51 protein-coding genes, 1 tRNA gene, 1 pseudogene and 1 riboswitch (1 of these 54 only partly in view) are annotated in these 57,671 nt (G+C 44.1%); of the genes and pseudogenes, 30 read left to right on the forward strand and 23 right to left on the reverse strand.

The window, feature by feature from the left end; translation table 11 throughout:
* From J3A84_RS11765 to J3A84_RS11775, 3 genes are all read left to right on the forward strand, one after another.
* A protein-coding gene (locus J3A84_RS11765; protein WP_207600232.1) for an MBL fold metallo-hydrolase RNA specificity domain-containing protein crosses the window boundary here: on the forward strand, positions 1–1,123 show its 3' portion. The gene continues 449 nt to the left of window position 1, outside the view; only the last 1,123 of its 1,572 coding nucleotides appear in the window; its start codon lies beyond the left edge, outside the window; its stop codon occupies positions 1,121–1,123.
* Positions 1,124–1,333: 210 nt separating this feature from the next.
* The gene (gene nifJ / locus J3A84_RS11770; protein WP_207600233.1) at positions 1,334–4,870 is read left to right on the forward strand and encodes a pyruvate:ferredoxin (flavodoxin) oxidoreductase; all 3,537 of its coding nucleotides are present in this window, start codon (positions 1,334–1,336) and stop codon (positions 4,868–4,870) included.
* A 211-nt stretch (positions 4,871–5,081) separates the two neighbouring features.
* Positions 5,082–6,755 (forward strand): SH3 domain-containing protein, encoded by a 1,674-nt coding sequence (locus tag J3A84_RS11775; protein WP_207600234.1) that lies wholly within the window; start codon positions 5,082–5,084, stop codon positions 6,753–6,755.
* A gap of 79 nt (positions 6,756–6,834) precedes the next feature.
* On the opposite strand, the gene J3A84_RS11780 is transcribed toward J3A84_RS11775, so the two are convergent.
* From J3A84_RS11780 to J3A84_RS11790, 3 genes are all read right to left on the reverse strand, one after another.
* Positions 6,835–7,098, reverse strand: a complete 264-nt coding sequence (locus tag J3A84_RS11780) for a hypothetical protein (protein WP_207600235.1) — start codon at positions 7,096–7,098, stop codon at positions 6,835–6,837.
* Positions 7,099–7,111: 13 nt separating this feature from the next.
* Positions 7,112–8,356 (reverse strand): DNA polymerase Y family protein, encoded by a 1,245-nt coding sequence (locus J3A84_RS11785; RefSeq protein WP_207600236.1) that lies wholly within the window; start codon positions 8,354–8,356, stop codon positions 7,112–7,114.
* A 216-nt stretch (positions 8,357–8,572) separates the two neighbouring features.
* Complete coding sequence (locus J3A84_RS11790) at positions 8,573–9,292, reverse strand: alpha/beta hydrolase (protein ID WP_483434094.1); 720 nt, start codon at positions 9,290–9,292, stop codon at positions 8,573–8,575.
* A 66-nt stretch (positions 9,293–9,358) separates the two neighbouring features.
* Here J3A84_RS11790 and J3A84_RS15525 point away from each other — a divergent pair, with 66 nt between their 5' ends.
* Positions 9,359–9,418 carry a hypothetical protein gene (locus tag J3A84_RS15525; RefSeq protein ID WP_483434095.1) on the forward strand — a complete coding sequence of 20 codons (60 nt, stop codon included), beginning with the start codon at positions 9,359–9,361 and terminating at the stop codon, positions 9,416–9,418.
* Between the two features lie 422 nt (positions 9,419–9,840).
* Complete coding sequence (locus tag J3A84_RS11795; protein WP_207600238.1) at positions 9,841–11,394, forward strand: DUF4352 domain-containing protein; 1,554 nt, start codon at positions 9,841–9,843, stop codon at positions 11,392–11,394.
* A 60-nt stretch (positions 11,395–11,454) separates the two neighbouring features.
* Here the strand turns inward: J3A84_RS11795 and J3A84_RS11800 are convergent, their stop codons facing one another.
* Positions 11,455–12,033, reverse strand: coding sequence for an ECF transporter S component (locus tag J3A84_RS11800; protein WP_207600239.1), 579 nt, complete (start codon positions 12,031–12,033; stop codon positions 11,455–11,457).
* 274 nt (positions 12,034–12,307) lie between these two features.
* On the opposite strand from J3A84_RS11800, the gene J3A84_RS11805 reads away from it, so the two are divergent.
* From J3A84_RS11805 to J3A84_RS11815, 3 genes are all read left to right on the forward strand, one after another.
* Positions 12,308–13,663: an FAD-dependent oxidoreductase gene (locus tag J3A84_RS11805; RefSeq protein ID WP_207600240.1), complete on the forward strand. Its 1,356-nt coding sequence runs from the start codon at positions 12,308–12,310 to the stop codon at positions 13,661–13,663.
* A 4-nt stretch (positions 13,664–13,667) separates the two neighbouring features.
* Positions 13,668–15,086: an aldehyde dehydrogenase family protein gene (locus tag J3A84_RS11810; RefSeq protein ID WP_207600241.1), complete on the forward strand. Its 1,419-nt coding sequence runs from the start codon at positions 13,668–13,670 to the stop codon at positions 15,084–15,086.
* 70 nt (positions 15,087–15,156) lie between these two features.
* Complete coding sequence (locus J3A84_RS11815; protein WP_207600242.1) at positions 15,157–17,280, forward strand: RecQ family ATP-dependent DNA helicase; 2,124 nt, start codon at positions 15,157–15,159, stop codon at positions 17,278–17,280.
* Positions 17,281–17,349: 69 nt separating this feature from the next.
* On the opposite strand, the gene J3A84_RS11820 is transcribed toward J3A84_RS11815, so the two are convergent.
* A complete protein-coding gene (locus J3A84_RS11820) occupies positions 17,350–18,000 on the reverse strand; it encodes a winged helix-turn-helix domain-containing protein (RefSeq protein ID WP_207600243.1) in 651 nt (216 codons plus the stop codon).
* A 192-nt stretch (positions 18,001–18,192) separates the two neighbouring features.
* Between J3A84_RS11820 and J3A84_RS11825 the strand changes: the two genes are divergently transcribed.
* Positions 18,193–18,375, forward strand: coding sequence for a hypothetical protein (locus tag J3A84_RS11825; RefSeq protein ID WP_207600244.1), 183 nt, complete (start codon positions 18,193–18,195; stop codon positions 18,373–18,375).
* A gap of 135 nt (positions 18,376–18,510) precedes the next feature.
* Here J3A84_RS11825 and J3A84_RS11830 read toward each other — a convergent pair whose 3' ends face one another.
* From J3A84_RS11830 to J3A84_RS11850, 5 genes are all read right to left on the reverse strand, one after another.
* Positions 18,511–19,341: an aminotransferase class IV gene (locus tag J3A84_RS11830; RefSeq protein ID WP_207600245.1), complete on the reverse strand. Its 831-nt coding sequence runs from the start codon at positions 19,339–19,341 to the stop codon at positions 18,511–18,513.
* 2 nt (positions 19,342–19,343) lie between these two features.
* Positions 19,344–19,979 carry an HAD-IB family hydrolase gene (locus tag J3A84_RS11835; protein ID WP_207600246.1) on the reverse strand — a complete coding sequence of 212 codons (636 nt, stop codon included), beginning with the start codon at positions 19,977–19,979 and terminating at the stop codon, positions 19,344–19,346.
* A gap of 63 nt (positions 19,980–20,042) precedes the next feature.
* Positions 20,043–20,459 carry a DUF1292 domain-containing protein gene (locus J3A84_RS11840; protein ID WP_207600247.1) on the reverse strand — a complete coding sequence of 139 codons (417 nt, stop codon included), beginning with the start codon at positions 20,457–20,459 and terminating at the stop codon, positions 20,043–20,045.
* A gap of 80 nt (positions 20,460–20,539) precedes the next feature.
* On the reverse strand, positions 20,540–22,177 hold the full coding sequence (locus J3A84_RS11845) for a putative manganese-dependent inorganic diphosphatase (RefSeq protein ID WP_207600248.1): 1,638 nt from the start codon (positions 22,175–22,177) through the stop codon (positions 20,540–20,542).
* 113 nt (positions 22,178–22,290) lie between these two features.
* Positions 22,291–22,695: a hypothetical protein gene (locus J3A84_RS11850; RefSeq protein WP_207600249.1), complete on the reverse strand. Its 405-nt coding sequence runs from the start codon at positions 22,693–22,695 to the stop codon at positions 22,291–22,293.
* Positions 22,696–22,997: 302 nt separating this feature from the next.
* Between J3A84_RS11850 and J3A84_RS11855 the strand changes: the two are divergent.
* The 3 genes and pseudogenes from J3A84_RS11855 to J3A84_RS11865 form a co-directional block, all read left to right on the forward strand.
* Positions 22,998–23,240: pseudogene (locus J3A84_RS11855) on the forward strand (helix-turn-helix domain-containing protein); the annotation flags it as partial.
* Positions 23,241–23,345: 105 nt separating this feature from the next.
* On the forward strand, positions 23,346–24,005 hold the full coding sequence (gene deoC, locus J3A84_RS11860) for a deoxyribose-phosphate aldolase (protein WP_207600250.1): 660 nt from the start codon (positions 23,346–23,348) through the stop codon (positions 24,003–24,005).
* A gap of 44 nt (positions 24,006–24,049) precedes the next feature.
* The gene (locus tag J3A84_RS11865) at positions 24,050–24,382 is read left to right on the forward strand and encodes a hypothetical protein (RefSeq protein WP_207600251.1); all 333 of its coding nucleotides are present in this window, start codon (positions 24,050–24,052) and stop codon (positions 24,380–24,382) included.
* Between the two features lie 59 nt (positions 24,383–24,441).
* On the opposite strand, the gene J3A84_RS11870 is transcribed toward J3A84_RS11865, so the two are convergent.
* Positions 24,442–24,729 carry a hypothetical protein gene (locus tag J3A84_RS11870; RefSeq protein ID WP_207600252.1) on the reverse strand — a complete coding sequence of 96 codons (288 nt, stop codon included), beginning with the start codon at positions 24,727–24,729 and terminating at the stop codon, positions 24,442–24,444.
* A 169-nt stretch (positions 24,730–24,898) separates the two neighbouring features.
* On the opposite strand from J3A84_RS11870, the gene J3A84_RS11875 reads away from it, so the two are divergent.
* From J3A84_RS11875 to J3A84_RS11895, 5 genes are all read left to right on the forward strand, one after another.
* Positions 24,899–25,360 carry a hypothetical protein gene (locus tag J3A84_RS11875; RefSeq protein WP_207600253.1) on the forward strand — a complete coding sequence of 154 codons (462 nt, stop codon included), beginning with the start codon at positions 24,899–24,901 and terminating at the stop codon, positions 25,358–25,360.
* 128 nt (positions 25,361–25,488) lie between these two features.
* Complete coding sequence (gene hpf / locus J3A84_RS11880; protein WP_207600254.1) at positions 25,489–26,025, forward strand: ribosome hibernation-promoting factor, HPF/YfiA family; 537 nt, start codon at positions 25,489–25,491, stop codon at positions 26,023–26,025.
* Between the two features lie 353 nt (positions 26,026–26,378).
* Positions 26,379–28,880 carry a preprotein translocase subunit SecA gene (gene secA / locus J3A84_RS11885; RefSeq protein WP_207600255.1) on the forward strand — a complete coding sequence of 834 codons (2,502 nt, stop codon included), beginning with the start codon at positions 26,379–26,381 and terminating at the stop codon, positions 28,878–28,880.
* Positions 28,881–28,947: 67 nt separating this feature from the next.
* A protein-coding gene (prfB, locus tag J3A84_RS11890) for a peptide chain release factor 2 (protein ID WP_242694193.1) occupies positions 28,948–30,067 on the forward strand; the annotation gives its coding sequence in 2 pieces (ribosomal slippage) (positions 28,948–29,025 and positions 29,027–30,067; 1,119 coding nt in all).
* A 13-nt stretch (positions 30,068–30,080) separates the two neighbouring features.
* Positions 30,081–32,252: a Tex family protein gene (locus J3A84_RS11895; protein ID WP_207600257.1), complete on the forward strand. Its 2,172-nt coding sequence runs from the start codon at positions 30,081–30,083 to the stop codon at positions 32,250–32,252.
* A gap of 62 nt (positions 32,253–32,314) precedes the next feature.
* Here J3A84_RS11895 and J3A84_RS11900 read toward each other — a convergent pair whose 3' ends face one another.
* Positions 32,315–32,599: a hypothetical protein gene (locus J3A84_RS11900; protein ID WP_207600258.1), complete on the reverse strand. Its 285-nt coding sequence runs from the start codon at positions 32,597–32,599 to the stop codon at positions 32,315–32,317.
* 135 nt (positions 32,600–32,734) lie between these two features.
* Positions 32,735–32,849, forward strand: a riboswitch (FMN riboswitch).
* 91 nt (positions 32,850–32,940) lie between these two features.
* Here J3A84_RS11900 and J3A84_RS11905 point away from each other — a divergent pair.
* Complete coding sequence (locus tag J3A84_RS11905; RefSeq protein WP_207600259.1) at positions 32,941–33,537, forward strand: ECF transporter S component; 597 nt, start codon at positions 32,941–32,943, stop codon at positions 33,535–33,537.
* 81 nt (positions 33,538–33,618) lie between these two features.
* Here J3A84_RS11905 and rimI read toward each other — a convergent pair whose 3' ends face one another.
* The 5 genes from rimI to J3A84_RS11930 all read right to left on the reverse strand — a co-directional run bounded on the left by rimI (position 33,619) and on the right by J3A84_RS11930 (position 36,283).
* Positions 33,619–34,062 carry a ribosomal protein S18-alanine N-acetyltransferase gene (gene rimI, locus J3A84_RS11910; RefSeq protein WP_207600260.1) on the reverse strand — a complete coding sequence of 148 codons (444 nt, stop codon included), beginning with the start codon at positions 34,060–34,062 and terminating at the stop codon, positions 33,619–33,621.
* Positions 34,059–34,766 (reverse strand): tRNA (adenosine(37)-N6)-threonylcarbamoyltransferase complex dimerization subunit type 1 TsaB, encoded by a 708-nt coding sequence (gene tsaB, locus J3A84_RS11915; RefSeq protein WP_207600261.1) that lies wholly within the window; start codon positions 34,764–34,766, stop codon positions 34,059–34,061. The genes rimI and tsaB overlap by 4 nt, the downstream gene beginning before the upstream one ends.
* Positions 34,763–35,224, reverse strand: a complete 462-nt coding sequence (gene tsaE / locus J3A84_RS11920) for a tRNA (adenosine(37)-N6)-threonylcarbamoyltransferase complex ATPase subunit type 1 TsaE (protein ID WP_242694195.1) — start codon at positions 35,222–35,224, stop codon at positions 34,763–34,765. The genes tsaB and tsaE overlap by 4 nt, the downstream gene beginning before the upstream one ends.
* Positions 35,225–35,326: 102 nt before the next feature.
* A complete protein-coding gene (locus tag J3A84_RS11925) occupies positions 35,327–35,821 on the reverse strand; it encodes a GNAT family N-acetyltransferase (protein ID WP_207600263.1) in 495 nt (164 codons plus the stop codon).
* Between the two features lie 388 nt (positions 35,822–36,209).
* Positions 36,210–36,283, reverse strand: a tRNA-Trp gene (locus J3A84_RS11930).
* Between the two features lie 302 nt (positions 36,284–36,585).
* On the opposite strand from J3A84_RS11930, the gene yqeC reads away from it, so the two are divergent.
* From yqeC to J3A84_RS11945, 3 genes are all read left to right on the forward strand, one after another.
* Positions 36,586–37,320, forward strand: a complete 735-nt coding sequence (gene yqeC / locus J3A84_RS11935) for a selenium cofactor biosynthesis protein YqeC (RefSeq protein WP_207600264.1) — start codon at positions 36,586–36,588, stop codon at positions 37,318–37,320.
* A 15-nt stretch (positions 37,321–37,335) separates the two neighbouring features.
* On the forward strand, positions 37,336–38,079 hold the full coding sequence (locus J3A84_RS11940; RefSeq protein ID WP_207600265.1) for a metallophosphoesterase family protein: 744 nt from the start codon (positions 37,336–37,338) through the stop codon (positions 38,077–38,079).
* A gap of 81 nt (positions 38,080–38,160) precedes the next feature.
* Positions 38,161–38,622: a MarR family winged helix-turn-helix transcriptional regulator gene (locus J3A84_RS11945; RefSeq protein WP_242694196.1), complete on the forward strand. Its 462-nt coding sequence runs from the start codon at positions 38,161–38,163 to the stop codon at positions 38,620–38,622.
* A gap of 47 nt (positions 38,623–38,669) precedes the next feature.
* Here the strand turns inward: J3A84_RS11945 and J3A84_RS11950 are convergent, their stop codons facing one another.
* Both J3A84_RS11950 and J3A84_RS11955 read right to left on the reverse strand, forming a co-directional pair.
* A complete protein-coding gene (locus J3A84_RS11950) occupies positions 38,670–40,169 on the reverse strand; it encodes a sensor histidine kinase (RefSeq protein WP_207600266.1) in 1,500 nt (499 codons plus the stop codon).
* Entirely contained in the window at positions 40,170–40,859 is a 690-nt protein-coding gene (locus tag J3A84_RS11955; RefSeq protein ID WP_207600341.1) for a response regulator, read from the reverse strand.
* A gap of 370 nt (positions 40,860–41,229) precedes the next feature.
* Here J3A84_RS11955 and J3A84_RS11960 point away from each other — a divergent pair, with 370 nt between their 5' ends.
* The 3 genes from J3A84_RS11960 to J3A84_RS11970 all read left to right on the forward strand — a co-directional run bounded on the left by J3A84_RS11960 (position 41,230) and on the right by J3A84_RS11970 (position 44,182).
* Entirely contained in the window at positions 41,230–42,624 is a 1,395-nt protein-coding gene (locus J3A84_RS11960; protein WP_207600267.1) for a C40 family peptidase, read from the forward strand.
* A 150-nt stretch (positions 42,625–42,774) separates the two neighbouring features.
* A complete protein-coding gene (locus J3A84_RS11965) occupies positions 42,775–43,902 on the forward strand; it encodes a YcjF family protein (RefSeq protein WP_242694198.1) in 1,128 nt (375 codons plus the stop codon).
* 118 nt (positions 43,903–44,020) lie between these two features.
* Positions 44,021–44,182, forward strand: coding sequence for a hypothetical protein (locus J3A84_RS11970; protein ID WP_207600268.1), 162 nt, complete (start codon positions 44,021–44,023; stop codon positions 44,180–44,182).
* A gap of 65 nt (positions 44,183–44,247) precedes the next feature.
* Here J3A84_RS11970 and J3A84_RS11975 read toward each other — a convergent pair whose 3' ends face one another.
* Both J3A84_RS11975 and J3A84_RS11980 read right to left on the reverse strand, forming a co-directional pair.
* The gene (locus J3A84_RS11975) at positions 44,248–44,751 is read right to left on the reverse strand and encodes a deoxycytidylate deaminase (RefSeq protein ID WP_242694200.1); all 504 of its coding nucleotides are present in this window, start codon (positions 44,749–44,751) and stop codon (positions 44,248–44,250) included.
* A gap of 2 nt (positions 44,752–44,753) precedes the next feature.
* Positions 44,754–45,203, reverse strand: coding sequence for a GNAT family N-acetyltransferase (locus J3A84_RS11980; RefSeq protein ID WP_207600270.1), 450 nt, complete (start codon positions 45,201–45,203; stop codon positions 44,754–44,756).
* Between the two features lie 129 nt (positions 45,204–45,332).
* Here J3A84_RS11980 and J3A84_RS11985 point away from each other — a divergent pair, with 129 nt between their 5' ends.
* The gene (locus J3A84_RS11985; RefSeq protein WP_207600271.1) at positions 45,333–46,787 is read left to right on the forward strand and encodes a phosphate--AMP phosphotransferase; all 1,455 of its coding nucleotides are present in this window, start codon (positions 45,333–45,335) and stop codon (positions 46,785–46,787) included.
* A gap of 327 nt (positions 46,788–47,114) precedes the next feature.
* Entirely contained in the window at positions 47,115–48,464 is a 1,350-nt protein-coding gene (locus J3A84_RS11990) for a sodium-dependent transporter (RefSeq protein WP_207600272.1), read from the forward strand.
* A 125-nt stretch (positions 48,465–48,589) separates the two neighbouring features.
* Here the strand turns inward: J3A84_RS11990 and J3A84_RS11995 are convergent, their stop codons facing one another.
* Complete coding sequence (locus J3A84_RS11995) at positions 48,590–50,080, reverse strand: Ppx/GppA family phosphatase (protein WP_207600273.1); 1,491 nt, start codon at positions 50,078–50,080, stop codon at positions 48,590–48,592.
* 188 nt (positions 50,081–50,268) lie between these two features.
* Between J3A84_RS11995 and ppk1 the strand changes: the two genes are divergently transcribed.
* Complete coding sequence (ppk1, locus tag J3A84_RS12000) at positions 50,269–52,416, forward strand: polyphosphate kinase 1 (protein ID WP_425350759.1); 2,148 nt, start codon at positions 50,269–50,271, stop codon at positions 52,414–52,416.
* Positions 52,417–52,433: 17 nt separating this feature from the next.
* Positions 52,434–53,093, forward strand: a complete 660-nt coding sequence (locus tag J3A84_RS12005; RefSeq protein WP_207600275.1) for a hypothetical protein — start codon at positions 52,434–52,436, stop codon at positions 53,091–53,093.
* Positions 53,094–53,164: 71 nt separating this feature from the next.
* On the opposite strand, the gene J3A84_RS12010 is transcribed toward J3A84_RS12005, so the two are convergent.
* Positions 53,165–53,899: a glycerophosphodiester phosphodiesterase gene (locus tag J3A84_RS12010; protein WP_207600276.1), complete on the reverse strand. Its 735-nt coding sequence runs from the start codon at positions 53,897–53,899 to the stop codon at positions 53,165–53,167.
* Positions 53,900–54,065: 166 nt separating this feature from the next.
* Here J3A84_RS12010 and J3A84_RS12015 point away from each other — a divergent pair, with 166 nt between their 5' ends.
* On the forward strand, positions 54,066–55,157 hold the full coding sequence (locus J3A84_RS12015) for a metallophosphoesterase family protein (RefSeq protein WP_207600277.1): 1,092 nt from the start codon (positions 54,066–54,068) through the stop codon (positions 55,155–55,157).
* 1 nt (position 55,158) lies between these two features.
* Entirely contained in the window at positions 55,159–57,654 is a 2,496-nt protein-coding gene (locus J3A84_RS12020) for an ATP-binding protein (RefSeq protein WP_207600278.1), read from the forward strand.
* The last annotated feature ends 17 nt before the right edge of the window (positions 57,655–57,671 follow it).

Consider the following 57,671-nt stretch of genomic DNA (forward strand, 5'->3'; position numbering starts at 1 on the left):
AGGCTTCAGGATGAATTTTCTGGAAGCCGGCCATATGCTGGGGGCGGCCATCACTGAAATGTACATTCAGGAGGAAGAGCGGAAAATCAAGCTTGTCTATTCGGGAGACCTTGGCAATCAGGGGATTCCACTGATGAAAGAACCTGTGGAAGTGACGGAGGCGGATTTTCTGATCATGGAATCCACCTATGGGAACAGACTTCATCCTGATAATCAGGTGGAACATGAGGAGCTTATCAAAATCATCAATGATACATACAGAAGAGGCGGAAATGTCATCATCCCATCCTTCGCCGTGGGACGAACCCAGGAACTGCTCTATATTCTGAATGAATTCCAGGAAGCCGGAAAGCTCGAAAGAGGGGTCAAGGTCTATGTGGATTCGCCTCTGGCTTCCAAATCCACAGCAATCTTCAAAGAATACAGCAGATACTTCGATGCGGAGAGTCAGGAGAAGATGAGTAGAGGAGATCACGTGCTGGAGTTCAAGAATCTGTTCTTCACGGAGTCTGTAGAAGATTCCATGAAGCTGAACCGCACGAAGAAAGGCTGCGTCATCATCAGTGCATCGGGCATGGCCACGGCGGGAAGAGTCAGACATCATCTGAAGCATAACCTCTGGAGAAGTGAGTGCAGCGTGGTATTCGTAGGGTATCAGGCTCATGGCTCCCTTGGCAGAATCATTCAGGATGGTGTGAAGAGCGTCACGCTATTCGGTGAGGATATTGCAGTGAATGCCAAGATCCACAGTTTTTCCGGTCTTTCCGGACATGCGGACAGAAAAGGACTCTACAACTGGGTGAAAGCCATAAGAAAAGGACCTAAGGAAATCTTCCTGACCCATGGAGACCCGGAAGCATCCGAAGCACTTCGGGAACTTCTGGCACACGACGGATATAACGTCAGGGTCGCCAAGGACGGTGATATTGTACCCATCAAAGATTACGTCAAGCTTGTACCAAAAATGGATGATTTTGACCTGGAAAAGAGAACTGTTGAAGCCGCCTTGTCCAATCTGAGGAAAAAAGAGGAACTGATCAAATATATCGAAACCCTTGATTTTCAAAGGGAAAGCGCAGATGAAATTTTAGAGTCCATGGAGAATATCATAAAAAAACAGTAAATATGCGAAAATGCGAAATATATACCATTTTTCGTTGGTAAAACCTTACCAAATATTGTATAATAATGTTGTGTCGTTTGAGTATAGCTAATGATAATTTATTAACTATACTCAAATTCATGCGCATTTATAACCTACGGAAACGTAGTTATATTTTAGAAATCTTTAGGCCGGATTTCTAGGAAATATATATTAAGGAGAGGTATAGACATGAGAAAAACTAAAACCATGGATGGAAATATGGCTGCATCCTACATCTCGTATGCATTTACAGATGTATCAGCGATCTATCCAATTACACCATCTTCAACAATGGGTGAAAATGTTGATGAGTGGGCATCTAAGGGTGTCAAGAATATTTTCGGACAACCAGTAAAGGTCGTTGAAATGCAGTCAGAAGCTGGAGCGGCTGGTGCAGTTCACGGATCCCTTCAGGGTGGAGCACTCACGACTACATACACAGCATCACAGGGATTACTGCTTATGCTCCCAAATATGTACAAAATCGCAGGAGAACTTCTTCCTGGCGTATTCCATGTCAGTGCTAGAGCACTTGCTGCACATGCACTTTCCATTTTCGGTGATCATCAGGACGTAATGGCTGCAAGACAGTCCGGATTCGCCATGCTGGCTGAATCAAACGTTCAGGAAATCATGGACCTGGCTGGAGTTGCGCATCTTGCTGCAATCAAGAGCAGAGTTCCATTCCTCAACTTCTTTGATGGTTTCAGAACATCCTCTGAAATTCAGAAGGTTGAAGTAATCGAATACGATGAGCTTGAGAATCTTCTGGACAAGGAAGCTGTAGCTGAATTCAGAAACAGATCCTTAAACTCAGAAAGACCTGTAACAAGAGGTACAGCTCAGAACCCTGACATCTATTTCCAGGGAAGAGAAGCTGCCAACAGATATTACATGGCTGTTCCAGAAATCGTTGAAGGATACATGGAAGAAATCAACAAGCTTACTGGAAGAGACTATCAGCTGTTCAACTATCATGGAGCAGAAGACGCAGAGCATGTGATCATCGCTATGGGTTCAGTATGTGATACTGCAACAGAAGTTATTGATTACCTGACAAAGAAGGGCGAAAAAGTAGGACTTGTCAATGTTCATCTTTACAGACCTTTCTCCATGAAGCACTTCCTGAACGCTGTACCAAAGACAGTGAAGAAGATCGCTGTTCTTGACAGAACAAAGGAACCAGGTTCAGCTGGAGAACCACTATACCAGGATGTAAGAAACGCATACTACGAATCAGATGTAAGACCTGTCATCGTAGGCGGAAGATACGGATTAGGTTCCAAGGACGTTACACCAGGTCAGATCCTGGCAGTGTTCGAAAACCTGAAGTACAACGAAGTGAAGAACGGCTTCACCATCGGTATCGAAGATGACGTTACCTACACATCCCTTGCAAAGCATGAAGAAATCGATACAACTTCAGAAGGTACCGTACAGTGCCAGTTCTGGGGACTTGGATCAGACGGTACAGTTGGTGCCAACAAGTCTGCAATCAAGATCATCGGTGACAACACAGACATGTATGCTCAGGGATACTTCTCCTATGACTCCAAGAAATCCGGTGGTATCACAGTATCCCATCTGAGATTCGGTAAGAACAAGATCAAGAGTCCTTACCTCATCCAGAATCCTGATTTCGTTGCATGTCATAACCCATCCTATGTGAATAAATACGACATGACCAAGGGACTTAAGGAAAATGGAACATTCCTTCTGAACTGCGCATGGAATGCGGATGAACTGAATACGCATCTTCCAGCAAGAATGAAGAATGCCATCGCCAAGAAGAACATCAAGTTCTACACACTTGACGCACAGTCACTTGCTACAGAAATCGGTCTTGGAACAAGAATCAACATGATCATGCAGTCCGCTTTCTTCAAGCTTGCCAACATTATCCCTGTGGAAGATGCCATCAAGCACCTGAAGGATTCCGTTGTGAAATCCTACGGTAAGAAGGGTGAGAAGGTCGTCAACATGAACTTCGAAGCCATCGAAAGAGGCGTTAACGCACTTGTGAAGATTGATGTTCCAGCTGACTGGGCTTCTGCTTCAGACGAAGCTGCTGAAAAGAAATCTGTTCCAGATTTCATCAGAAACATTCTTGAACCAATGAATGCTCAGGAAGGGGATTCACTTCCAGTATCCGCATTCCTTGGTAGAGAAGACGGTACATTCCCAATGGGAACATCCGCATTTGAAAAGAGAGGAATCGCTGTCAACGTTCCAGAATGGAATATTGAAAACTGTATTCAGTGTAACCAGTGTTCCTATGTTTGTCCTCATGCTGTAATCAGACCATTCCTTGTCAATGAAGAAGAAATGGCCAATGCACCAGAAGGATTTGAAGCGAAGAAGGCTATGGGCGGTAAGGCATTCGCAGATCTTCAGTACAAGATTCAGGTATCTGTTCTTGACTGTACAGGTTGCGGAAACTGTGCTCAGGTATGTCCAGCACCTAAGAAGGCGCTTGTCATGAAGCCAATCGAAACACAGATGCACGAAACAGAGAACTGGGAATACGCACTGTCCCTGACAGCCAAGCTGAACCCAATGAACAAGAACACACTGAAGGGCAGCCAGTTCGAGCAGCCACTACTTGAGTTCTCAGGTGCTTGCGCAGGATGTGGAGAAACTCCATATGCTAAGCTTGTAACACAGCTATTTGGTGACAGAATGATGATTGCCAACGCTACCGGATGTTCATCCATCTGGGGTGGTTCAGCACCAGCATCCGTATACACAACAAACCATCTTGGACAGGGTCCAGCCTGGGCGAACTCATTATTTGAAGATAATGCTGAATTCGGTCTTGGTATCTACCTTGGACATAAGACACATAGAGAAAAACTTCTTCCAATCGCTGAAAGACTGGTGGCAAATGCTGATGCATCAGAGGAGCTGAAGGCTGCTACACAGAACTGGATCGAAAACTTCGATAAGGGTGAAGAATCCAAGGCTGCAAGAGCTGCACTTCTTCCACTTCTTAAGGATTCCGATCTTGCTGAAGCGAAGGAACTGTACAATGAAAGAGACTTCCTGACCAAGAAGAGCCAGTGGATCTTCGGTGGAGACGGATGGGCATACGACATCGGTTACGGTGGACTTGACCACGTTCTTGCAACTGGAGAAAACATCAACGTTCTTGTCATGGATACAGAAGTCTACTCCAACACTGGAGGACAGTCATCCAAGGCTACACCAACTGCTGCAATCGCCAAGTTTGCTGCTGCTGGTAAGAGAACAAAGAAGAAGGACCTTGGTATGATGGCAATGAGCTATGGCTATGTATATGTAGCACAGATTGGTATGGGTGCTGATAAGAACCAGACCATGAAGGCACTGACAGAAGCAGAAGCTTATGATGGTCCATCACTTGTTATCGCATACGCTCCATGTATCAACCAGGGACTTAAACTTGGTATGGGCTTCAGCCAGGAACAGACCAAGAGAGCTGTTGAAGCTGGATACTGGCAGCTGTACAGATACAACCCAACTCTTAAGGAGCAGGGTAAGAACCCATTCACACTTGATTCCAAGGAACCAACAAGAAGCTTCAGAGAATTCCTTGACAGTGAAGTCAGATACGCTTCACTCAGCAAGGCATATCCAGATGTTGCTGAAGAACTGTTTGCAAAAACAGAAAAGGATGCTATGGAAAGACTTGATAACTACAAGAGACTTGCATCTTATGACTATTCAGCTGCAAAGACCGAAGAATAGGAATCAACTGAATATCAGAAATAGAAATGAAGGGCTGTCAGCAATGACAGTCCTTTATTTTATTTAATGGCACTATAAGAATCATAGCAATTTTTACATGCCAATGCACTGATTCCATAGTACAGTATAGAGTTTCTATGATATAATTATCCTATGAAATCGTTTATGTATAAACGATCACGCAATAGATTGTGAAAAAGGGGGAATTCAATTGAAAAAAACCATGTCTAAAAAATTGACTGCAGCAATCAGTGCAACCATTCTGGTTGGAACCATGAGCACATCATCCTTTACGGTATTTGCCAATCCGTTACCTGATGTGGGTAGCACCTATTCTGTGTCGGATAAAATTCCAGGTTATATGGACAGTGTCAATGCAGCCAGAAAAATCAATTCCGTAACCACTTATCAGCCCGGCAATTATTATGTTTATAAGATTCATAACGGAATGATCAACATATCAAGAGCTGTCAATGCGCCAGGCGTTTGGATCAATCCTGCTCAGAATCCTGGAGCGGAGGCTCCATCAGCACCAGTAAATCCTGCACCGGCACCGGTGACACCGTCCACACCTGCTGCAACCACCATGAAAACCACAGCGAATCTCTATATGAGAACTGGGGCCGGAACCAGCAATAGGGCCATACTTGTCATGCCTAAGGGCGCCACGGTGACACTCGTTGAAGATGGCGGTGCATGGAAGAAAATCACTTATAACGGTAAAACCGGATGGGCATCCGGGAAATATCTCACCCAGGTCAGTGTAAGCCAGCCGGTGGATCCGCCATCAGAAGCGCCTCCAGCAGCAACGGACTCTGCAGCCAGTGGTGCGGTTTATGAGACCACTGGAAATCTGTACATGAGAACTGGTCCAGCTAAAACCTACGCGTCTGTCATGGTTATGCCTAAGGGCGCATCTGTGACACTGGTTGAGGATGGAGAATGGAAAAAGGTGACTTATCAGGGCAAAACCGGGTGGGCTTCAGGGAAGTATCTGAAGCTTATCAAGGCTGCTCCTGTGTCGGAACCAGAGGCACCTCCGGTGGTAGACACTCCTGCACCACCTCCAGCTGAAACTGAGGAACCTCCTGTATCAGAGCCTGCACCAGCACCGACTACGGTCCAGAAGAAGACCACCCACGCCCTTCATATGAGAGCAGGTGCAGGCACAAGCTTTGCATCCATGCTCGTTCTTCCTCAGGGAGCAGTGGTGGAAGTCATCGGATCGGAAGGAAAATGGAATAATATCGTCTATAACGGAAAAACAGGATGGGCTTCCGGAAATTACCTGACGGAAGTCAAGGGTGTCTACAAGAGCATAACTGTCCCTTATCACAGCCAGCTGAGTCCTGTCTATGCACCCGTCGGGTGTGAGGCCACAGCAGTTCTCATGGCACTTCAGTATAAAGGACTTGCCAGAGATGTATCCTACAGACAGTTTCTGGATGCGATGCCAAAGCATTCCTCCAATCCTGCCAAAGGATTTGTTGGATCTCCCTACAAACAGGACCTGAGCTTAAGAACAACGATCTATCCTCAGGCACTGACAGATTACAGCAATACCTATGGCGCTGGAAGAACCGTGAACTTCAGTGGAAGTACGGTGGAAGACATCAAAAAAGAAATCCTTGCGGATAATCCGGTGGTTGTCTATCTTACCGTGAGAAGAGAGGCGCCTATCTATGTGAAGTACAATGTGGAAGGGCAGATCCAGTCTCTTCTGAGAAACAATCATGCGGTTCTGGTCACGGGATATGATTCGGAAGCCAACAAGCTGAAAATTACAGATCCATGGTCATGGAATGGAAGAAGAGAGTACTGGGTTGATATCCCAAGTTTTGCTTATTCCTATAACATAAGAAATCATGCCATTGTGGTCAGATAATATCCAGTAGAATATTGAACGGACCTGAAAAGACTGTCACTTTGATGACAGTCTTTTCTTATGGGCCGGTTTTCTCTTCTCACATTTTGAACAGTGTCCACTGATCCGTGTCTTTCTCATATTTCAGTTCAAAAAGCACTTCCTTGTCGTTGACGATTCCTCTGCAAAGAAAAACCTGCATCAGATTCCCAGCAAGCTTCTCCTTTTTCCGCGCCTGGATGCTTTTGATGGAAATGGTTCTGTATTTTCCATCCTCATCGATGAGCCTGAATCGGATCGGGTGGATCAGACCCTTGAAATCAAACCAGGCTATCATTTCTATGGGCTTGGCCAGTACTTTCATGCCGCTTCCCTCCTCATAAGTGACTGTTCATGAAAATGTAGTCTTTTTCCACCACGCCTCCTGAAAATGCTTTGACTGGAGAATTGATGAAGGTGGCTCGTATGAGGGAATCATCTCCGAAATTCTTTCTTACCATATCAATGACCTGATCCATACGATTCATTTTCTCAGCCCGACTGTCTTTAAAGAAAGAAAGCTGCTGGATGTCCTTCTCCTTCAACTGGGAGAAAGAGATACCCAGATGCCTGACCGGCTCTTCGTTCCATATTTCATCAAACAGTTCACAGGCTGCTGCCATAAGCAGACTGGTGGAATCCGAGGCGAAGGGGAGGGTTTTCTGCATGGAGAAAGAAGTGAAATCACTGCTGCGAATATGAATGGATACGGTCTTCACAAGCTTTCCGGCTTCTCTCAGTCTGGGGACCAGGGTTTCTCCTATGGAGAGAAGCACATTGTGACAGGAAATCCGATCCGTGAAATCGAAGGGGAGTGTCGTGGAATTTCCCATTCCTTTCATGTCCACTGTGCCTTCATTCTTCACGGTGGAAGAGTCTATTCCTCGGGCATAGCAGGAAATCATATATCCATACTTCTTGAATTTCTCATGAAGAAACCTGGGGTCCGCTTTTGCCAGATCTCCTATGGTTGTGATGTTCATTTTCTTCAGTTTTTCCGTGGTACGGGAGCCGACCATAAACATGTCCTGAACAGGCAGAGGCCACATTTTCTTCGGAACCTCCTCCTGATACAGAGTATGAACCTGATCCGGCTTTCTGAAGTCGGAGGCCATCTTTGCCAGAAGCTTTCCTGTGGAAATCCCCACATTGACAGTGAAGCCCAGTTCCTCATGAATCCTGTTTTTCAGGGATAAAGCGGCCTCTACGGCGCTTTCCCTTGTCAGGTGGCTCATATCCATAAAGCATTCATCGATGGAATAGCGCTCTATGAGTGGGGAATATTCACGCAGAATTTCCACCATGGCATCGCTGGCTTTCAGATATACGCTGTATCTGGGTGGAACGATTTTCAGCTCAGGACACTTCATGAGGGCTGAAAAAAGGGTCTCTCCGGTCTTGATGCCGTATTTCTTGCTGGGAATGGATTTTGCGAGGACAATCCCATGACGGCTTTCCGGGTCACCTCCCACAATGGAAGGAACCGTTCGAAGATCAAGGGTTTTCCCGTGCTGAAGATCCCAGATGGCGTTCCAGGAAAGATAAGCGGAGTTCACGTCCACATGAAAAATAATATTTTCCATTTCAAATTCACCTATACTTCTTTAACAAAATTAGAACATACATTCTTTATAATGCAATTATAACAGAACAATTGTTCTAAGTGAATACCCTAAATGGACATCCTCTGGTCTAAAATCCAGGAGAGAGGGGAAGAAGTACTGTGCATCAAGGACTATCAGGCAGAAAAAAACAGCAGAAAGGCAGGTCACGTGTGACCTGCCTGTATAGGAATCGTATCAATGTCCTGTTATAAAATGTTCATCGGGATAAACTTCATTCAGAAAATCTGTGACCTTTTCATCGTATGCATCAGGAGAGGTTGCCATGGAAGTTCCATGTTCGCCACCTTCAGCGATATACATGAACTTCTTATCCATTTTGAAGGAGTACATGGCTTTCGTCATCGCAGCAGGCACATAGTCATCCTTTGCACCATGAATGAAGAGAATAGGCTGACTGATGGTGGGCAGCTCTTTCAGAGGAGAAACATCTTCTATGGAGAATCCGGCTCTGATCTTGATGAAGAGGTTCACAAGATTGATGAGCTTTTTGCTGTGGACTCTGGTGTCCTGTCTTAATTTCAATAGCAGAAGTTCAGGAAGGTCCGAGAATGCGCAGTCTATGATGCCATATCGGATTCGCTTGTCCATGGCCATGTTGAGCATGGAAATGGTTCCCCCCATGGACTCTCCATGAAGGCCCACACTGATGCCGTCTCCGAATTTTTTGAACAGGTAATCTGTTACGGTTTTCAGATCCCACTTTTCGAAATAGCCATAGGTGGTATTGTCCCCACCGGTTTCTCCATGGTTTCTAAGATCGAATACGACAACATTGAACCCTTTCTTATAGAAGAAAGGCAGATATTTCAGTGCTCCGTAGAGATTCATGGTGATTCCATGGACGATGATGACATACTTGTCGGAACCATTGGGATAGAGCCTGCCATTGATCATGTATCCATAGGGAGATTTCAGGTTCAGTGGTTCGTAGGTTAGGGAGTCGATGTATTCTTCGGGAAAATATCCCTGCTTTCGGATTTTCTCCTTGGCCATGTCATAGGTTTTGGTTTTCGGGTATAAGATGCGGTTTACATAACGAGTAATCACTGCAAGAAAATACACTATAGCTAAAATGACAATACCCAGGAGGATGTATGGAATGTACTTCATTAAAACACCTCCAATGTTTACTTATAGGACCATTATAATGGAAAAAGATGAAAATGATAATCTCTCAGACCGGATTAATTAATAAAAAGTCTATTAACAATTCAGTGGAATGGTAAAAAAATGCGAAACGCAAGGAACCTGCTTCGTATTGAATGAATGATATAAATAAACATAAAAATGCATATAAAGCTCTATATCATGCTATTTAACTGATAAACCGTGACCGTGGTGTAAAAAGTGTATTAACAATTCTATCGATTACTGAATATTTAAAGTATTGAATGTATAATGAGTTAAAGACTGAATATACAATAAACAGGAGGGAACATCCTATGAAATTTGAAATGGATAAAATGGTAAAAAAGAGCGAAGAACTAGTGAAAAAAGGGGAAGGAATGGCGAAGGATATGATTCCGAAAGTGAAAGATGCCACTTCGGATCTGAAGGAATCCCTGGCGAACATCATGGACAAAGGAAGCCAGAGTGCGCAGCAGCTCTTTGAGAAGAAAGACAGCGTAAAGGGAGATGCTGTGAGCTTTGCGAAAAACAGCAGCAAAGAAGTGAGTAATACGCTGGACAGCAGAAACGGAAAGAAGAATACCGGCAAGATCGTTGCAGGTGTAGCGGTCGCTGCGGCAGCTGCAGCAGCCTATGCACTGTACAAGAAGAACAAGATCAAAAATGAGAATCTGAAGAAGGAGTATTCCGAAAAGCTGACCAGATGGGCAGAACTTGGTCTGGATGAAATCGAATCTGAAACAGATGGATTCATGGAACCCATGAAAGTGACGCCTAAAAAGGTCTACAAGGCCGGAACCAATGCAGTGATTGATGATATTGTAGTGAATATATCCAATCCATCCAGTGACTTCACCTTTAACCCGGATGAGGATGGTGAGCCTGTAGCAGATCTGGATCTCAAGAAAGCGGTTATGGAGAAGACGGAAGCTGTAAGAGAAAAGCTACGCACCAAAATCGAAGAGGGTAAACTTCAGACAAAACTTGGCAGCATGGAGGCAAAGGATAAATATGTAGAAATCAAGGATCTGGCTGAAGATAAGCTGGAAGCTGCAAAGGCTAAGGTTGACCAGGAAATCGCACCCAATGTGAAGCGAAAAGCGGCTGATCTGAAGAGCGAAGCGGAAGAAAAACTCGAAGGGTTCAAAAAGCAGAATGATGTGGATGAAGTGGTGGAAGAGGTCCAGGAGGAAATCAGAGACAAATCCGATGAAGCCAAGAAAAAATTCGAAGACCTCAAGAGCAAGGTTGCATCCGCTGCAGATGAAATGGAAGAAAAAACCGATGGATTCATGAAGAATGACATGGCCTTCGATGATGAAGATGCATTTGAGCCGGAGAATGATAACTTTGTGGATGAGCCATTTGGCGCACAGGAGCTCATTGATGATGTGGAAGAAAATGCGGAAGGACTTAAAGGTAAAGTGAAACATCTGGCTGAAAATGCCAAGGCGAAAATCATGCCGGAAAAATCGGATGCGGATGAGAATCAGGAACTGGTTGAGTACAAGGTCACCCTTCATAACAGAGGCAGTGAGGATTATTCCTTTAATCCGATGCAGCTTCAGTCATATGACTTAGCAAAACGTTCTGTACACATCATGGCAAAACATGAAGATGGAACCACACTTGGAAGAGTAACGGTAAAACCTGGTGAAACCTATACGGGTAAACTGTTTGTGAAGATCACCAAGGAGAAGAAACACGGTATCCTGTTCTTCAAGGATTTAAGCCTGGATTATTCCGTCCTGTTCCTGACAGAGGATGAGCGTCCGGTGGAAAAAGATCCGAGCCTGGTGCTGGATGAAGATTATCTATACAGCGACAAGGAAGTTCTTGAGGAGCATGTGGACTATAAGAGACTGTAGTGGGCTACTGAAATAACATATAAAACAAAGGAGATGGGCAACCATCTCCTTTCAATATGACTATTTTTTCATTTTTCTGTAGGCGGCTATTACCGGCACTGTGATGAGCGCAGATATAATCGCCTCCGGCACGCCATTGGTACCCACAATGGATAGAATAAAAGTGGTTGCTGCGGCTTCCGAGATGCCTAATCCTGCTGCATATCTGGAAAGATAGAACACGAAGGCAAGACCAAGAACACCAATGGTGTTGGTCAGCGATCCCGCAACAGCGGATACGGCAACCCCGTAGTTTCTGTTTTTCAGTGCCCTGTACACATACCCTGCAACCACACCAATGAGAATGCGCACACCAATGGAGATGATGGGATTCCAGAAGATGAAGTTGGTCGGGGTTGGTGTCATGAACGCACGGACCATGCTGGACAGTCCGAAGATTCCACCGATGAATGCACCGATCATGGGACCTTCAATGATGGCGCCGATGATGACGGGCACATGCATGATGGTCGGATTGATGGGCAGTATGGGAATGAATCCCAGTGGGGTCAGTGACAGAAAGATCGAGATACCGGACAGTAGACCGACAACAGTGAGCTGTCTGGCTTTGAAAGTGGTCCTTCTTTTTTGTTTTTGCATAAGTTTTCCTCCGTTCTTATTCCTTTTTGGGATATAATTCGGAACCTTGTAAGGGTTTGAATTAAGTTCAGTTTCCGTGGGAATACTGACTAAGCCTATTTTAGCACTATTCCATTAAAAGTAAATAGAAAATCAGTGAATAGTATGAACGGAGAAAAATGAAGGTTGTTTGAACAATCTGAAATTGCAGATATTCTACGACCTGCTATGTTAAAATAGATACTAAGAGATATTGAAAAGTTAGCTTATAAATGATAAAGGGGTGACTCTGAAAATGAAAGTGGTAATCATCGGAGCAGTTGCAGCTGGATTGAGCGCTGCATACAGCATAAAGAAAAATGTTTCAGGTGCGGAAATCACCGTACTTGAAAAAGGGGAAGACATCTCCTATGGAGCCTGCGGATTTCCGTATTACATTGAAGGGCTTATAGAGGAAGAGAAGAAGCTTATTGCAAGAGACAAGAAAAGGGTTCTGGCTGATGGAATTGATCTGAGACTGTTCAGTGAAGCCATTGATGTGGATTTTCAGAATAAATCGGTGAAGGTCAGGAATCTTTCCAATAAAAATGAATACGAGCTGAAATATGATAAGCTCGTCATTGCTGTGGGAGCCAGAAGCAATCATCTGGACATCTTCACAGGTATGAAAGGTGTATTCCCTTTAAATACGCTGAAACATGCCAACGCCATAAAAGAATACATGGAGAAAAGGGCACCGGAGAGAGCAATCATTCTAGGTGGAGGGAATAAAGGCCTTGAACTGCTGGAAACCATGACACTAAGAGCTGTGGATACACAGGTCATCGAATACATGCCCGATGTCATGAACATCTACGACCCAGAGCTTTCAGAGCTGCTCCTCAAAGAGCTGCGTGGGGAAGGGCATAAAATCAATACCAGTGAAAAAGCACTGGATGCTGTGGCAGACGAAAAGGGCTTCATCTCAAAAGTGATCACGGACAAAGGAGAGTATTCCACTGATATGGTCATTGAAACCATAGGCCTGAAACCGAATACGGAGTTCCTTGAAGGAAAAGGCCTCAAGATGGAACGAGGAGCGATTCTGACGGACCTCTATGGCAGAACCAATATTGAGGATGTCTATGCCGGAGGTGATTGTGCCATGATCTACAATCACATCGAAGAGAAGCACAATTATCTTCCATTGGGCACCAATGCCAACAAAACAGGGAAACTCATCGGTCTTGCCATGGCAGGGAAAGAACCTCCTTTCAAGGGTGTTCAGGCAAGCTCCATGATGAAGACTTTTGAATTCGAAATGGCCATGACCGGGGTAACAGACCAGAGAGCGAAGTTTTTAGGATTGGACTACGACAGTGTACTGGTCCGCACCCGGAATAAATCGGGCTATTATCCCGGTGGCACTGAACTCTACATTAAGCTCACCTATCTGAAAAAGAATGGAAAAATCATCGGGGCACAGATCTTCGGACGAGAAGGAAGTGCTCTGCGCATACAGGGACTTGTGACAGCCGTTTATGCCGGGCTCGACCTCTATGATCTGGCGTATATGGACTTCGGATATATACCTCCTCTGAACAGCGTATGGGACTCCATCAACGTGGCCGCAAGAAAAGCCCTATCCAAGTACGAACGAGAGAAGGAATGAATCTATGACTGAGAATAAAAACGGCAGAGATCATGAATTGACGAAATATGAGGCGGAAGAACTGCTTTCTGAAATGCAATCGTTCTTTCACACAAGAAAGACCATGAACCTTCATTTCAGAAAGCAGATGCTGAGAAAACTCAAATCCACCATAAAAAAATATGAGGCGGAAGTGCAGGATGCGCTTTACAAAGATCTGAGAAAATCCGATGCGGAGTCCTATATCACAGAAATCGGACTTCTTTATCAGAGCATTGATTACTTCATCAGAAACCTGGAGAGATTTTCAAGAAGGAAAATGGTGAAAAGACATACCGCAAGTATCCTGTCCCAGGGATATCTGTATAAGGAACCCTATGGAACAGTACTGATCATCTCCGCATTCAATTATCCTTTCCAGCTGCTCATGGAGCCGCTCATCGGAGCCATTGCAGCAGGAAATAATGCTGTAATCAAACCTTCGGAGCAGGCTGTCTATACGGAAGCGGTCATCGAGAAAATCATAAAGGAAGCTTTTCCCTCTGCAATGGTCCGGGTTGTCAAAGGGGGAAAGGATACAGTGACGAGTCTGACCACATCCGATTTTGATTATATCTTTTTCACGGGAAGTGTATCCACAGGACGGATCATCATGGGCAACGCTTCCAGAAACCTCACCCCGGTGACGCTGGAGCTGGGCGGGAAAAGTCCGGCCATCGTGATGAAACGGGCGAATATAAAGAACGCCGCAAGAAAGATCGTCTATGGGAAGTTCCTCAATGCAGGCCAGACCTGTATCGCACCGGATTACGTGCTGGCCCATGAAGATGTCATGGAGGAGCTTGTGGTTGAGATGAAGCGCTATCTGCGAAAATTCTATAGAGAGGACCCCAGAACTTCCAAAGATTATTCAAGAATCATAAGCAAGAAAGCACTGAAAAGACTCACAGATATTCTGGAGGAAGACAAGGAGTATGTGATTCACGGCGGTGAAGTGGACCCCATAGAAAATTATATGGCACCAACCTTACTGGTGAAAAGCGATATGAATCTGAGGTCCATGGAAGAGGAGATTTTCGGTCCGATTTTACCCATCATCCGTTATCAGGACATCAACAAGGCGCTGGATGAGATTCAGCCTCTGGGAAAACCGTTGGCTTTCTATGTGTTCACTGAAGATCGGGTGCTTGCGGAGAAAGCCCTTAAGAGAGTCTCCTTTGGAGGAGGATGCATCAATGATGTGCTCTTCCATATCTCCTCACCCTACCTCACTTTCGGAGGAGTAGGGAACTCGGGAATCGGCAGATATCATGGAAGGTATTCCTTTGATACATTCAGTCACGAAAAGGCTGTGCTGAAATCCTCCAGTTACCTGAATATGAGGATCAACGAGCCTCCTATCACAAACCTGAAAGAAACACTTATAAGGAAAATCCTGAAATAGGAAGAAGCTGTGTGGAAACGCACAGCTTTTGCTATAATAAGATGTATGACGGCTGTTAGGATGTGAAGAAATGGAACCTCAAAGAATACTGAAAAAATATTTCGGACTGAATTCCTTCAAGAAGGAACAGATTTCAATCATCAAGGAAATCCTGAGTGGAAGAGATGTCGTAGGAATACTTCCTACGGGCTACGGAAAATCCTTATGCTACCAGGTGCCTTCCATGATGATGAAAGGTCCTACACTGGTCATTTCACCATTGATCTCACTGATGAAAGATCAGGTTGATGCACTGAAAGACAGAGGAATTCCCGCGACCTACATCAACTCCTCTCTTTCTCTTGAAGAATCCAATCAGCGGAAGAGGAATATCCGAAAGGGGAAGTACAAACTGATTTATGTGTCTCCAGAGTCTCTTAGACTGAAGAGGTTCACCGATCTTCTGAGAGACATCGGGCTGGTCCAGATTGCTGTGGATGAGGCCCATTGCATCAGTATCTGGGGACATGATTTCAGACCTTCCTATCTGACCATATATGATTTCATTCAGACTCTTGAGAAGAGACCTGTGATTACAGCATTTACGGCTACTGCAACAGAAGCCGTGAGAAAGGATATTGTGGATCTGCTCCATCTTGAAGAGGCTTTCAGCATCACCGGGAATCTTAATCGCGAGAACATCTATTTCGGTGTGAAACGACCTGAAAATGAACAACAAGAACTTTTGAGTCAGGTCAATAAAAGAAAGGGTCAGCAGGGCATCATCTACTGCCAGAGAAAGAAAGAAGCGGAATATGTGCGCGATCTTCTCGGACGGGAAGGATATAAGGCAGGACTTTATCATGGTGGCATGGAAGATGCGGAAAGAAGAAAGGTGCAGGAGGATTTCTCCTTTGATCGCATTCATATCGTTGTAGCCACCAGCGCCTTCGGTATGGGAATCGACAAGTCCAACGTACGCTATGTGATTCATCTTGGCATCCCTAAAAACATCGAATCTTTCTATCAGGAAGCCGGCAGGGCGGGTAGAGATCAGAGCTACAGTGAAAGCATACTGATCTACAGATATGGTGACATGGCAAAGCAGAAGAGGCTCCTTCAGATATCAGACCTGACAAAGGAGAGATATGAGATCGAAAGGGAAAAGCTTGCTGTCATGGACCAGTACGGTACCACAAAACACTGCCTGCGCTCTTTTGTCCTCAATTACTTCAAGGGAGCGCCTCCGGAAACAGCGGAAGAAAACTGCGGTAACTGCAGCAACTGCATTGAAGAGGGGCACATCAACCTGTCCCTTCTCGGCAGAAAGGTTGTCGCCGCCATAAAGATTCTGGGAGAAGCGTCGGACAAATATGTTGTCTATGATTTTCTTCTTGGCAGAAGATCAAGAGAGCTGGAAAAGCGGGGTTATTGTAATCATCGGCTGTTCGGCAGTCTGAAAAATCATAAGAAGTACTATATGGATAAACTATTTTCCCTTCTTATTAGGGAACTGCACCTTCTGGCAGACGGAGAAAAGCTGAGCATCACCGAAAAGGGGAGTAAGCTTCTTCATGGCCAGGTAGAGTTCATTGTCCTTCGGGAAGAGGGGGAAGAGAAGCAGGATTACCATGAAGAACTCCTTCTCAGGCTCAAAAGCGTCCGCCGTGAAATGTCCAGAATGGAGGGAATCGCACCCTATATCATTTTCCATGATGAGACACTCCGGGATATCGCCAGAAGAATTCCCTTGACAAAGAAAGAATTCATGGAAGTAAGAGGTGTGGGAAAGACAAAGGCTATGAAGTACGGAGAAGCTTTCCTGGAAGAAATCAGAAAATACGGAGACAGTCAGGGAAAACTGGATGAAATCAGGAAAGAGATCCAGAAAGATCCGGAACACACCACAGACCAGTGGGATACCTATGGGCTCCATAAAGAAGGGAAATCTGTGGAAGAGATGGCAGCCATACTTGGCATTGTCCCGGGCACAGTGGTTGACCGACTCATAAGAGAACATGAAAAAGGAAGAGACGTGAATCTTGATGCACTCTACAGAAGTCATCTGGAAAATCAGATTCTGCATTCCATCCAGAAACTGGGCACGGATAAGCTGAGACCTGTCAAAGAGGATCTGAAAAAGGACGGGATAGATGTGGACTATATTGACATCAAAATGATCTTCTATAAGCACTATGGGATCAGAAAAAAATAAAAGATGCGAATGAGGTATGCCTGAGATGTCAGACATACCTCTTAATCAAGGTTATTAGGAAGAACAGATTCAGCATTCCTGGAACTTATAGCCTTTACCCCAGACGGTTTTCACAAGACACCGGTAAGGTCCTAGCTTTCGCCTCAAGGACTTGATATGTGTGTCAATGGTTCTGGAGTCACCTAAAAAAGAGTATCCCCAAACAGCGCGTATCAGCTCATTTCTTGAGAGCGTCATACACGAGTGCAGTTTAAGATACACCAGTAGATCATACTCCATGGGCGTAAGTGTAAGGACTTCATTTCTCATCAGTACCTGTTTGTTTCTGTAATCAATGGTGATCTCTTTATACTGATAGGCATCATCGAGATCCATGGAGAACAGAGCTAGACTCTCTAAAAATTCGTTGGTGATCTCATGGGATTTCATGGTGAATCCCGTGTAGTTCACGTTCTCCAGTCTGCTGAGATGTCTGTCATTGATATGGTCACTGAAGAGATAGACTTTGGTATGGTTGTTTCTATTTAAACTTTCATCTAATTCATTTTTATGGTTCTTATAATAGTCATCATGGATGATCAAGGTATGGATAGTTTCCTCTATGAGATCAAGGGTCTGCATTAGGGAGTCGGAAATCAATAATTCCAGATCGTTTTCCGATGATGCAACCTCAGCCATGATGCTTTCTTTCTCAAATCCTGCTAGGAGTATCTTATGCATCTCTTTCACCTCACATCCAATAGTACCACTTACTTTTAAAGTAGATTTAAAGAAATCGTTGAAAAAACTTGAATTAAGGAAATCTTAATAACCTGAGACGGATGCATAAATAGTGACTATTCACTTCAAGTTAAATCATAGCTGTGATATAATAGAGTGGAATAAGAAGAGAAAAACAGAGGAGGTAAGCAGATGAAAGTTTGTAAGATACTCGCCGTTTCCGCGGTATCCATGGCAGTAGGGGCATTGATTTATAAGGTGGTTTCCGATCATAAAGATGAAATTGATTCGTTTGTGAATGAATACGGTGAATTTATCGAAGATGATCTTCTGGAAGAAGACCTGGTTGAACCGGAACTGTTGATCGAAGAATAAACACCAAAAACGACGGTAAGCATACCGTCGTTTTATCTTGGAACCATTTATTTTTTTCTTCTGAATTATTAAGCTATACTTTAATACTTGTCGAAGCATATAGGGTTTCTTTAAAAATAATAAATGGACTTTTGATTAAGCTTCTGTATAGGAACTGTTCTTCTGAAGGTATTCCTCGATTTTCTGATCATAGGCTGATATCAGATTCATCACTATGTCATGCTCTGGAGAGTTCAGTTGAACATCATCAATGAATGAAATAGGCAGAATCTTTGGCGATGTGCCGCTGATAAAGGCTGCCTCCACTTCCGACAGATCCGTGACCTGGACGGACTCTTCAGCCATGCTGATCTTCAGCTCCCTGGCGATATCAAGAATTCTTTTTCTTGTTACGCCGCCGAGTACATCTTTCAGCGGTGGTGTCACAAGGGTCTCATTCAGCACAAAAAATACATTCGATTTTGATCCTTCCGTGATTTCATGATCTGTATTCACCAGCAGTGCTTCGTATAGGCCGCTTTCTTCTATGAATGCCGTCACTTTTGCCTTATAATTCGGATCGATGACCTTCGCATTGGGGTTCTTCCGTTCCATTTCTATGGTACCTGTTCTGATTCCATTGAGATAACTTGCTTTTTCAGGGTAGAAGTGGGGGATGAAGTACATATAGGAATGGATGGCAGGGCCATCATTGACGAGAATCTTCACGTTCCCGTCTTTTATCCTGTTTTTTCTGGCAAGAAGGTGGATCAGATTTCTGATTTCTTCCTTTGATTTTCTGAAATCAAGCTTCAGAATCTCCAGGGACTGCGTCATTCTTTCCAGGTGATCCTCCAGAAACAAAGGTGTACCGTTTATGATTCGGATTACTTCATAGACATTCCTATCACTGAGCGTGTAGCTTAAATCTCCGGCGTTCACCAGTCTGTTATCCATTGTCACATAGTTTCCACGTATTTTATCCACATTTACCTCCAATAAAGAACCGGATATTTCGGGTTTTTCTTTTTATAGTTGATCAGGTACGGTTTTCCCACTAAAGCAAGAAGAGGCTCATCACTCATGGAGTCTGAAAACATGTAGGAATCTTTGAAATCAATTTTTTCCTTATCGAATATTTCAAAAAGTCTTCTGACTTTTTCCTCTCCCTTGTTGTTCTCTCCATCCATGATGGAGGCAAAGGCACCATTCTTCACGAGAAATCTCGTTCCCATGACATAATCCGCATCGAAAATCTCTTTCAGTTTGAGAATATAGAATTCAGGGGAAGCAGAGGTCAGGACAATGGTATATCCTTTGTCCTTCAGCTCTTTCACTTTACGGATTCCATCCTCATAGAGAAAGTGTTTCAGTTCATCTTCGATGAAATCATCCGTGAGCTTGTCCACAGTCTCCATGGGCAGATCCTTCAGAAAAGCCAGAAAAAGTTCTTTGGTCCGTTTCTCCTTGTTGATGCCCAGCTGATAGAGCAGACCGCTGCCGATGGCTCTAGGCAGATGGCGCAGAAGGGAAGGTTTCTTCTTGACAAGATATGCGTAAAAAGCAATCAGGGTTTCTTTTTTCGTCAGGGTAAAATCCACATCGAAAAGTGCTAATTTTTCCATATTCCTCCTATAAAAAAACCTTGAGAAAAATCCCAAGGTTTTCGTCGCTTCGTATTAATACTCTTACTGCAGCTCGTCCGCTTCTGAAAGAGCTTCGTATGCCTCGGATACAGTGTTGAATTCTTCTTCTGAAAGGAAGACCAGTTCTCCGTCTTCACCGGCAACTCTTAAAGGAGTCACGGTTTCATCCCCATTCATTACAAGAACATAAACCTCACCATCAAGTTCGAATTCGTCTACGATAGGATATTCCTCTGTTGTTCCGTCTTCGTTTTCGAACGTCACCATATGTGCATGATCATGGTCATGATGGTGATGATCGTGATCGTCGTGGTCATGTCCGCAGTTGCAGCTGTTCTCCTCGCCGGAGCAGCAGGACTCTTCCTTTTCGTGATGTCCGCCACCGCAGCAGCCTTCATTGTCGTGTCCGCCGCAGCAGCCCTTTACTTCTTCTGTATTATCATTTATTGTATTTGTCATTGTATTCCTCCATTTATGTTAATCAACTTATTCTATCACAAATAACTAAGCAGATAAATCAAATTTGCAATAAGTTTCCTTTAGCGATTGATGACGCTGGAAATCGGTGGGATGACCTGCTTCTTTCTGGAAAGAATGCCGGGGATATAAACCGAATTATCCTTCATCTGCACATCAAAGGCTTTATTGATGACGTCCTTCTGTTTTCCGACAGCAATGAGCTCCGATCCTTCTTTGTAGATGTCGGTGACGATCAGAAGCTGAAGGTCGAATCCTTCATGTTCTGTCATCTCTTCCATGGTTTCAATGATGGTGCCTTTCAGTTCGTCAATGGTGTCAGAGTCCATGGTGTATACCTGAGATACTCCGATTTTGCTGCTGTCGTAGGTGAAGACCTTGAAATCCTGCTTGAGAATTTCCTGAGGACTCTTTCCTGCGAGAGACGTGCCATATTTGAACATCTCCAGCGCAAATTCCTCCACATCGATATCGGCAATCTGTGCAAGTCTCTGCAGAACGAGTCTGTCCACGTTCGTGGAAGTAGGGGACTTGAAAAGCAGCGTATCGGATATGATTGCAGCAGCAAGAAGACCTGCGGTTTTCTTGGAAGGGCGGATACCATTTTCAAAGAAAATATTGGCCACGATGGTGGACGTGCTGCCCACCGGTTCGTTTCGGAAAAAGATCGGCGTGGATGTGGCTACATCGGCTACTCTATGGTGATCAATGATTTCGAGAATTTCGGCTTCATTGAGCCCTTTGACAGACTGACCTTTCTCATTATGATCCACAAGAATTACTTTTTTCTTCTTGCCTGAAATAAGGTGGAATCTTGAGATGGTGCCCACAACCTTGTTTTCCTCACTGACCACGGGATAGCTTCTGAACCTTGTCTCCGCCATGGTGTTTCTGATGTCTCCGATATAGTCATCAGAGGAGAAGTACATGATGTTTTCCTTGGTCATGACATAGTTCACCGGCACGGACTGTGAAATCAGTCTGGAGGTGGTATAGGTGTCATAGGGCGTATTGATGACGGTTATCCGGTTTTCCTTTGCTCTTTCAAGAAGATCCTCATCCATATCACCAGAACCGGTGATGATGATCAGAGATACTTTTCTTTCCACAGCACCTTCCATAGAATCTCTTCGATTGCCGGTGATGACGATATCACCTTCTTCTATGGTCTTGTTCACTTCATCTGGTGAAGCGGACAGGGCATAGATCTTCCCATAGAAATGCTTCCGGTCTTTATCCAGATGAAGCAGCTGACCGGTCAAGGTATCCAGCAGATTGTTCACGGTGACTTTGGATTTTCCGAGAATCATATTGTCCCAGACATCCATATAACTTTCCGTTACATTGGAAACCGATACGATACCGTTCAGTGTTTCATTTTCATCCACCACCGGGATGCTCTTGACATTGTTCATGCGCATGATGTTCCAGGCCATCTTCAACGTGATCTCCGATGAGATCGGAGCGATTTTATCGATATTCAGATCGCTGATCTGCAGTCTCACATCTTCGATATACTCCGGTGGTTCCACACCGAAATAGGCGAGAATGAAATAGGTTTCCCGATTGATTTCTCCCAATCTGACCGGTACATAGTGGTCCGAACCTGTTTTGTTCTTGTACTCCGCATAGGCCAGAGCAGCGCAGATGGAATCTGAATCAGGATTTTTATGACCAGTGATATAGACGGTGTCCTTCATGTTTACCTCCACTTATCCATAGGACATCTCACATATCCATGGATGATCGTTTATAATCATAATAATACTTGATATGAAAGAAGCCTGCAACCGCTGTGCAGACTTCCGCGATCTTATTTTCTTTTGTACTGAACCTGTCTTTTTGGCATTGGCGCATCAATCTTGAACAGATCTCTTCTTGTGGTGACATTTCTGATGTTTTTGATTTCCAGAACATCACTGTTGTCTGAGCCTTTCTTGCCCTTCAGCGCCTGAAGAAGAATCACGTTACCCTGATTCACTGCAATGAAATCCGGTTTCTTGAACCATCTTTTAGCCTTATATACGCTTCTGACCACATTTTTGGACCCATCCGGCTTGAGTATGATGGTCGCCTTCAATACGTTGAAAATCCACAGGTATTTTTTCTCTTCCACTTTTACTGAAAGAACCGTTCCATACGCCTGGGTGATTCGGTCTCCATATTTCTTCATATAATTATCTGCATAGTACTTCTGTAATTTATCCTTAAACCCCATTATTGAAAACTCCTTTATCCTATGATTGCTACAGTATATTATAACATAAACCCGGAAAAAGTATATTAGAAAATCCTTGCGTTTTCAAGGATTTATTGAAAATTTAATATAAGGAAGCTCTTTCTTACCGATGAAAAGGATGTATTGTTTCTATGAATTTGAGGCGTGTCTATTTAACCTAAATTCGCGGGAATTCCCCCATCCTCTTTAGGTGGGGGATGAATCGCTTATTATTTTGTCTGAGAATGAATATTCTTGTCTTTATTGGAGTATATTATAACATATAGAAATGAGATTTAAGTATGATTGCAAATAAAGTGTATCGATATCGTATTTATCCAACTGATGCACAGAAAGTGTTTTATGCAAAAACCTTTGGTTGTGTACGTTTCATTTACAATGTGATGCTACATGATAAGATTATGCATTATGAGGAATCAGGTCAAATGCTTAAAAATACACCTGCTCAATACAAGAAAGAGCATGACTTTCTCAAGGAAGTAGATTCATTGGCGTTGGCCAATGCTCAACTAAACATTGACCAAGAAGCTCTCACTTCAAAATGATGTCAATCATTTAAGTGGTGAGTAGTTCACACAAAGGCAAACTATGGTAAAATATAATGGAAATAGACCTAGGAGGTACTTTAAATGGATAAAATAACATTGGCAAGACATATCGATCATACACTACTGAAACCGGATGCAGTAGAAGCGGAACTGGTAAAGCTTTGTGAAGAAGCGAGAGAGCATAAGTTTTTCAGCGTGTGCATCAATCCATGCAACATCGAAAAGGCGAAAGCGCTGCTTGAAGGCACAGATACAAAAATCTGTACCGTCGTCGGGTTTCCTTTAGGACAGATGACCACAGAAGCCAAAAGCTTTGAAACCAATGAAGCGGTCCTGCTCGGAGCGGAGGAAGTGGATATGGTCATCAATGTGGGTAAGCTGAAGGACAAGGACTATGAGTATGTGCTGGAAGACATCCGTGCGGTGGTTCTGGCTGCAAAGGGCGTGCTTACAAAGGTCATCATCGAAACATGTCTTCTTACAGATGAAGAGAAGGTGAAAGCCTGCGAACTGGCTAAAGATGCAGGGGCTGATTATGTGAAGACATCCACCGGTTTTTCAAAGGGCGGTGCAACAAAAGAAGACATCGCGCTGATGAGAAAAACCGTGGGACCGGAAATGGGCGTGAAAGCATCAGGCGGAATCCGCACACTGGAAGATGCCATGGGCATGATTGAAAACGGTGCTACGAGACTTGGACTGTCAGCAAGCGTTTCCATCGTGAATGAGCTTGAGCAATAAGCGATAGAACTGGACACTGCCGATATAGGAAGAAGGGTGATTACATGTATAGAGACGTCATCGATGGAGAAAAGCTGAAACAGCTCCTTCCGGATCTTCCTGATGACTTGTCGGATATCAGGCTGGAAATTTTTGTGAGAGCGTTATCTGATGAAACTGCTAAAATTGAAGATTTACTGCAGAAAATAAAGAAAAGAATTGGACGATCCTCCTATCTGGGCAAGGAGAAGGAAGTATTCTTCTTCGAGGAAGATGAAATTGAAGAGGATCTGCGCAAACCGCTTTTAGCGAAGCTGAAAGAGCTGGGATACACAGCGAACCTGAAAGAAGGAGCCAGAGGAACTGTGGTGATCACTGTGAACTGGAAAAACGCATAGTAAATGAGGCTGAATGAAAAGTGTTCTTCACTTCTCATTCAGCCTCTGTGCATTGCGGATCACTTTCTTTTCTGCAGAATGTTCACTATGATATTGGCCAGTACGTTTCCTATGATGATGGATAGAATCATGAATATGAATAACAGGTATGCCAGAGGCATGAATCCTTCCAGGTTCCCATAGTACATCTGGTAGATGAGATAAGGAATCAGGATGATTCCTGCAAGGGAAGGGAGAAATCTGAGCAGGTTGTTCTTTGTGAAATAAGACATGACCAGACTGTAAAGCCCACCGCCTAACATAAAGAGCAGCATCAGTCCGATGAGTCTTAAGGTACCATTGTCCATAATAATCAACTCCTAACAATTTGTCCGGATGAAACTAGTACAATTATACCAAAATATAGTTTGATTTCAAAAATACTTCATAGTATTAATATAAACTTCATCAAATGGATAAACCAATTTTGAGATTCTAGGGTACAATAGGAAAAAGGGAAACAAGGAGGTGCTGCTTATGAATGACCGGGAACTGAAAAAACTCGAAGGCAGATGGTTTTTACAGTACTCTGGATGTCCACTATGGCAGAAAGGAAGTATTGATACGATTTCCTTTAACTACGAACTCATGCACAAGGGAGAAAATCTGGTGCTTAAGGAAAAGGTGGAGTTTAGAAAAAACGGGAAGATGAAAATAAAAAGGGGATTTGAAATCCCCATGGAAGGATCGAATGTTCTGAACTGGAAAGGGATCGGAATGAACAAGTTCTTCCGCAACCAGTCCAAAGTGCTTTACAACAAGGAGGGTATTCTTATCATGTGGTTCGAAAAAACCATATCGACACCGGAGTCCATAGACGTGCTGACACGAAAGAAACACCTGAGTGCAGAAGAAAGTGTCTATATCTTCAGTATTCTGGAAAATCTCAAGGAAACCTCCGGTTATGTGGGCGAACTGGAATCCGTAAATATCCTGTAAAGTCCAGGAAAAACCAATCTGGAATTGATTGAAAATTTCGTCAAATAGCGAATAAAGCTTGATAAAATGCCGTTTTTCATTTAAAATAGAACTATCATAAATATTAAATCAACAAGGGGGCAAACCATATGAAGACATACATTTATGCAAGAAACATTACACTTACAGACGGTTTAAAGGAGGCGGTTGAGAATAAACTGAGCAGACTGGACAAGTACTTCAATCAGCCGGTGGAAGCTCGAGCCACATTAAGTGTGACAAAAATGGATCAGACCTTTGAAGTAACGATCCCCTTCGGTAATGTTCTCTTAAGAGCAGAAGAATCCAGTGATGACATGTATAAATCCATCGATCTGGTACAGGACAAGCTGGAAAGACAGATCAGAAAATATAAGACAAAGATCGAGAGAAAAGCAGGTAATCCTTCCGTAAGGTTCAACGATACTGCTTTCACACAGATGGAAGAGCTGGAAGGTGATGACGCCCCTAAAATTGTCAGAACCAAAAAAATCTCCATGAAGCCTATGTCAAAGGAAGAAGCCGTACTCCAGATGGAACTCTTGGGACACAACTTCTACGTTTTTGAAGATGAAGAAGGAGAAACAGGCGTAGTCTACAAGAGAAAAGACGGAAATTATGGTCTCCTTGAAAGAGAAGAAGATTAATATAATACAGGTTGGAGCATCGAAAGATGCTCCTTTTACTTTGCTTCATATTTTTATCTAAAACCCGAAAGAATGAGCCGTTAGGCTCCCATACTCAGGAATCTCCCTCTTCAAAAATGATTTGATATCATTTTAAGGGGGAGTAGTTCAAGAGTTAACCTTAAATTAATTTTCATGAGATAAAATTGGAAAGAATCATAGAATAAGCTGTCATAGGAAGCCGAAATATTGATATATATTGTGGATAAGTGCTATAATATTATCTGGGCCATAATGCCTTTCTTCAGGTTGAAAGGAATGAATATGGTGTAACAGGACAATTAGGATTGAAATAAAAATTTGGAGTTGAAAAAATGGGATTATTTGATAAGGTTTTTGGAACCTACAGCGAGAGGGAAGTGAAAAGAATCGAGCCTCTTGCAGACAAGGTGGAAGCACTGGATGCGGAGTTTCAGAAACTGACTGATGAAGAGCTGAAAGCAAAGACAGAGGAGTTTAAGGTAAGACTGGAAAAGGGAGAAGCACTGGATGATCTCCTGCCTGAAGCATTCGCGACAGTAAGAGAAGCTTCTGCCCGAGTGCTGAACATGAAGCACTTCCGCGTACAGATCATCGGCGGTATTATTCTTCACCAGGGTAGAATTGCGGAAATGAAGACCGGTGAAGGTAAGACACTGGTGGCGACACTGCCTTCCTACCTCAATGCACTGACCGGAAACGGCGTTCATGTGGTAACCGTCAATGATTATCTGGCGTCAAGAGACAGAGACTGGATGGGACAGATTTATGAGTTCCTCGGCCTTACCTGCGGGGTCATCGTGCATGGTCTCACTAATGAGCAGAGAAAAGAAGCCTATCAGGCTGATATCACATATGGTACCAACAATGAGTTCGGATTTGACTATTTAAGAGACAATATGGTGGTCTATGCTGAAAGAAGAGTTCAGAGAGAGCTGAATTTCGCCATCGTCGATGAAGTGGATTCCATCCTGATCGATGAGGCCAGAACACCACTGATCATTTCCGGCCAGGGGGATAAATCCACCGAGTTCTATAAAGTAGCAGATTTCTTCGTGAAACAGCTGAAGAAGGACGTCCATTATACGATGGATGAAAAAGCGAAATCAGTGGTCCTTACCGAAGAAGGTGTTGCGGAAGCGGAAAGGACATTCCATCTGGAGAACTATGCAGAGCCGAAGAACATGGAGCTTCAGCATCATGTGACTCAGGCGCTCAAAGCGAACTATCTGTTCAGAGTCGATAAGGATTATATGGTCAAAGATGATGAAGTGGTCATCGTCGATGAATTCACCGGACGTCTCATGGAGGGTAGAAGATACTCGGATGGACTGCATCAGGCCATCGAGGCGAAGGAAGGGGTAAAGGTGGAAAGGGAGTCCAAGACCCTGGCAACCATCACTTACCAGAACTACTTCAGAATGTACAAGAAACTTTCCGGTATGACCGGTACAGCCCTCACTGAAGAAGCTGAATTCAGACACACCTATGGTCTGGATGTTATCGTCATTCCAACCAACAAACCCATCAGAAGACTGGATCAGCCGGATCTCATCTACAGAAATGCACCGGCCAAATACAAGGCAGTGGTAGCGGAGATCAAGGAAGCCTATGCGAAGAAGCAGCCTGTCCTTGTGGGTACCACTTCCATCGAGAAATCTGAATATCTTTCAACCCTGCTGAAGAAGAACGGGGTTCCTCATGAAGTGCTCAATGCCAAGTATCATGAGAAAGAAGCTGAAATCGTATCGCGTGCGGGTGAACCCGGATCCATCACCATAGCAACGAATATGGCTGGTAGAGGTACAGATATCAAACTTGGAGACCATGTCATCGACGTGGGTGGCCTCAAGATCATCGGTACAGAAAGACATGAATCCAGACGTATCGACAATCAGCTCCGAGGACGTTCCGGTCGTCAGGGAGACCCAGGAGAATCCAGGTTCTACCTATCACTGGAAGATGATCTCATGCGAATCTTCGGTTCGGAAAAACTCTTCGGCATGATCGACAACATGGGACTGGGGGATGACGCCATCGAATCCAAGATGGTGACCAAATCCATTGAAAATGCCCAGAAGAAAGTGGAAGGAAACAACTTTGACACCAGAAAAACCCTTCTTGGCTATGACGATGTCATGAACATGCAAAGAGAAGTCATCTATGGTCAGAGACAGATGGTACTGGAAGGGAAAGACCTGAAAGAGAATATCCGTGCCATGCTGCATAATGTGGTTTCCACAGCGGTGAACATCCATCTTTCAAACGGATCGGAAAGAGAAGAAGGCATTGAAAAGCTGATTACCTACATGGAGGATATTTTCGTTCCTCATGATACACTGGAAGCGGATAAACTGATGAAAATGACCAATCAGGACATCGAGGAGATGCTCTATGACATCGGTGTATCCATCCATGAAGAGAAAGAACAGGAAATCGGAGAGCAGATCCGTGAAATCGAACGCGTCATACTGCTGAAGGTTGTCGATACGAAGTGGATGGAACACATCAACAATATGGATCACCTGAAGAGAGGTATCGGTCTGAGAGCCTACAAGCAGCAGGATCCGGTACAGGCGTATCAGTTTGAAGGTTCAGAGATGTTTGATGAGATGATCAATTCCATCAATAATGACACCATCAAGTATATTCTTCATATCGCAGTCCGCAAGGAAGAGAAGATCGAGCGTGAGCAGGTGGCCAAGGAAACGTCCACCAATCAGGACACCACCTTGAAGAGAAAACCTGTGGTGAAGAATACAAGAGTCGGCAGAAACGACCCTTGCCCATGCGGAAGCGGCAAGAAATACAAGAACTGTCACGGCGCAGCAAAATAGAAAAGATAAATAGACTTGGGCAACCAGGTCTATTTTGAAATGAAATGAATGTATAGGAGTGATGAAAATGTTACCGAAGATGGTAGAAGCAGTCAATGAACTGAAAAACTTCAAAGAATCACTGGATGAAATCCGGGTGTCTCTTTGACATCGAAGCGTTATCCAGAAGAAGAGAAGAACTGATTTTCAAGATGCAGGAGCAGAGCTTCTGGGAGGATCTTGAAAATGCGAAGAAAATCACCCAGGAAGAAAAGAATATTGAAAACGTGATAAAGGAATACCAAGACCTTTCAGAACGTGTAGAGGATGCCATGATGATGATCGAGCTGTCTGAAGAGGATGAATCCATGCAGGAAGATCTGCTTCGGGAAGTGAAGGAACTGAAAAAAGGTGTGGAAGCCATGCATCTGCGTGTCCTTCTCTCGGGGAAATATGACCACAATGATGTGATTCTGACCCTGAAGAGCGGAGTAGGAGGAACGGATGCTCAGGACTGGACTGCCATGCTGCTCAGGATGTATACCCGATGGGCGGAGAAGAAAGGCTATAAAGTGGAACTCGTGAACCTCATCGAGGGAGATGAAGCGGGCATCCGGGATGCTTCCCTGAAAATTGAAGGACCCTATGCCTATGGATATCTCAAGGCAGAGAAAGGTATCCACAGACTGGTAAGAATTTCTCCCTTTAATTCCAGCGGGAAACGCCAGACGAGTTTCGCTTCTGTCGAAGCTGTTCCCATGCTCGAGGATGACAGCGAAGTGGTGATCAAGGACGATGAGCTGAGAATCGATACCTACAGAAGTACCGGTGCAGGTGGCCAGCATGTCAATACGACGGACTCGGCGGTCCGTATCACCCATCTTCCCACAGGCATTGTTGTCACCTGCCAGAATGAGAGAAGTCAGGTGCAGAACAAAGAAACAGCCATGAAGATGCTGAAAGCGAAACTTGTGGAAATCAAGGAAAGACTGAATAAGGAGAAAATTGAAGACATCACAGGAGAGATGAAGGATGTGGGCTGGGGCAGTCAGATCAGAAGCTACGTGTTCAATCCCTATAACCTTGTGAAAGACCATCGAACCCTGGCGGAAGACGCGAACGTGGACAGCGTCATGGATGGAGACCTCGATCTTTTCATCAGTGCGTATTTGAAACAGAACAGCAGTGGAAGCCTGAAAGCGGAGTAGGAGAAATACTTATATGAATATAATTGATAGAATCGCAAAAGAACTCAATGTCAGAAGAGACCAGGTGGAAGGGACAGTGAAACTTCTGGATGAAGGAGCCACGGTTCCTTTCATCGCAAGATATCGAAAAGAAGCCACAGGTTCCCTGGAAGACCATGTGATCCGAGATCTTCATGAAAGACTGGAGTACCTGAGAGGCCTTCAGCAGAAAAAGGAAGACATCCTGAGACTCCTCACAGAGCAGGATAACCTTACGGAAGACCTGAAAAAAGATATTGAAAAGGCAGAGACCATCACAAGGCTTGACGACATCTATCTTCCTTTCAGACCGAAGAAGAGAACCCGAGGGACCATAGCCAGAGAAAAAGGACTGGAGCCTTTAGCCGACTATATCCTTAGTGGAGGAAATAATCCCCTGGAAAAGGCAAAGGAATTCATCACAGAGGACGTGGAAACTGTTGAGGATGCTATGAAACTGGCTGGTGATATCATTGCCGAAATCATGTCGGAGGATGCGGATCTGAAGGGGATGCTGAGAAATGTGTATGTGAAGACTGCAGAACTGAAAACTTCAGGGGATAAGGAAAACACCGCCTATGAAATGTATTACGACAGAAGCGAATTTGCTCTGAGAATGCCCAGTCACAGAATTCTGGCCATCAACAGAGGGGAAAAGGAAGGCATACTTAAAGTCACCGTGGCGGTGGACGAGACAAGGGCCCACAGAGCCATCATGGGCAGATATGTCACAAAGAATGAAGCCTGCAATGAAGTGATTCACGCAACAGCCTCTGATGCCTTGAAACGTCTGATTCTTCCTTCTCTTGAAAGAGAACTTCGAAACACCCTGACCGAACGTGCCGAGAACTCTTCCATTGATGTATTCAAGGAGAATCTGAAATCGCTTCTTCTTCAGCCGCCCATACGAGGCTACAGTGTCATGGGCTATGACCCGGGATTCAGAACAGGATGCAAGGTTGCTGTTCTCGATGAAACGGGGAAATATCTGGACACCGCAACGGTTTATCCCACCATGCCCAGACAGGACATAAAAGGTACCAAAAGAATCCTGAAGGATCTCATCCGGAAGTACAATGTGAAAGTCATTTCTCTGGGCAACGGGACTGCATCCAGAGAATCGGAGCTGGTACTCATGGAACTCATTGAAGAACTCAAAGAGGAGAACATCGATCTTTCCTATGTGATCACCAACGAAGCCGGCGCTTCCGTGTACAGCGCTTCTAAAATCGCCAATGAAGAGTATCCTGATCTGGACGTCACGGTGCGTGGCGCTATTTCCATCGCCAGAAGACTCCAGGACCCGCTGGCGGAACTGGTCAAAATCGATCCGAAGTCCATCGGTGTGGGGCAATACCAGCATGACATGAACAAGAAGAAGCTGGATGCTTCCTTGTCCGGTGTAGTGGAAGATACGGTCAATAAAGTAGGAGTGGATCTCAATGTGGCTACACCTGCACTATTGTCCTATGTGTCAGGGATCAATAAGACCATAGCGGAAAACATTGTGGCCTACAGAGACGAAACCGGGAAGTTCACATCAAGAAAAGAGCTCAAGAAAGTGAAGAGACTTGGAGACAAAGCCTTCGAGCAATGTGCAGGATTTCTTAGAATCAGAGAAGGGAAAGATTTTCTTGATACTACAGGCGTGCACCCTGAATCCTATCAGGCTGCCTATCTGATTCTGAAAGAGCTTGGATATGACAAGAAGAAGCTGTCCTCACAGGGATTAATCGACATCGAAGAGAAAGCGAAAGCCTTTGGACTGAAAGCGCTCTGTGAACTTACAGGTCTTGGAGAACCCACAGTTAAGGACATCATTAAAGAGCTCCAGAAGCCTGGCAGAGACCCTAGAGAAGATCTCCCCAAACCTGTTTTCAGAAAAGGGGTCATTGAACTGAAGGATCTCACCGAAGGTATGGTGCTTTCGGGCGTTGTGAGAAATGTGGCTGATTTTGGCGCATTCATCGATATCGGTGTCCATCAGGATGGTCTGGTTCATAAGAGCGAGCTTTCCACAAGCTATGTCACCAATCCGCTCACCTTCATCCGATCCGGAGATGTGGTGGATGTGAGAGTGCTTTCTGTGGATCTGAAGAGAAAGAGAATCAGCCTAAGCATGAAGGGACTCAATAAGGATCAGAAAACAGCAAAAGAGAATTCCTGAACTGAATCTGAAGGAATATAATAGACAGGAGCATGAAGATGCTCCTGTCTATTTTTCAAGGCTTATTCACTTTCACTCAACTGTGTCAGGATGTGCTGGAATTCTCTACGGTCAATATTGCCCAGCTTCCCTCTGAAGGAATTGAGATATACCACCAGGGGATCCTCCTTTTTCAGTGGAGAGGATTCTTTGTAATAGGAGATGGTCTGCCTCAGCCATCTGGACAGCTCATCATAGGTCGTTGAGTAATAAGAATCTTTGTACAATCCGTAAGGGTAAGAGAGTGTAAAAGTATCCAGAAGCTTCCTTCCTTCTTCCAGAATCTGTGTCTTCATTGCTGATTTCATAGTGGAATCCTCCCGATGCGAAATGACTGGCAAAAAACCATGGATTCAAATATCCATTTTCATAATTATTGTACCATAACCCGAGTCCTATTGACATAATAATAACAACGTGGTACTATCTAATTGTAAATTAAATAGCGTCTTCAGGGCGGGGTGTAATTCCCCACCGGTGGTATAGCCCACGAACCGCAAGGTTGATTCGGTGTAACTCCGAAGCCGACAGTTAAAGTCTGGATGGAAGAAGAATGATTGTTTTAGCTTTCGCGCCCTGATTTCTTTGAAATCAGGGCTTTTTTCTAAGCAATCTTCTGGAGATAGCAATCTTTAGGAGGGGTTTACTCATGGTAAACATATCAAAAAAAACCAACATCATCGTCAAGGCTGCACTGCTGCTGACACTGGGATTCATTCTGACCTATTTTGAATTCCCGATCCTGCCTGCCTTCCCATGGCTGAAAGTCGATCTTTCGGCAGTACCCGTACTACTCAGCGGATTCGCTTTCGGACCACTGGTCGGTGTCGGTGTGGAAATACTGAAAAACCTTCTGGTTTTCACAATTAAAGGAAGTGCTTCAGGTGGAGTAGGTAAAATCGCAAACATCATCGTTGTAGGATCCTATGTATTTGCCGCATCCATGGTATTCAAGAAGTTCAAAACCAGAAAAGGTGCCATCTTAGGCGCACTGCTTGGATCCGTTGTGATGATTCCGCTGGCTATGCTTGCAAATTACTACATCCTGATTCCGCTCTATTTCCCAGGAGGAATGGAAGCCGAAATGCTCAGATCCTATCTGTTCTATGGTATTCCTGTCTTCAACTTCATCAAGGGTATGATCATCTCAGGTGTAGGGATTCTCTTCTATGATCGTGTAGCTTCCCTGATCAATAAGGAAGCCCGATTTCAGAAAAGCTACCCAAAGCTTCATAAAGCAGTCTGAAAGAAAAATGAATAAATAGAAAACAGCCTCTTCAGAAAACTCGGATTCTGAAGAGGCTGTTTATATTTACTGAAAGATCCATCAGATCTGCAGATTCATCACCAGTGCATCCTCACCATTGACATAATAGCGTTCTCTTTTACTGAGGGTGATGAAGCCCATGGACTTGTAGAGCCTCTGGGCCGGCAGATTACTGACCCGGACCTCAAGAAATACATTTTCCACATTTCTCTCCTTGAGATGGAGAATAAGGTCTCTGACCAGTCTGTGTCCGACGCCCTGCCTTTTGTATGCACTGGCAACCGCCACATTGATGATATCAGCGCTATCTAAGGTATACCAGCATTGAACATACCCGACAACCTTTCCTTCATGCAGAGCAACCAGGTTCAGTGCGTTGGGATTGACGGTTTCCCTTACAAGTTCATCCTTGGCCCAGGGAAGAGGAAACGCTTCTTCAGATATGCTGTAGACTTCATTCACATGCTGAGGTTTCATTTCGGTGATATCGATCATCAGATTCATTTAAGCATACCGATCTTTTTCTCATATTCATATTCAGCCTGACTTTTTCGCATATAGACTGGAACCAGACTATGTATGTCGTCAGAATCACCAGACTGGATTCGATCCCATAGAAGGTAGGGGATATTGCTGGCCTTCGGAATGTTTAGTGAAGCATGGGCAATGGATACATTCTCCTTGAATTTCAGCTCTTCTTCACCGATTTTGTCTACGATGTCACCTAGAATCAGAATGTCTCTTTCTTCGTTCTCCAGTTTCTTCTTCACTTCTTCCAGAGAAAGAATGGACGGTTCCATGATCGCTGTCAGCTTTCCGTTCTGGAAGGTGTATAGTCCGGTATAGAAACCGCCCCTCAGCGCATCCACCATAGGTACAAGGATTCCGCTGAATCCATATACGCCGTAGGCGAGTATGGAGAGGGCATCAGAGGCGTAAATAGGAAGGTCTGCGCCCAGTGCCAGCCCTTTCGCTGCAGACAGGCCGATTCTAAGGCCTGTGAAGGACCCGGGGCCTGTTGAAAGGGTCAGTGCATCCAAGTCCTTCACCTTCAGGTCAAGCCGCATCAGAAGCTCTTCTATGAGCGGCATCAGAAGCACAGAGTGCTGCAGGTTGTAATTGATGTTGATTTCTCCCAGCATGGATTTCTCATCCACCACAGCCACAGAGCAATTGTTGGATGAAGTATCGATACTTAATATTTTCATTCCATTTCCTCCAGAAAGTCATAATCTCTACCGAAAGACTTCAGCGTGATTTTTCTTTCGTTTTCGTTATCCGTCTTTTCGATTTTCACATGGATGAATTCATCCGGCAGAATCGGTTCAATCATATCAGCCCATTCAATGAGTGTAACACCATTTCCGTATACATATTCCTCGAAACCCACCTGTAGGATTTCGTCAATGTCATTCACTCTGTATACATCAAAATGGTAGAAAGGAATTCTTCCTTCATGATACTCGTTGACGATGGTAAAAGTAGGGGAGGTGATGGTGTCTGTGATGCCTAACCCTTCCGCAAACCCTTTCGCGAAATGGGTTTTCCCGGTACCCAGATCGCCCGTCAGACAGACCGTAACACCCCGGGTGATATGCTGTCCGATTTTTCTGCCGATCTCCATGGTTTCTTCGACGGAGTTCGTGTTCATAATTCTTGTCTTCATTTTATCACCATACTTCATTTTAATCATTCTTCATTATAACGTAACCGGTAACGGAATTAAAGCACGAAAAAATACAGCCCGAAGGCTGTAGTGTGAAAATATTTATGCGGCTTTTTTCAGGAAAGTGTTCATGTCCATGGACAAATGATGGATTTCTCCGCTGCTCTCACCGGATTCAAATCCAATGTGTTCAAACATGAACAGAGATCTTTTATTCATGGGTTTTATTTTCGCTTCTATTTTTTCATAACGAAGAGAGAAGAAAGCTTCACTTAAGGCTTTTTTCAATGCCGTCTTGCCATAACCTTGACCCCAGAGTTCCTTATCTCCGATGGTAATCACGATTTCGTGGCCCTTACTTTTGGGTACAAATTTGACATATCCTATGGATTCACCATGAAGACAGATCAGATAGAACAAGCCACGCTGATTGAAGATCTGATTGTAAATGGGCAGATTCGATGTATTCACCATATGTCTGATCTGGTCACTGATCTGATCTTCTTCATTGAGATAAGCAATGATCTCATTGTCTTCCAGCCAGTCGGCAATCTTAAGGGCATCCTCGGTAAAGATATCCTGTCGAAGTGTAATCATTTCAAACTCCTTGTATATACAATATTTTCAGTCAGGTATGAAAAACCTTCAAACTGAACAGTTCTTTGTATTTTAATATGAAAATGGATCCATTTCAAAGGAGTCATTCCAGAGCAGAAGCCTTTAGCATGTTTTATCTCGTTTATTCTGATGTTCCCTCAGTTTTGTTCCTCTAAACAATATTAAATGATATCATATTAACACAAAGATAAATAAAAAGAGATAAAATGAATTTCTATGAAAATATATGAAATATCTTAATGAAATCTGAATTAAACCATTACTTATTTGGCAAAACGTGAATAGGGGATGGAGGGGCGTACTGGTTGCTCAAAGAGAATCGTGAAATTGAAAACGGCCTGGTACATCGTACCAGACCGATTCACTATGGCAGGGATACTAGGATTCGAACCTAGACTTACGGTTTTGGAGACCGTTGCTCTACCATTGAACTATACCCCTAAAAGCTTGCGTAGCCTTAAGTTGGCTACGTTGTCTATTCTATCATCCATGCTGATTGATGTCAACAATTTGTGAATAAATTCTTTGGAAGGGAAAAAATTGAAATTTCATCCATTTCACACACTACTTCTTAAACTGGATAAGCTCTGCATTCCATGAAGCGGATCATAAGGATGCTCCTTGGGGGTTCTGGCTTGAAACGTTCTCAGCTAATTGATTGAAGTAGGTTCACAAATGCCTTTCTTTAAGATATTATAAATGTAATGCAGTAATGCTGTAAACAGTCTTCTGGAGGTGGTCAGATGCTACATGAAATTCTGAAACTGGATAAGTATCCGAATGTTTCGCTGGTAGGAGCGGGTGGTAAAACCACACTCATCAATAAACTGACTGAGTCCTTGCGCAAAAAGAAGAAAATACTGGTTTCCAGCACCACCACCTTCATCAAGCCTGAGATCACCATGTATGATTTCATGGACTATGCTTATCATAAGGATTATGACCTTGGCAGCATCAATCGACCAGGTATATACATCATCGGTAAGGGGAAGAATCTGGAGGACCTGGTCTTCGGTCTCAGCACTGATGATATCGAGAATCTTGCGGATGGCTTCGACCATACTATCATCGAGTGCGATTTTTCCAACGGAAGACCTCTAAAGGGATTTCGGGATCATGAACCTAAGATCCCATCCACCACAGATATCACCATCGGTGTGCTGGATATTCAGTCCCTGGGACTCGTGGTGAATGCTGCGAATATTCATCATCTGGACAAGTATCTTGAATTGACCGGAAGCTCCATCGGCTCCCTTGTAACCATCGGACATCTTGCTAAAATTGTGAATGACAAAATGGCACTTTTCAAAAATGCGGTTGGGAAAAAAGTGCTCTACATCAACAAAGTGGAAAAGGAAATGGATGAAGCACTGGCTTTGAATCTTTTCGAAACCATAGATCTATCTGACATTGACCTGGTCATTGAAGGTAGTTTAATAGAGGATCGTTATTTTGTGCTATATGAGAAACAGTATTAACGGGGGAATCATCAGATGAAATACTTGATATTAAGTGATATACATTCAAATATTCAGGCGTTTACAAAAGTGCTGGAGGTTGAAAAATACGACAAGATTCTTTTTCTGGGAGATGTGGTCGGATATGGCGCAGATCCTGATCTCTGCTATAAGAGATTTCTTGAGCTTGGTGGAGAGGGCGTTATGGGTAATCATGAGTATGGCGTAATCAAACCTTTTACGCTGGTGAATTTCAGTGAAAATGCAAGACTGGGCGTCATGCATTCCATCAAAAAGCTGCCGAAGGACTATGTGGATCACATGAAAAGACTTCCTGAGATCATTCAGGTGGAGGATTTCATACTTTGTCATTCTATGCTGGGACACCCACTGGAATTCCCTTATGTTTTTCCGGAAAACAAGGACTCCGTTTTTCTCCGTGAAAGTTTTGCTGCCATGAAGAAATACGGGGCCAAAGTCATGTTTACAGGGCATACCCATAAACCCTGCATCTTCAAATACAAGAGTGATGAAACCATCGAAATGTATAATTCCCAGAATGGAGACATCTATCTGGATGAAAATCTTTATATCATCAATGTAGGCAGTGTCGGACAATCCAGAAACAGCATACCCAAGGCACACTATGTTATTTATGACACCCAAGAAAGAAAAGTGGCATTCAAAGCAGTGGATTATAACATCAAGGAAGCAGCCAGACGAATTGAGGAAGAAGGACTTCCAGATTTTCTGGCGAAAAGACTCTTTCTGGGAATCTAATCAGTACCGAATGAATTATTGACATTCAACAATACTTTATGATACAATTTAATTGAATACAATAAGACATGAGGTAATATTATGATAGATGAATTAAAACTTGAAAATCAGCTTTGTTTTGCAGTATACGCTTTCTCAAGAGAAATCACTAAAATATACAGACCCCTGCTGGAGCCGTTGGGTTTGACTTATACGCAGTATCTCGTCATGATTGTTCTTTGGGAGAAGGATGGTATTTCGCTGAAAGAACTGGGTGGTAAGTTAAGACTCGATTCCGGTACATTGACTCCACTTCTCAAAAAACTGGAGAATGATGGAAACATTGAAAGAACGCGAGATAAAAGAGATGAACGTAATCTGATCATCTATCTCAGCGAAAAAGGGAAGACCCTCATGAAGGAAGCTGAAAAGGTGCCACACAATATCGCGTGCAGTCTGCCGATGGATATTGACGGGGTAGTAGGGCTTCGTGAACAGCTGAAGCTGATTCTGGATCAGCTGGACAACCAGGCAAAGGACAATATCATAGAAGATAAAAAATAACACAAGAAAAGAGCAGTGCTTACTGCTCTTTTCTTGTGCGGAATTTTTCAGGTCTTTGATTCATTCGGTCCCATAATCGTTTCAGATCCGCTTCTTGAGAAGGTCTCATTCTCATCAGAAGGGAGAGGGAAATTCGATGTGCTCTCCATCTCATCACCGGGAACATGTTCTCCGATTTCATACAGGTTGAATTTGATTGTAAAAGTGGAGCCTTTGCCCACTGTTGAGGTGACATTGATGGTTCCTCCATTGAGCTTCACAAAGTTCTTCACAATAGTCAGGCCGATGCCGCTTCCCTCGATGACTTCTCTGGACTTATCCACTCGATAGAATCTTTCGAAAACATTGGGCAGATCCTCCTGTGGAATTCCGATTCCTGTATCTTTGATGCGAATATAGCAGTATCTATCATCTCTTGTGAGTCTGATGGTGATGGTCCCATTTCTAGGGGTGAACTTGATGGCATTATGCAGGAGATTTGTCACCACCTGATAGATGGAATGCTTGTCAGCAAGAATGAGAAAATCCGAGTTCTTCTGGAAAACATACTTCAGTCGGATGGATTTCTCTTTAGTCAGTCCCTGAAAGTTATGATAGATGTCCTGTAGTACCTGCTTGATGTCCAGCACCACGATTTTCGCCACCATGCTCTCGGATTCGAACTGCTTCAGGATATTGAGATTATCCAGAAGCTTACCGAATCTCACAACCTCTGAATTCAGCGACTGCAGTCTTTCAGGCGTTGCGGGCAGGATGCCGTCAATAATCGCTTCAAGATTTGTCTGCAATACATTGAGCGGATTACGTAGTTCATGGGACACATCTGTGATCAGTCTTTTTCTCAGCATATCCTGCCGATCCAGCTTTTCTCCCAGAGAGTTGATGCTGTTTCTTAAGGTTTCTATCTCCACCACATCAGCTTCTGAAGTCTCTCGAGCGGAAAGGTCTCCCATGGATAGACTGTAGGCGGTGTGGGAGATTTTTTCAATGGGATCCGACAACTGTCTTGCCACGAAAAGGGCAATGAGTATGATCAGAAATACAGCCAGAAATGCACTGATGAGTATGCTCATGGTAATGGAATTGAGAAAATTCTCGTCTTCCTGAGAAATCACCAGAGGGGAGAACTGTCCGATGACAACATAGCCCACGATTCTGTTCTCATATTTGATCGGATATTCATTGGGTACATACTGTTCCATACTGAATGATGAATCCGGATTGATCTCTTTTTCCTTTTCCACAAGTTTCAGAGGATCCATTGCCCATATGACGCTTTTATCCCAGTTCAGGAGTGAAATGGTGAAAGCTGATGATTCTGCTTCTCTTTCCAGGCTCTTTCCGGAAGTGATGGTCCACCTTTCGTCACGCAGGTAATTATCTCTGAACGTATCGATGATTCTTTCATCTCTTTTGATCTGGTTGACCTGGAGGTAGTCATTGAAACGGGCATTCAATGTAAGATTAATGACTACATAGGCGATCAGCAGAGACAAAAGTGCACTCAGGGAAATAGCGATGGTGATCTTGTATTTAATAGATCTCAATTACTGTCCACCACCAAACTTATAGCCCAGCTTGAACACTGTAATGATATAAGAAGGATTTTTTGTATCTTCTTCGATCTTCTTTCGGATATTTTTGATATGCACATCAATGGTTCGATCCACCCCTTCAAAGTCAGGACCCAGCACTCTGTCAATGAGTGTCTCTCTTGTAAGTACAATCCCGGGATTAGAGGAGAGGATGCTTAAAATATCGAATTCAATAGGGGTCAATGCCACTTCTTCATTCTTCAGCCTGACCTCTCTTTTATCGTGGTCGATGATCAGTTCTCCATTGTTGAAAGAAATGATATTGCCGCTTCCACCTTCGTCTTTGATTCTTCTGAAAAGCGCATTCACTCTCGCCACGATTTCTCTAGGAGAGAAGGGTTTTACAAGATATTCATCCGCTCCCAGATCAAGGCCTCTGATTCTTTCTTCCAGGCTGGATTTCGCTGTAAGCATGAAAATATAAGTGTTGGATTTTGATCTTATTCTCTTGCAGATTTCTTCTCCGGATATGTCCGGAAGCATCAGATCAAGAATAATCAGATCGAAATCAATCTCTTCTGCATACTCCAGTCCTTTATAGCCGCGTTCTGCTGTGTAGACTTCATAACCCTCTTTTCTGAGATAGGCTGATATGGCTTCCAGTACGGATGGTTCATCTTCTATAATTAATATTTTATTGATGATAATCACCTCTTTTCTTATGTGATTATAACATTAGAAAACAGTGCTTGGCAAAGATTTGCACTGTCTTCAGCGAATGTTTAGAAATATTAAGATTGAAACATTCTGTAATATTTCTGTGAACGTAATTTCGATATAAATGCAGGCGTTTTTCTGGTATATATACTTAAATCCTTATGTAGGCTTAATCTATAACATTGTCGGTTCTAAAATAGCGCTATGCCTTTGTTAACAATAGATTTCGCCAGTTTGAATTATTTAAAATAATAGTGAAACCCTTTATACCTTCTTCACAAGTTGAACCTATAATTCAATCTGTAATAACTTTGTAATAAATGTAACGATATATTTGAATCCTTTGGAGGTCGAAATGAAGAGTATCAGAAAAAAGATGATTGCGGCAGTCCTTGCAACATCCTTACTTTACGGTGCAGGGATACCTGTCACAGCAACTCCACTGACGGAACAGCAGCAGATGGAACTGGATACAGTGAAAAGCGAATATGAATCAATCCTGAGAAAACTGGCTGAAATTGAATCAGAAATCGCTGGTATTGCAGATGAAATCACAGATATTTCAATCAAGATCGAGGATAACAATGAAAACATAGAACGGCTGGATGGAGAAATCAAGGTCAAAAATGCTGAAATCAATGAAACTCAGGTGAAACTCACCGAGAAGGAAACCGAGTACGGCGAAAGACTGAGAGCCATGTACAAACAGGGAAACACCAGCATCATAGATACCATCCTCAATTCAGAAAGTATTGCAGACTTCATTTCTCGTGCGGATGCAATCGTCAAACTGGCGAAGATCGACCGAGAACTGTTGGATGAAATTCAGGAAATCAAAGATCTCCTTGATCAGCAGAAAGCAGAACTGAGTGCATCAAGAGATGCAGTCGCTGCCTTGAAGGAAGAGAATCTGAAGAGTCTGGAAGAAGAAAAAGTCAAGAAAGCCGAAGCCGAAGTGCTTCTTGAAGAATTCGAGGAAGAAGAGAAGAAGATCCTAGGCAATCTGGCCATGGCTGAAATGTATTTCATCGGAGACAATGATGCCATCATCAATGATTCCAGCAGTAGTGATGCAGCTATACAAGGAGCCATTGCAAGTCTGAGAGCAGTACGTGAAAACATCGTTACAGACAGTACTGATGCGAAAGTGGTGGATCTCATTGAAAAAGGAAAATCCATACTGAGGCAAAGAGAAGCAGCAAGAGAAGCGGCAAGGATAGCGGCTGAGAGAGCAGAGGCTGAGAGAATCGCAGCAGCACAGAGAGCAGAAGAGGAACGTGCCGCCCAGGAATCACAGAACAGCGCAGGTTCATCAGGTTCAAATGAAACGACATCAACACCAGCTCCAGCACCTGCACCAAAACCGACACCAGCACCTGCTCCATCCGTAAGCAGTGCATCTGGACAAGCGGTACTGGATTATGCATACAGATTCTTAGGAACTCCTTATGTCTGGGGCGGAACAACACCTTCCGGCTTTGACTGTTCTGGATTCACCCAATATGTCTACAGGCATTTCGGCGTGAACCTTCCAAGAGTATCCCGTGCACAGGGAACCTACGGTACTAAAGTATCCTATTCAAACCTGCAGGCGGGGGATCTGGTATTCTTCGGCTCAGGCGGAATTTCTCATGTAGGAATCTACATCGGTGGTGGTAACATGATCCACTCCCCAAGACCTGGAAAATCTGTAGAAATCTCCACCATGAGATACCATAACTTCATCACAGCAAGAAGAGTTCTGAACTAAGCGTTCATAGAAACAGAATATGTGATCCGAACCTGACTACTCAGGTTCGGATCTTTTAATTCAGCTGAAAATTAACGTCATATTAATCTATTTCTGGTATCTTGATTATAGAGTAATTGGAGTTTAAAGGACTCCGAGGAGGAAACATTATTGGATGTAATAAATGTTGTTAAAGACATCGTGCAGATGACTGAAGAAGAAGTCAGAAAAATGAATCCCATCAATATCATGCTGGTGGGAAAGACGGGAGTAGGGAAGAGCACGCTTATTAATCATATATTCAGGGAAAATCTCGCAGCAACAGGAATCGGAAAACCTGTAACGAAGCATCTGGAAAAAATCACAAAAGAAGGTGTGCCGATCACACTCTATGACACAAAAGGGCTTGAACTCAATCCTTCTGTTCAGACTCAGGTAAGAAAAGAGGTCTTTGATGAAATCAGAAGACTGAATCAGTTTGGAGAGGAGAAGGACAAGATCCATATGGTATGGTACTGTCTAAGCACCGGCAGCAGTAGACTGGAATCCTTTGAAGAAGGATTCATCAGAGAGCTGTCCGGCGTATTGCCTGTGGTTGTTGTGCTCACGCAGAGTCTCCAGGAGGATACCGTCCGGGAGCTGTCCGAATATATCGGGTCATTGAGACTGAACATCAAAGGAATGGTTTCTGTCATCGCCAAACCCTATGCGATCAGTGGACACCATATTCCTGCCTTCGGACTGGAAGAACTGGTGAGCGTGACCTTCACACTGCTTCCCGAGAGTGCAGAACAGGCTTTTATCAATGCCCAGAAAGTGGATGTGATGAAAAAGGCGGAATACGCTAAAAAATGGGCCAAGGGATTCATCACGGAAACTTTCATGGTGGGCTTTACACCGGTCCCATTTGCGGATGCTCCGATTCTGGCATCCAGTCAGATTGCCATGATTGCGAAAATCACAAGCATATTCGGTGTCTCCATGAACAAAGGGATGATCACGTCCATCGTATCCTCAGCTGCTGGGGTATCCGGCGCTGTCTTCACAGGTAGAACGCTGGTTTCGAATCTTCTGAAGCTGGTTCCCGGAGCTGGCACCCTGGTGGGCGGAATCATTTCCGGTAGCACTGCGGCTCTCATCACCACAGCACTTGCCTATGCCTACATCAATGTCATGATCAAAGTGGCTACTTCGGAATATCAGAACAAGCAGCTGGAGAACAGTGAAGTAATGGAAATGATGAAAAAGGAACTGCGTCATCAGATGGATGTGGTGAAAAAGGAAAAGAAGGACCACTAGATTCAGGGATCCGATGCATCGTTGAATCTAGGTCTGAAAATAAAACTGGTATTTTCAGATGTTTTTCTATATACTGATAAAGTTATGGAAATCAAAGGAAGAAAGATCGAGGTATGAAATGGCATTAACACCAGAAAATATAAGTAAAATGAAAGAGCTCATTGAAGCTAAGAAAAACAGTGGAAATAAAAACACGACCAAGCAGAGGCCTGAAAAAGTTCAGGGCGAAGCGAGAAGAAGCATCAAGAACAAAAAGACAGGCGGAGTTTTCGACAAATAAAAGAAATCCCCAGACGGATGCAGCTAAAGAGGCTGCGGAAGATCTGGGGATTTTCTTATTTCCGGTCAGAGGATCAGCTGATTGTCTTTATCTTCTATGGTCAGCTTCACCGTATCTATATGATTCATGTTTAATAATTCCAGCGCATAGTCATCCACTCGATAATCATCCATATAATAGACTTTCGTGATTCCAGACTGAATGAGCGCCTTGGTGCAGTTGAGGCAAGGAAAATGCGTCACATAGATTTTGGAATTCTTCAGAGAGATTCCTTCTCTGGCACAGTAGGCGATGCAGTTGATTTCGGCATGAAGGGTTGCAATGCAGTGTCCATCTCTCATCACATGGCCCATATCGTCGCACTGAGGCGTTTTGCTGCCTACACTGCCGTTATAGCCTGTGGCGATGATCCGGTTGTCCTGGTTGACGATAACGGCTCCCACGTAGGCCCGGTCACAGGATGAACGCTCCGCAAGCACTCTTGCGATACTCATGAAGTATTCATTCCAGGGCTGTCGGATTCTTTTCGGTTTATTGCTTTTCACAATCTCGTAACTCTTTTCACTCAAGTTCATTCACCTCTTCCATATTCCATTTCCACATGGGGAATATCATCTTCCAGATAAGATTCTCTGCTGGTTCTCTTAAAGCCATGTCTTGCGTAGAATTCCTGTGCATAGCTCTGAGAAGAAAGCATGATGTGCGTTTCTCCAAGTTCTTCAGCACATCGTATGGACTCCTTCATGAGAATATCTCCGTAGCCTTTCCCTCTGTATTTCGGACTGGTGATGACACGTCCGATGGAAGCGGCCGGGTATTTGATTCCACTTCTGAATACTCTTGCATAGGCAGCGATATCGTCGCCCTCTACTATCTGAACATGGTAAGCTTTGTCGTCATTTCCATCCAGATCCTGATAGAGACAGGTCTGTTCCAGAATGAACACTTCCACACGAAGCTGAATAATATCATAGAGCTCCTTCACGCTCAGCGCATCAAATGGTTTCACAACAACTTTCATACAGTACCTCCGTAATCCGATTCTGTCATCTTTTTTATTAATATATCATGTTTCATCTGGATTCAAAATGAAAATGTGAAAAAAGTCAGATTATGGTAAAATAAAAGTATAATTATGAGGAGGTGCAGTATGGAAGAGAACCTGAAGAAAAAATATGAGAAAGAGAAAGACAAACTCTCCACGAGACTGGGCTATCTGCAGAGAGTGCTGAAAGACTATAAAGTTCCTGTGATAATTGTCTTCGAAGGTGTACATGCCGCTGGTAAGGGGAGACTGTCCAATGAACTGCTTATCGCGCTGGATCCTCGATACACAAAATTCTACGCCACCCACTCGCCTACGGAAAGTGAACTGAGAAGACCCTTTCTCTGGCAGTACTTCAAGAACACACCCAGCAGTACCGCGGTGACTATTTTCTATAGAAGCTGGTACTCCCTGTATATCGCCATGAAGAACGGAACAGTGAAAAATGAGCGTTATAACGGAAACAAGGTTCTTCTGGAGGAAATCACAAGGTTTGAAAAAACCATGGTGGATAACGGAACAGAACTGATTAAATTCTATATCGAAATCGACAAGGATCTTCAGAAAGAACACATCATGAGAATGTATGACAATCCACGAACCATGTGGAAGGCCCAGGAATACGATCGTGACAACGATGAAGAGTACAAAAAGGAAATGGAAGAGATTCTGGAAGAGGATGAAAAATCCTGGATCAGAGTGGAGTATGAAAACAGGTACAAATCTGTCATCGAAGTGCTGGAAATCGTCGTGGATAAACTGGAAAAGCGCGTGAAGGAAGAAAAGAAGAAAGCAGAAGCTGACAAACCGGATAATGATGGCTTCTTCAACGGCAAATTTCCGAATATCCTGAAGAAGTATGAGGGAAAAGAGGATATAGACAAGGAAGAATACAAAGACCGCCTCATCAGGCTGCAGAAAGAGATGCGTGATGTGCAGTACACCCTTTACGAAAAAAAGATTCCCCTGATTCTCGTCTATGAAGGGTGGGATGCTGCAGGAAAAGGTGGAAATATCAAGAGAGTCGTGCAGCAGCTGGACCCCACCGGCTACGAAATCAACACCACTGCTGCGCCATCTGATGTTGAGATCAAGCATCACTATCTCTGGCGGTTCTGGAACACTGTGCCCAAAACAGGACACATCAGCATCTATGATCGCTCCTGGTATGGAAGGGTGATGGTGGAAAGGGTGGAAGGCTTTGCTTCCAACGAGGATGTGAAGAGAGCTTATGATGAAATCAACGATTTCGAGAAATCTCTTGCAAATTTCGGTGCCATCGTCATCAAATTCTTCATCCATATATCAAAGGAAGAGCAGCTGGAACGATTTGAAGCCAGGCAGGAAGACGAAGACAAGGTCTGGAAGATCACAGAAGAAGACTGGCGAAATCGCGAGAAATGGGATCTCTATCAGGAAGCCATCAACGATATGCTGGATAAGACTTCCACGGAAAATGCCCCCTGGTACGTCATTAATGGCAACAGTAAGAAGTTCGCCAGGATCAAGGCTATGGAAACCATTCTCGATACCTGCTACAAAGCATTCCTTGATAAGTAGTTAACAAACAATCCGTTAATAGAAAGGGTTGTTTCTCATCAAAAAGATAAAATAATGAAGTTATTCTATAAAAAAGACATTTGGAAACCTTTTCAGGTGTCTTTTTTTCATAACGATTTCTCAGATTCACTAATAAATCCGTATGACATTTTAAGAATATTTATGAATATGAGAAATGTAATTGTGAATTTATGATTTCAGTTGATATTGATTTCATAATACGATTATAATAAAACATGTAATTTTCAGGGGTGTCAGAAACTTAGCGGATTGTCTAAATATAATCTAAAAGTTAACGATCTCTGAAGAAAAAAAGGGGGATTATTTATGGAACAAAACAGAGGTACTTGGTCGTCAAGATTCGGCTTCCTCATGGCTGCGGTAGGTTCTGCCGTGGGACTGGGAAATTTATGGAAATTTCCTTACCTTGCTGGTGAAAACGGTGGAGGAGCATTCGTACTCGTTTATATCGTACTTATTGTTTTATTAGGTTTTACACTGATGCTTGCAGAAATGACCATCGGTAGACATGCGAATTCCGATGCCTACGGATCCTACAACAAGATCAAGAAGGGCTGGGGATTCATTGGAGGATTCGGCGTACTGGCAGGATTTCTTATTCTTTCCTACTACTCCGTAGTAGGTGGATGGGTACTGAAATACATTGTCGCTTCCTTCACTGGAATCGGAGCAGACAAATCAGGGTATTTCTCCAACTTCATCTCATCACCTGTTGAACCAATCATCTATCACCTGATCTTCATGGGACTTACAGCCGTTATTGTAATCCGAGGAATTTCCGGTGGTATCGAAAAAGCAGCAAAACTGCTTATGCCTGCATTGTTCGCACTCCTCGTCGTCACAGTGCTGAGATCTGTTACCCTGGATGGCGCGATGGAAGGAATCCGGTATTTCATCACACCTGATTTCTCTGAAATCACACTGAAAGTGGTCATTGCTGCACTGGGTCAGGTTTTCTTCTCACTGAGTCTGGGTATGGGTATCATGGTTACCTATGGTAGCTACCTGAGCAAAGACGAAGATCTGGAAAAGGATGCATTCCTTATTCCTTCACTGGACTCTCTTGTGGCGATCCTTGCAGGATTCGCTCTTCTGCCCGCAGTATTCGCATTCGGTTTCGAACCTGGTGAAGGCCCTGGGCTGATGTTCATCACACTGCCTGCAGTATTTGAGGAAATGCCTCTGGGCATGCTCTTCGGTGCTCTGTTCTTCCTTCTGGTATTCTTTGCAGCGCTGTCATCCTCCATCTCCCTGATGGAAGTTACCGTTGCCTTCGGTATTGACCAGTTCAAATGGAGCAGAAAGGCTTCCACCATCTTCTTCACAACACTGATGTTCATCATCGGAATCGGTGCATCCTTATCCATGGGTGCCTGGAGCGATTTCCTGATTCCCTGGATTGATGGAAATTCCTACGGAATATTCGACTTCCTTGATGTATTCACATCCTATTATCTGCTGCCAGCTGGTGGTCTGCTTGGAGCAATCTTCATCGGATTCATCTGGGGCGTACCCAATGCTGTCAAGGAAATCAAGATGGGCAGTGCATTCAGAACAGAAAAACTATGGACCGTTCTGATCAAGTTTGTAGTACCTGTTCTCGTGTTCATCATCCTTCTGTCCACTACAGGACTTCTGGATAAGATCATCGGATAAAAGAAAAGGCCTACTGTATATTCTAAAATACAGAAAGATATACCTCACAGAAAAGACTCCGGCTATCATGGATGCCGGAGTCTTTCATATAAAAAAATGGCTAATCAGCCATCTTTTTCAACCTGTTACACAAATCTTACATCCAGATTCATCTTGTAGAGATATCTGAACCGGGACAGGTAATTCTTCAGTTCGTCTTTTTTGAAAATCGGATCAAGTTTCGTGTGCACTTCCATGATCATGGCAGTTTCCGTGAGTTCGATCTTCCGGATGGTGGTCTCATCGGAAACGCCGTGATTCAGCGCTTCTGCGATCTTGATGAGAATTCCGAGCATCTCGATGACCTTGATGTCTCTTGCGGAAAGAATCTTCTTGTTGAAGAACTCCTTCAGCAGATCGTTTGCCGAGAAAATTGAAGCGGAGGATGCCGCCATGAGAATCTGCTTCTGACTCAAGCCGTTGATGGGCGCATTGAGAATGCTGTAGAAGGTGTTTCTGTCTCTCTGGAAATAGTTGATGCTGGTTCCGATATCGAAAAGGTAGGTCGCCGTTTTCAGCACCTTCCCGTTTCCCAATAGCTGCGGATACTTTCTGCAGAGAGATGAATACATGACGCGGACCAGTTTGAACAGGTCCTTTCCTTCATAACCCTTGTACATATGGTTTTCGATGATGTTATCCAGAGAAAACTCTAGTACATCATGAACTCTTTTGTTTCTGCCCAGAAGGTGTTCAAAGAGAAGTCCGTCCCGTATGCCCGCATTGGACACGAAGAGTTTTCTGGAGTTCTGATATTTCATGAGAATGTTCAACGTGGCCAGTGATCCGATGAAGATGTCTTCGCGGTCCCGGCTCAGTCCGTAGATTCGTTTGACGTTTCCGTCCAGATACTCCCGGACCAGGTCATAGACAGATTCCACATCCTTCTGCTCCATGCTGTAGTTGTGGGAAATGAACATGGCATTGTCTTTTCTGAAACGATCGATTTTGCCTAGAGTTCGGATGGAACCTCCAATACCTACGATGGGAATTCCTCTTGCATCTTTAAGCCATGAAATGTTTCTGAAGGTCTGTTTCAGATAGTTATGCAGGTTGTGCTCATTTTTTCTGTTTCTTTTCAGATTGAATTTTTCAGTGAGAACAATGCTGCCGAAGGGAATGGATATGGATTCCTGCAGGATCTTGTCCCGAATCAGGGCGATTTCAGTGCTGCTGCCGCCGATGTCCACCATCAGGCAGTTCTCCAGATCAATGGTGTTGACGGTGGCGTAGTAATCGTAGAATGCTTCTTCTTCACCGGATAGAATCCGGATATCATTCCCAAGGGCTACCTTCGCCTGAGTCAGAAAATCTTCCTTGTTCTTGGCCTTTCGGATGGCTTCTGTGGCCACCGCAATCACATCGGTGACATCCTTAGAGTCCATATATTCTTTGAAGTACTGGAGCACTTTGATGCCGAAGTCGATTCTTCCTTTATTCAGATGTCCGTCGATCATATCCTGTCCAAGCCTTGCTGACTGCCTGACCTGTCCGACTACTATGTAGTTTTTGCCGTGTACTTCATAAATGACAAGTCTCATGGAGTTTGAGCCGATGTCTATGATTCCTACTCTCATTGCTACTCCTTTCTTTGTTTGGACTAAGATTTATTTATTCTATTATAGCAACTAAAGGGCATTGTTTCACAGAAAACCGAATAAATACTGCCTGAAAGCAGGAAAGATGCAGGAAACAGCTGATTTGTAACAATTAAGTCTCAATTATTATATAATTTTGAATTAATAATAAGTTATAATAGACACATATAACAGAAGAAACTGAAGAAAGGATTGCAACTATGGATCAATATCAGTCTGAACCAAAGGATTTCATAAACAGAGAATTAAGCTTTCTTGAATTCAATCATCGAGTGCTGGAAGAGGCCAGAGACAGCAACAATCCTTTACTGGAAAGGTTGAAGTTTGCAGCCATCGTCATTTCCAATCTTGATGAATTCTATATGATCCGGTATGGAACCTTATCCGATCAGATCCATGCGAAGATCTACAAAAGGGATTCGTCCGGACTGACTCCGAAAGAGCAGACCCAAGCCATCAACAAAAGAACCGGTGTGCTTCTGAAAGATCTTTATGAACTGATCAATGGAGACATCAGGAAAGAGCTGAAAAAGCTCGGCATTGAGTTTGTGAATCACAAGGATCTGGATGAGGATCAGAAGGAGTTCATCAATAAGCTCTACACAGACAGCATCTATCCGGTGCTGACACCCATGGTGGTGGACTCCACCAGACCTTTCCCACTGATCACGTCAGAAACCCTAAATATCGCGGTTCTTCTGGAGGACAAGAAGTCTCTGGAGAATCATCATATCGGAACCATTCAGGTCCCAAACGTCCTGGACCGGTTCTACTATCTGCCAGGTTCAACAGAGGAAAGCAGAAAATACATCATGCTTGAGGAGATTCTGAAGCTGAAAATAACGGATCTGTTCAACGCTTTCGATATTCTGGGCTACTCCTGCTATCGAATCAGCAGAAACGCGGACCTGGAATATAACGAGGAGGAAGCAGATGATCTTCTCGAAGTCATCAAGGAGACCATCAAACTGCGTAAATGGGGAAATGTGATCAAACTGGAAGTGGAAGACAATGTTTCCGAAGAGCTGCTGGAATATCTCATGGATGAATTTGAAATCACTGCAAACAATGTATTCAAGATCAGAGGTCCACTGGATCTCAGATTTCTGCATAAGGTCAGTTCGCTCCCGGCAGATGATGCTCTGAGATTCAAGGAGATCATTCCATTGCCGGTACCGGAGCTTCTCATTCATGAAGATCTGTTCCAGTCCATCGCGCACAAGGATGTGCTTCTTCATCATCCCTATGACAGTTTTTCCACCATCATAAAGCTGATCAAACAGGCATCCGTGGACCCTGATGTTCTGGCCATCAAGCAGACGCTCTACAGAGTGTCCGGAAATTCACCCATAGTAAAGGCCCTGGCGGAAGCAGCAGAAAACGGAAAACAGGTCACTGTTCTAGTAGAACTCAAAGCCCGCTTCGATGAGGAGAACAACATCAACTGGGCCCTGCGGCTTGAAAAGGCGGGATGCCATGTCATCTATGGTGTAACGGGCCTGAAGACCCACTGCAAGGCACTGCTCATCATTCGAAGGGAAAACAACGAAATCAAACGATATTTCCATGTGGGTACAGGAAACTACAATGACATCACAGCCAAGCTTTACACGGATGTTTCCCTGGTCAGCTGCAACGGAGAACTGGCCAAAGATATTTCCGATATCTTCAACCGCCTGTCCGGGCACTACAGATATGATAAAATGAGACAGGCTACCCTTGCACCGGAGGATATGCGTGACAAGTTCACAGAGCTCATCGAGAACGAACGGAAACTGGCAAAAGACGGAAAAAAAGCGCTGATCATCGCCAAGATGAATTCACTGGTGGACAAGGACATCATAGAAAAGCTCTATGCCGCTTCAAGAGACGGGGTGGAAATCGAACTGATCATCCGCGGAATCTGCTGCTTGAGACCCGGCGTCAAAGGAATCAGTGAAAACATCACCGTCCGTTCCATCGTCGGAAGATTCCTGGAGCATTCCAGAATCTTCTACTTCCACAACAACGGGGAAGAGGACATGTACATCGGCAGTGCGGACTGGATGGAACGAAATCTCAATAAACGCATAGAACTTCTCATTCCCATCCACAACAGCGAGGCGAAGCACAAACTGAAAACCATCCTGGAGTATAATCTCAAGGACAATATGAAAGCGAGAGTTCTCCAGTCTGACGGCACCTACAAGCACATCCAGACCAAAGACGACCCGTTCAACTGTCAGGAGGAGCTGATCCTGAGAACACAGAAGAAATTCAATAAATATAAAAAGAGGCTGGCCAAACTGCAGCAGGAAGGCCATTATTCAACTTAAGAATTGGGGGTAACAACATGAAAATCAAACTGAACACGAAGCATCCAAAACATGACGAACTGGTGGAGAGACTATCTCAGGAACTACCTGAACTCATCATCCGCTCCAAGGAAAGAAAGTGGGGGGATGTGAAACCATCCTTTAAGTTCAAGAAGAAACTGTATGAATTCGACAGCATTGAAGAGTTCATGAAACAGGCCAAGAAAATACTGAAGATGACGGATGGAGATTTTGCGAAAAAGACCATACGCGTGGTGAACGACACCGATCCCAATGAAATGGGTGAAATCCGAAAAGTGGAAGAGCTTGTTCTTGAAATTCCAGTGGAAAAGTACAACCTTCAGGATCTGAACATCAAACTGCGTCTGGGCTCTCACCAGGAGAAGAGCAGCACCTACGAAAGTGATGCACAGACACTTCATTACGAGGTGGAGGAAGATGTGGTGGATGAAGATGCTCTGGTAGAAGAGAGGGAAGAGCCTGAAATTTCCATGACCTCCATGAACAACGACATCGTTCTCGAAATCCCTTCAGAAAAATACAGCCTGAACGATCTGAATCTGAACATCAAGTTCACCCAGTACGGGGAAGCCAGTTCGACTTATGAGGTGAAAAAAGAGGAAAAGAAGTCTGAACCTGTGGATTCCACCAGGGAACCCGGCCCAGATAACGCATAGGACTGATCGGTTACCGGAACCGGATAACCGAAAAAGAGATCAGAATTCATTTTCTGATCTCTTTTTGCTAGCTATTTTTCCTGTATGGCTTCCATCACATTATGAAGGAGTTTCGGATCATTGGTGATGATGCCAGAGACTCCTTTGGCGATGAGATTTCGCATTCGTATGGGGTGGTCCACTGTCCATGGCTGGATGCCCACGCCGGCTCTTTTCATTTCTCTCATGACCCATGGCTGAAGAAACAGATGTCTGGGATGAATATAGGATGCGCCGAGGGACCTGGCGATGCTTCCTCCTTTATGCAGCCAGTAATCTGTAAGAAGGGCGGTTTCAATGTCTGGACAGATCCTGTGGCATTTGGCGATGCTCTTCTGGGAGAAGGAGCACAAAATCACCTTTTCAGTCAGGCCAAAGTGACGAATCATCTCAATGGCCTTTTCTTCCAGGTCCGGATAGCTGAAGACGTTGTTCTTCAGCTCAATGACTGAAGTGATTTTCTGATGTCGAATGAAGCTGAAATACTCTTCCAGCGTGGGAATGCCACTCCCGTCATATTGACCTTTATACCGCACACCTGCGTCCATACTTCGCAGCTGTTCCACCGTAAAGTCTCTGATGAGCCCTTTGACCTGGGTGGTACGCAGCAGTTCATCATCATGAAAAATCACGATATGGCCATCTCTGGACTGGTGCACATCCAGCTCTATGGCATCACAGCCTGATTCTATGGCTTTTCTGAATGCCAGCATGGTATTTTCGGGGTAGATCTTACTGTAGCCTCTATGGGCGATGTTCCTGATCATAACGGCTCCTTGACTGCAGATGTTGTTCTTATGCTAACATTATAGCAGATTCCAGTAGGAGAATGTGCTCAAAACCACGGACAATCCGCCTGAGAAGGGTGTTCAGCAGCATTGTAATATGCTACAATCTATAAAAAAGAACTTAAGTTCTGAGGGAGGATCAAATATGAAATCTGTTCGTATCGTACAAAGTGGAGATTTCCACCTGGACTCTCCGTTGGCCCTTCATCATGAGTCCTTCCGCAGACAGAGAAGAGAGGAACTGTTGCAGTCTTTTTCACGAATCGTTGATTTTTCCATAAGGACCGACGCGAAACTGCTGCTGCTTACCGGGGACCTCTTTGATTCGGCAAGGGTCACCTCTAAGACTCTGGAGTTTCTTGCAAAGGAAATGAAGCGATTTCCTGGAAGAATCTTCATTTCCCCGGGAAACCATGACCCGATTTCTCCAGAAAGCCCCTATAATATCTATACCTTTCCTGAAAACACCCATATCTTCAGAGAATATGAAGAAGTCCATCTGAAAGAGCTGGATTGTCTCGTCTGCGGACAGGGGTTTACAGGTGCGTATCAGCACGAAAATATGCTGCAAGGTAGAAAACCGGAGCATCCTGCTGCCATCAGAATACTTGTGCTGCATGGTGAAGTCACTTCCGGAACCAGTGAATACAATCCAGTTTCAGAAGAAAGCATCGAAGAAAGCGGCTTCAGTTATATCGCCCTTGGTCACAGACATGAATACAGCGGTATCCGCCAGGCAGGCGGAACGTCCTATGCTTATGCAGGAATCCCCGAAGGGAGAGGATTTGATGAGCTGGGAGACAAAGGGGTCATCCACGGAGAGGTCTTTGAGCAGGGAACAGGTCTTTCCTTCCATAAGACCAGCATCAGAAACTACTGCGCAGTGGATGTTTCCATCACCGGTCATTTCACCACCGAGGAAATCACAGAAAGAATCCTGAAAGCGCTGCCGGACAAAAACACACTCTATAAGATTGAACTGACAGGAACGGTTCCGTCCTATCTGCATCTGGACCTGCTAAGCATAGAAACACTCCTACGCAGACATCTGGTTTATTTCACCCTGACAGACAAAACAACGGTCCATGAAACCATAGAGCAGATCAGCGAGAATACACTGAAAGGACTGTTTCTCAAAACCATCATGGAGCGCAGAGAAGTTTCTTCTGCCGATCTGAACTTACTGGAAGAAGCCTCCAACATGGGGCTTCGGATTCTGTCGCAGGAGGATTTTTAGCATGCTGATAAAACGCGTCTCCATCGAACAGTTCGGAAAACTGAAGAAACAGACCTTTGAATTTCAGGATGGAATCAATGTGATTCAGGGAGATAATGAAGCGGGAAAAAGCACGCTGCAGACCTATATCCTATCCATGTTCTACGGTGCGAGAACCAGCAGAAAGTTCAATCTGGACATTCGCAGAAAATATGTTCCGTATCATGAGAACCATAGCTTCGGAACCATGGAGATTACGCTGGAAAATCAGAATCTCCTGGTAGAGCGAAAAATTTCAGGCAAGAGAAAAGAGGACCTGTTCCGGATCTACGACAGGGATACCTTCGAGCAGGCTCCCTATTCCGAAAATCTTGGAAAGGATCTTCTGGATGTGGAACTGGAGGAATTCATCAAAACGCTGTATATCAGTCAGAACGGCACGAAGTTTCTCAATGAGAAAGATGAAGGCTTATCCACCAAGCTGACGAATCTCCTGGAATCCGGAGACGAAGAGGTTTCCTTCACCAAAGCCATGATCACCCTTGATAAGGAGATGAAACTGATCAAAGGTGGCCGCAAAAATGGAAAACTGGACAGGATCTATCAGGAGCTGTCAAAGCTTCACCTCAACCTGGAACAGTCAAAGTCCATGCAGAAAAGGATATCTGAGATGCACAGTGTTCTGACGGAGCTGGAAGAGGAAGAGGCGGAGATTCAAAAGAAGAAAGAGGAAATCCGCATTCTGAAGGACAGGATACATCTCTATGAAGTGAAAAACGAATTTCTTAGGATCCGCAGAAATCTCCAGGAGCTGAAAGCCATAAAAAAGCAGAAGAGCACCAGCTTCTCTCTTCCGGAGGATGAAGAACTGAAAGAGATCAGAGAGAAGGAAAGAAAACTCAGAGATCTCACAGAAGATCTGATGCTCCTTGAGGATGAACTGAAAGGCCTGAAAAGAAGGAAGATTGAAGTCGATTTGCGTCTGGAGCCCTTCAGCGGCTACGAAGAGATCGGACGGGAGGCCATCCTTACGATGGTGCGCCTTCAGGGTGAGGAGCTGCTCCTTGAAGAAAAGCTGAAGTATTTCAGAACGGATTCCACTTTAAACAGGAACCTTCTGGAAAGAAGGGAAGAATTAAGCAGCCTCCTGAAACACTATGAAAAGCACCTGAACGGACTGAAATCCAGAAAACCTTTCCTGATGATCGCCTCTTTTGCCATATTGCTTACTGCTTTTGTGGTGCAGGCCCTCACTGATAACCACTGGGCTGCAGCAGGAATCGGCGGAGGTTCTCTCATGTTCTTTCTCCTTCGCGGATTTCTGGAGAAAAAACGCATCGCGTATCATCTGCGTCAAGTGGACAGCATAGAAGATGCCATCCGAAGCATGAGCGCAGAGCTCCAGATGAATCCCGATGAAGTGATCCGTTCCAAGAGAATCATCGATAAGATGCCGCGAGACAAAGAGAGGCTGCAGTTGGTCAGAAGACAGGAAGAAGTGGAGCTGTATAAGAACAGAGTCTTTCAGCTGACCAATGCAAAAACCGTTGAGGATCTTCTAAAAGGAGAAGAAGAATACAGGCATCTTCTGGATGAGGAAAAGGAAATCGGAAAAGAGATCCTGAAAACGGAAAAAGAGATTCTGACCAGAAGTGAACGGAAGGAGAATCTTTTTGCTGCATATAAAGCGCACATTACAGAAATCGGATTCAGAGAAGAGGAACATGATCCATACAGTTTTCCTGATCTTCTGGATCTGGAGATCATGAGACTTCAGGACCTGAGCAATAAAGAATCCGGCCTCAATTATGCACTGAAAGGCCTCATAGGGGACAGAGAGGAGCAGGAAGTCGAGCAGGAGCTTGATGCCATGGAATCGCTGGGTATTACAGAGGATCTGGACCTTAAGGTTCTGGAAGCCAGGGAGCGTGATCTCTCGGATAGACTTGAAAAAATCCAGGAGAAAAGCAGCGAGCTTCGTCTGGTAATGAAAGAGATGAACTTCATGGAACCCCTTCAGATCGAGGATGCCATCCTGAGTCTTCAGGAAGAGGAGAAGATGCTGAAAAGAAGGTATGAGGTACTGGAGCTCACCAGAAGTCTGATGAAAGATTCCTATGAAAAACTCCGTAAGGAGTTCACAGGCAAATTGAATGAGAAGGTGACGGCCATCTACAGGGAAATCACAGGTAAAGAGAGAACTGTGAAAGTGAGTGAGATGTTCTCTATGAATTATCAGGAATCCGGGATGCTCTGGGAGGACACCTTTCTTTCCCATGGGTCCATGGAGCAGCTGTATCTCTCCTTACGAATCGCCATGGCGGACCTCATCTACGCGGGAAGAAAAGTCCCGCTGATTCTTGATGAGGCATTTTCCAGCTATGATGAGGAAAGGCTTCATAAAACACTTCATTATCTCATGAAGTGCACAGACCGTTTTCAGATCTTCATCTTCACCTGCCATAAAAGAGAGGTGGAAATGCTCAAGGAAAATGCCCATATTCACATAATTCAATGAGAATATCCGTTGATGTT

Source organism: Proteiniclasticum aestuarii (assembly GCF_017368455.1).
GTDB classification, from domain to species: Bacteria; Bacillota; Clostridia; order Clostridiales; family Clostridiaceae; genus Proteiniclasticum; species Proteiniclasticum aestuarii.

What these genes read in the sequence shown, in the direction of transcription:
- rimI (WP_207600260.1), bottom strand. Translation starts at nt 34,062, where the DNA reads ATGAATCTGATGATCGATATCACCGAAATGAAACCTCAGCATGTGAAT.
- J3A84_RS11940 (WP_207600265.1), top strand. Translation starts at nt 37,336, where the DNA reads ATGAAATACTTGATATTAAGTGATATACATTCAAATATTCAGGCGTTT.
- J3A84_RS11985 (WP_207600271.1), top strand. Translation starts at nt 45,333, where the DNA reads ATGGAAGAGAACCTGAAGAAAAAATATGAGAAAGAGAAAGACAAACTC.
- J3A84_RS11995 (WP_207600273.1), bottom strand. Translation starts at nt 50,080, where the DNA reads ATGAGAGTAGGAATCATAGACATCGGCTCAAACTCCATGAGACTTGTC.
- J3A84_RS11850 (WP_207600249.1), bottom strand. Translation starts at nt 22,695, where the DNA reads ATGGGGTTTAAGGATAAATTACAGAAGTACTATGCAGATAATTATATG.
- J3A84_RS11945 (WP_242694196.1), top strand. Translation starts at nt 38,161, where the DNA reads ATGATAGATGAATTAAAACTTGAAAATCAGCTTTGTTTTGCAGTATAC.
- J3A84_RS11960 (WP_207600267.1), top strand. Translation starts at nt 41,230, where the DNA reads ATGAAGAGTATCAGAAAAAAGATGATTGCGGCAGTCCTTGCAACATCC.
- deoC (WP_207600250.1), top strand. Translation starts at nt 23,346, where the DNA reads ATGGATAAAATAACATTGGCAAGACATATCGATCATACACTACTGAAA.
- J3A84_RS11925 (WP_207600263.1), bottom strand. Translation starts at nt 35,821, where the DNA reads ATGATTACACTTCGACAGGATATCTTTACCGAGGATGCCCTTAAGATT.
- secA (WP_207600255.1), top strand. Translation starts at nt 26,379, where the DNA reads ATGGGATTATTTGATAAGGTTTTTGGAACCTACAGCGAGAGGGAAGTG.
- J3A84_RS11825 (WP_207600244.1), top strand. Translation starts at nt 18,193, where the DNA reads ATGAAAGTTTGTAAGATACTCGCCGTTTCCGCGGTATCCATGGCAGTA.
- J3A84_RS11800 (WP_207600239.1), bottom strand. Translation starts at nt 12,033, where the DNA reads ATGCAAAAACAAAAAAGAAGGACCACTTTCAAAGCCAGACAGCTCACT.
- J3A84_RS12005 (WP_207600275.1), top strand. Translation starts at nt 52,434, where the DNA reads ATGAAAATCAAACTGAACACGAAGCATCCAAAACATGACGAACTGGTG.
- J3A84_RS12015 (WP_207600277.1), top strand. Translation starts at nt 54,066, where the DNA reads ATGAAATCTGTTCGTATCGTACAAAGTGGAGATTTCCACCTGGACTCT.
- J3A84_RS12020 (WP_207600278.1), top strand. Translation starts at nt 55,159, where the DNA reads ATGCTGATAAAACGCGTCTCCATCGAACAGTTCGGAAAACTGAAGAAA.
- J3A84_RS11990 (WP_207600272.1), top strand. Translation starts at nt 47,115, where the DNA reads ATGGAACAAAACAGAGGTACTTGGTCGTCAAGATTCGGCTTCCTCATG.
- tsaB (WP_207600261.1), bottom strand. Translation starts at nt 34,766, where the DNA reads ATGAAAATATTAAGTATCGATACTTCATCCAACAATTGCTCTGTGGCT.
- J3A84_RS12010 (WP_207600276.1), bottom strand. Translation starts at nt 53,899, where the DNA reads ATGATCAGGAACATCGCCCATAGAGGCTACAGTAAGATCTACCCCGAA.
- J3A84_RS11900 (WP_207600258.1), bottom strand. Translation starts at nt 32,599, where the DNA reads ATGAAATCAGCAATGAAGACACAGATTCTGGAAGAAGGAAGGAAGCTT.
- J3A84_RS11790 (WP_483434094.1), bottom strand. Translation starts at nt 9,292, where the DNA reads ATGATCAATGGCAGGCTCTATCCCAATGGTTCCGACAAGTATGTCATC.
- J3A84_RS11780 (WP_207600235.1), bottom strand. Translation starts at nt 7,098, where the DNA reads ATGAAAGTACTGGCCAAGCCCATAGAAATGATAGCCTGGTTTGATTTC.
- J3A84_RS11810 (WP_207600241.1), top strand. Translation starts at nt 13,668, where the DNA reads ATGACTGAGAATAAAAACGGCAGAGATCATGAATTGACGAAATATGAG.
- hpf (WP_207600254.1), top strand. Translation starts at nt 25,489, where the DNA reads ATGAAGACATACATTTATGCAAGAAACATTACACTTACAGACGGTTTA.
- J3A84_RS11895 (WP_207600257.1), top strand. Translation starts at nt 30,081, where the DNA reads ATGAATATAATTGATAGAATCGCAAAAGAACTCAATGTCAGAAGAGAC.
- J3A84_RS11840 (WP_207600247.1), bottom strand. Translation starts at nt 20,459, where the DNA reads ATGACAAATACAATAAATGATAATACAGAAGAAGTAAAGGGCTGCTGC.
- tsaE (WP_242694195.1), bottom strand. Translation starts at nt 35,224, where the DNA reads ATGAAGACAAGAATTATGAACACGAACTCCGTCGAAGAAACCATGGAG.
- J3A84_RS11980 (WP_207600270.1), bottom strand. Translation starts at nt 45,203, where the DNA reads ATGAAAGTTGTTGTGAAACCATTTGATGCGCTGAGCGTGAAGGAGCTC.
- J3A84_RS11970 (WP_207600268.1), top strand. Translation starts at nt 44,021, where the DNA reads ATGGCATTAACACCAGAAAATATAAGTAAAATGAAAGAGCTCATTGAA.
- J3A84_RS11905 (WP_207600259.1), top strand. Translation starts at nt 32,941, where the DNA reads ATGGTAAACATATCAAAAAAAACCAACATCATCGTCAAGGCTGCACTG.
- J3A84_RS11785 (WP_207600236.1), bottom strand. Translation starts at nt 8,356, where the DNA reads ATGGAAAATATTATTTTTCATGTGGACGTGAACTCCGCTTATCTTTCC.
- J3A84_RS11870 (WP_207600252.1), bottom strand. Translation starts at nt 24,729, where the DNA reads ATGGACAATGGTACCTTAAGACTCATCGGACTGATGCTGCTCTTTATG.
- yqeC (WP_207600264.1), top strand. Translation starts at nt 36,586, where the DNA reads ATGCTACATGAAATTCTGAAACTGGATAAGTATCCGAATGTTTCGCTG.
- J3A84_RS11795 (WP_207600238.1), top strand. Translation starts at nt 9,841, where the DNA reads ATGAAATTTGAAATGGATAAAATGGTAAAAAAGAGCGAAGAACTAGTG.
- J3A84_RS11875 (WP_207600253.1), top strand. Translation starts at nt 24,899, where the DNA reads ATGAATGACCGGGAACTGAAAAAACTCGAAGGCAGATGGTTTTTACAG.
- J3A84_RS11845 (WP_207600248.1), bottom strand. Translation starts at nt 22,177, where the DNA reads ATGAAGGACACCGTCTATATCACTGGTCATAAAAATCCTGATTCAGAT.
- J3A84_RS11835 (WP_207600246.1), bottom strand. Translation starts at nt 19,979, where the DNA reads ATGGAAAAATTAGCACTTTTCGATGTGGATTTTACCCTGACGAAAAAA.
- J3A84_RS11820 (WP_207600243.1), bottom strand. Translation starts at nt 18,000, where the DNA reads ATGCATAAGATACTCCTAGCAGGATTTGAGAAAGAAAGCATCATGGCT.
- nifJ (WP_207600233.1), top strand. Translation starts at nt 1,334, where the DNA reads ATGAGAAAAACTAAAACCATGGATGGAAATATGGCTGCATCCTACATC.
- J3A84_RS11815 (WP_207600242.1), top strand. Translation starts at nt 15,157, where the DNA reads ATGGAACCTCAAAGAATACTGAAAAAATATTTCGGACTGAATTCCTTC.
- J3A84_RS11805 (WP_207600240.1), top strand. Translation starts at nt 12,308, where the DNA reads ATGAAAGTGGTAATCATCGGAGCAGTTGCAGCTGGATTGAGCGCTGCA.
- J3A84_RS11865 (WP_207600251.1), top strand. Translation starts at nt 24,050, where the DNA reads ATGTATAGAGACGTCATCGATGGAGAAAAGCTGAAACAGCTCCTTCCG.